The organism is Myxococcales bacterium, assembly GCA_016706225.1.
In the GTDB taxonomy this organism is placed as follows: domain Bacteria; phylum Myxococcota_A; class Polyangia; order Polyangiales; family Polyangiaceae; genus JADJKB01.
In genome coordinates this window covers 913,962-969,925 of record JADJKB010000021.1, presented here as the reverse complement: position 1 = coordinate 969,925, position 55,964 = coordinate 913,962, and the positions used below count along the sequence as shown (strand labels likewise).

The window sequence follows — 55,964 nt, the reverse complement described above, 5'->3', positions numbered from 1 at the left end:
GCCGTGGTGCGCATGGACGTTCCCGGCGAGAGCATGAACACTCTGCAACAGAACTTCGCGGAGGAGTTTGCTCGGGTGTTCGACGAGCTCGAGGCGGCGACCGAGCTGCGCGCGGTCGTCTTCACCAGCGGCAAGCCGGACAGCTTCATCGCCGGAGCGGACATTCGGATGATCAAGCGTGTGCAGTCCAGCGCTGAAGCGGCGGAGCTCTCGCGGACCGGGCAGCGGGCAGTGGCTCGTATCGAAGGCTTTCGGGTTCCGGTCGTGGCAGCCATTCACGGCGCTTGCCTGGGCGGTGGGCTCGAGGTGGCGCTGGCGTGCCACGCTCGGGTGGCGAGCGATGACAAGAAGACCAAGCTCGGGCTGCCGGAGGTGCAGCTAGGGCTGTTGCCGGCGGCGGCGGGCACCCAACGGCTGCCGCGACTCGTGGGAGTGCAAGCCGCGCTGGACCTGATGCTCACGGGCAAACAGGTGGACGCCAGACGCGCCAAGAAGATGGGGCTCGTGGACGACGTCGTGCCGCCGCCGGTGCTGCTCGAGGTCGCCTGCAAACGTGCGCTCGTGCTGGCTGAAGCAGGAAAACCCAAGACCAAGGGGCTCGATCGCCTGAAGTCGTTCTTCAGCAAGGAAGAGCTGACAGAGCTCGCGCTGGCGGAGAACCCGCTGGGGCGCAAGGTTCTGTTCGATCAGGCCAAGAAGCAGCTGCTCGCCAAGACGCGCGGAAACTACCCCTCGCCCGAGCGCATCCTCGAGGTCGTACGCGCCGGGCTCGAAGGGGGCTTCGAAAAAGGCTGTGAGGCAGAAGCCGAGGCGTTTGGTGCCTTGGCGGTGAGCCCCGAGGCGGCTCAGCTCATGAACATCTTCACCGCAACGGTGGAGCTCAAGAAGGATCTCGGGGTCGACGACGAACAGGTGGAGCCGAAGCCAGTGCACAAACTCGGCGTGCTCGGCGCTGGGTTGATGGGGGCGGGCATTGCCTACGTCACCACGCACATCGCCAAGCTACCGGTGCGCCTCAAAGATCGGGACGACAAGGGCCTGGCCGCTGGCATGAGCTACGTCGCCGGCATCCTGGACGCACGCGTCAAACGCAAACGCATGACGCCAATGGAACGCGACGTGCTCCTGGCTCGGGTCACGCCGACGTCGGACTACAGCGGATTCCGCGAGGCGGAGCTGGTGGTCGAGGCCGTGTTCGAAGACCTGGCGCTCAAACACCAGATGCTGAAGGACATCGAACAGCACGGGCATGCAAAGGCCATCTTCGCCTCCAACACCTCGTCGCTGCCCATTGGGAAGATCGCACGCGCAGCGGCGCACCCGGAACGTGTGATCGGCATGCACTACTTCTCGCCGGTGCACAAGATGCCCCTGCTCGAGATCATCGTGACGCCGAAGACCGCGCCGTGGGTCACCGCGACGGCGGTCGCGCTCGGCAAACAGCAGGGCAAGACCGTGATCGTCGTCAACGACGGCGTTGGATTTTACACCTCGCGCATCCTCGCGCCGTACATGAACGAAGCGGCCTGGCTGCTGTCCGAAGGTGTGCCAGTGGAGGAGCTCGACGGCGCGCTGATGGATTTCGGTTATCCCGTCGGTCCGGTCACGCTGCTCGACGAGGTTGGCATCGATGTCGGGGCCAAGGTCGGCAAGATCATGCTCGAGGCATTTGGTGAGCGCATGCTGCCGCCGCCGGGCATGGACAAGCTGGTGGCCGACGAGCGTTTTGGGCGCAAGAACTCCCGCGGGTTCTACCAGTACGGAGGCAAGAAGAAGGGGCCGAAGACCGTCGACGCGAGTGTGTACCGAGTGCTCGGCGTCGAGCCCAAGCCGGGCGCGGTCTCCAAACACGAAATCGCCGAGCGCCTGGCGCTACAGATGGTCAACGAGGCGGCGCTGTGTTTTGGCGAGGGCATCCTGCGTTCGGCACGAGACGGTGACATTGGTGCAATCTTCGGGCTTGGGTTCCCGCCCTTCCGCGGCGGGCCCTTCCGCTACGTCGACAGCGTCGGCGCGCTCGACGTCGTGCGGCGCATGGAGCGCTACGAGAAGGAGCACGGCAAACGCTTCACGCCCGCGCCGGTGTTGGTGGAGATGGCGCAGAGCGGCGCAACCTTCCACGGGGAGCGCGCGCTTTCTCCGGGGGTACTCGAGAGCGCCAAGAAGGCTGGCGCCCGCGTTCGGGTCTGAGCCGGGCGGCTCAGGGCGCCTTGGGCTCGCGCTGCATCTCGCTCTTTGCGCCCGTGGCGCCCCAGGTCAAGAGCTCCGTCTTGTTCGGTTTGCCGATCTCTTCGGACTTGACCACGCCGCTGATGGGGACCGCTGGATGGATCCATACCCATTGGTCGGATGAGGCCTGAGAGGTCTCGACCTTTTGCTGGCGCTTGTAGGCGCCGCGGAAGGTCGCCGCGGGCACGGTCACGTCCTCCTGGCTCACGCCCGCGAGGTTCGGAACGAAGATATCCGACAACGATTTCTTGTAGGCATCAGCGCTCGCTTTCAGCGTTTCGTCTCGTAGCTCGCGCACTTGGTCGTTTGGCATGCGGATGCGCGCGGCCCTGATCTCGAGGCTATTCGGATCACTGCGGCTCTTCAGGCTGACCAAGAGCTGCATCACGGTTCCAGCGTTCGCGGCGCCGCGCACGATCTCGAGCCAGTGTGCGCCCGATTCTTCGCCGACGATCTTGTAGGTGATCTCGGTGACCTGGCCGTCATCCATGCTGATGCGGTACTTCGACCACTGGCCGACAGCGAAGGGGGCGAGCTCCGTCGCGCTCGGGCGCGCGACTTCACCACCTGCGGCCGGCGGCCCCGCTACGCTGGTGCCGGCGGTGCTGCTCGGGCCGGCGCCACCGCCGCTCGGTTTTCCACAGGCAACGAGCAGGCCGACGAGGCTGAGGGTGATCCACGAACGACGCATGCCTGCCTTGTAAATCATGCTTCCCGGCGGCGCCAGCTCGTGAGGGCCAGATTGAGGCGCGTCGCGCGCGTTTCACGCGGTGATAGGCTCCGACGCCGGAGGATACCGCCGTGGATCGGAATGTTTACAGCGAGGAGCACGAGCTGTTTCGTCAGTCGTTCGCAAAATTCGTCGAGCGCGAGGTGGTACCCAATCAGGAGCGCTGGCGGTCACAGGGCATGGTCGATCGGGAGACCTGGAGGAAGGCCGGGGCCGGCGGCTTCCTGTGCCCGTGGCTCGAGGCGGAGCACGGCGGGCCGGGCGGAGATCTGCTGCACTCCTGCATCGTCATCGAGGAGCTCGCGAAGGTCTATGACTCCGGCTTCGCGATGTCTCTGCATTCCGACATCATCGTTCCCTACCTCCACGAGTTCGGCGATGACGCTCAGAAGAAACGCTGGCTCCCGGGCGCTGCGTCCGGCGATCTGGTGACGGCCATTGCCATGACCGAACCGGGAACCGGCAGCGATCTTGCCGCCATCGCCACGACCGCCGTACGCGACGCTGATGACTACGTGATCAACGGGACCAAGACGTTCATCTCCAACGGCATCCTGTGCGACCTGTGCATCGTTGCGGTGAAGACCGACAGCGACCCGAACAACGCCCACCGCGGGATCTCGCTGGTCGTGGTCGAGGCGGACCGACCCGGGTTCGTCAAGGGCAGGAAGCTGGCGAAGATGGGCATGGCCTCGCAGGACACGAGTGAGCTGTCGTTCGAGGACTGCCGCGTCCCGGTTGCAAATCGCCTGAGCGAGGAGGGGGCCGGGTTCATGATGCTGATGCAGAAGCTGGCCCAGGAGCGGCTGGTCGTGGCCCTGGCGGCGCAAGCGAGCGCGGAACAGGTGCTCGAGGACACGCTGGTCTACGTCAAGGAAAGGCGCGCCTTCGGCAAACCCATCGCGAGCTTCCAGAACACCAAGTTCAAGCTGGCGGAGGTAGCGACCAAGGTCGAGGTCGGACGCGTTTTTGCCGATCGCCTCGTGGTCGAACACATGCAGGGAAAATCCTTGGTCAAGGAGTGTTCAATGGCCAAACTCTGGCACACCGACATGGTGGGCGAAGTGGTCGACGAGTGCCTGCAGATGTTTGGCGGCTACGGGTACATGCTCGAGTACCCGATCTCCCGCGCGTACATGGACGCGCGAGTGCAGCGCATCTTCGCGGGCACGAACGAGATCATGAAGGTGATCATCGCGAAGCAGCTGGGGCTCTGAGCAAGGTCCGAAATGTCGGCCGCGTCAGAGCGTGAAGCCGGCGCCGCGCAGCAGAAGCCCGAGGCCGAGAGACAGCGCGTTCGCGACGGCGGAGACGCCCAGGGCTCGGCGCCACGAGAGGCCTACGAACACGAGTGCGTACAGCAGCGCCTCGGAGCCAAACGCCCAGAGCTCGGCCAGCACCAACATCGACCCATAGCGGAGGCCGAGGTCAGGGAACACGAACCACACCGCCGGGTGGCTGAGCACGTTGGCGGCCACGACCGCTCCGAGGCGACGCCGGCGTGACTCGCGAGACGGCAGCAGCCGGGGCGCGATCAGGAGCTCACTGCCGAGGGTGACGGCGAAGGCTCGGACCCAGAGCCCCACGTAAGTCATGTGCCGTGCCTCCTGATCGGCTCGCCTGGCCAGACGTGCAGCATGTCGTTTCACGATAGCCTGCCAAAGCCTTGCCGTAGAGCGGGTTCCGGGTTGGTCGATTCTGCGCCCAAGGGCAGGCGCTCTCCGTTGTCTCACCGGGAAGGTGGCCCCTCCCCCCGTGCGGCGTGGCCCAGAGGTGTGATCCGATGGCAGCGCGCAGGGACGATTCCATGTTGTTTTCCTTGAACGGCCTTCCACGCGCCGAGAAGGAGCGGCTTGCGCGCGAGCTTCGGGAGCATCGCCTGGCCGCGGAGGCCGCGCTCAAGCGCGCCGACGAGCGCTCGAGGGCCAAACGTGCGGTCGAGGCGGAGCGCGCGCTGGAGATCTCCGAGGCCGAACGGGCGGCAGCTCAGCGAAAGCGACAGGAGGAGCTGCGGTCAGCGGCCGTCCGCGCGGCCGAGCTCGAGCGGGCCGAGGTGACCGCGCGCGCGCGCATCGAGGTGCTGGAGAAACAGTACGAACACGAGCGTCGCATGCTGGAGCTGCGGGCCGAGCCCCGCGGGCTCTCCAGCCGGATCGTCCTCGGCGGCCTCTTGATGGCGACCCTGTTCGCGAGCGGTGCGCTGGGTGTCTACTTCGGAAAACTTCGCCCCGATACACTCCGGGTGAAGCGTGCCTATGACGAGCTGGTCTCGGTCGAACGCGCCCGAGCCGAGGAAGCCAAGCGCCTCTTGGCTCGCAGCGAAGCCCGGCGTGCCACGCTCGCCGCCGAGCTCGACGTCGCACGGAGGCGCGTCACCGAGCTCGAGCGCGCGCCCGCCGAACCTCCACCACCCGCGGCAAAGCGACGCCCAGGTTCCGGAGCGGCGCGCTAGAAGCCGCCGCCGCGCCGCGCCGCTCACAGCGAGAGCACCGTCGCTGCGCCCAGCTCTTTCTCACAACCCTCGACGTGAGCGAGCAAACGTTCGACTCGTATGTCCAGGGCGTGCAGCTGTGCCGCTTCCACGAGCGGGGCGAGGGGGTCGTTGGCGAGCGAGTGACCGAGCTGTGCACCAAGCCGATCACCACTCGCCGCGTCGGGGCCCAGCGTGCGAAGGGTTTCGATCGTCGCTCGTCGAAAGCGACAGATGGGGGCGAGGCGTTTCTCCGTGGTTTCGCCGTGGTTGTCTCGCAACGCCGAGAAACCTGCTGCGTTGTCCAAGAAGATGAGTGGCCCGCCGCCCAGCGCGAGCACGTTGCCGCCCGACCAGCGATCGGTGTTGTCGATCAGGAAATCGAACACGACCAGATCACTCCACTCTGGGAGTCGGCCTGCAACGTCGCTCGGCACCTCGTCGGCTGAGCGCAACCCCGTCGTCCAGCCCTTGGGTGGCTCGGCGCTCGTGAGCCGTCCGGAGTGCCAGGCGATCATGGCGCCTGCGACCCTGCCATCGCGCGCCGGCACCTCGTTGCGGAAGCGCTCGATGAATTCCGGAGCTGCAGCGGACGCTTCGAGGTGTTCGATGACGTGCGGGTAACCGAGGGTGCGCCCGACCACGGCCGCCGTCCGCGCAAAACCCACGATGCGATCGAGGTGGTACGCGGCGATCTCCGCGCGATAGTTGGACGCCGAGTGTTTCTGCTCGGGTTTCCACACCGCTCGATTGCCATCGGCAAAACGCACCCGGAATGTGATCGTCGCACCGCCCGGGTTGCGTGTGATTTCGTTGACGGGCGCGGTCGCCATGCGAGTCAGCCAGACAACGTCCTTTGCGGGATCGACGGGACCGGTGAGTCCCGCGTGTTTCTCGGCCGGGCGCGGAGGGCCATCGAGCAGAGCGGCGGGCCTGGGCGGAGAGCGCTCGGGGGCCGGTCGGGCCGGGAGCGGTGCGCTCGCGCTCGGGGCGGCGCTTGGCTGCAGCTGCGCGCTGCGGTCGGCGCGCGCGCTCGGCTCGGGGCTGGCCGAGGCGAGGGCGGTCGGCGCGACGCGGTCGCCTGTCGCGTCCGCCTCGCGCGTCGGCGGAGCCCGCCGCTCGCAGGCGAGCAGCAGGGTCGCGAAGAGAGCCGTCTCCCAGCGCATGGGTCGGTGGATGCTCTGCCGTCACGCGGGGGTTCGCAACCTTCGCCTGCGATTTCCCGCGTCGCGTCCGCGATTGGGGTCCGAGTCGCGGGCGAGTCGGGCCTCGTGACCGGGGGCTTGGTCGGGTAGAGTCCGGCTGACGTGCGACGAATCGCTCGGGTGCTTGCTCTCATGGCAGTTGCCGCGGCGCTGCCGCAGGCGAGCGCACGCGGTGAGCCCGCTGCCGAGCGCATGGCTGCTTCGGTCAGTGTGCCCGCGCCGCCGCCGGTGGTCCTCCCTCCGCGCCGCGTCCCGAGAGTGATCGACGTCGCGCCGACGGGTGAGCGTGTCGCGCTCGACGAACCCGTGGTCGTACGCTTCGATGCGGAGGTCCCCCGCGAGTGGCGGGGTTCGCTCGTGCAGCTTCTGCCCGACCTGCCCGTCGACACTCACTGGCTCGACGACAGCGCGGTGGAGCTCAGACCGAGGCGTTGGCATCAAGGCAAACCGGTTCGAGTCACGGTCTCCGTCCCCGGCACCGAACCCGTCGAGTGGAGCTTCCGCACCCGGGTACCGATGCCCCTCGCGCCGCTCCCAGGGGAGGGGGCGCGACTGATCTTGAGCTTCGATGACGGTCCGAACGATCGACGCCAGGCCGACAGGCTGCTCGACCGTCTGAAGGAGCTCGGCATCCGCGCCCTGTTCTTCCCGTCGGGGCGCTGGACGAAGACCCGTCCCGACTGGGTGAAGCGGGCCTACGAGGAGGGGCACCGCGTCTGCAATCACACTTACAGTCATGTCAATCTGACCGCACCCTGGATGACGGAGGCGCGGATCATCGAGGAAATCAGCCGAGGCGCCGGCGATGGTGAGTGCAAACTCTTCCGGCCACCGCTGATGGGCATCGACAAGAGGGTCGAGCGCGTCGCGAGCGAGCTCGGGTACGAGATCTACCTCTGGGACGTGGACAGCCGGGACTGGGAGGGAACGCCGGCCGAGGACCTGCTCGCCACGGTGCTCGGTCGCGCCCGTCCGAACGCCGTGGTCCTGTTTCACATCCACGCCGACGCGACCTACTCGGTGCTCCCGAGGTTGGCCGAGCTGCTGCGGCAGGCCGGCTACGTGCTGTCCTGGGACCCGGCCGACGCCCCGGCCTCGCGTGTAGGCGATGGTGGGAGGGCTGAATGGGGCGCCCTCGAGGACCGTCCTAATGAAGCGGATGCTCCCATGGCTGACGCGGATCCGTCCGCGCTTGGCCCACCCGGACCTGGGCCTGCTAGACTCCCAGCCCGTACCCCCTGAAGGAAGCTTTTGGGCACCATTTCGTAGCAGTAGAGGGGCGTCCGCAGCCTGCTTTTTCACTGCTTAGGGAACAAGGAGAGACTCGAATCATGCACAAACTCATCGCACCCTTCCTGATCGGCGCGGCCGCCTTTGCGGTGCCCATGCTCGTTCCGTCAACCGCTCACGCCGGGCTCGAGGCGTGTGGCGACATCCACGTCGAGGCCAGCGCCAAGTGCGAGGCCATCGCTACGGGAGGCTGCGACGTCGAGTGCTCGAACCTGAGCTTCGAGGCGTCCTGCCACGCCGAGGGCCAGGCTAGCTGCACCGGCGAGTGCAACGCCTCCGCCAGCGGCGAGTGCACCGGCAAGTGCGACGTCTCCGGTTGCGAAGCCAAGTGCAACGGCGACGAGCTCAAGTTCGATTGTTCCGCCAACTGCACGGCCGGTTGTGATGCCGACTGCAAGGGCACGTGCGAGAGCAAATGTGCGTCCGACGGCAACAAGAGTGAGTGCGAGTCGAAGTGTCAGGGCTCGTGCAAGGCAACCTGCCAGGGCGAGTGCAAGGGCAGCTGTACGGGCGAGTACCCGGACTGCAAGGCCAAGTGCAACGCCAGTTGCTCCGGTCAGTGCAAAGCCAAGGCCAATGTCAACTGCCAGGTCAACTGCCAGAGCAACCTGCAGGCGAGCTGCACTAGCCAGCTCAAGGGCGGTTGCAAGGCCAAGTGTGAGAGCCCCGAGGGCTCGGTGAAGTGCGACGGGGAGTACGTCGACAACAACGGGAACGCTGCAGCGTGCCTCGACGCGCTGACCGCGTGGACTGCTTCGATCAACACCAGCGCGAGCGGCAGTGCGACCTCGAGCTTCAAATGCGATGCCAGCGGCTGCAAGGCTTCGGCCGAGGCCGAGGGTGAAGCCTCGGCGAGCTGCGCCACCTCCCCCGGGCCCCGCGCCGGCGGTGCCGCGTTTGCGTTCGGCGCTTTTGGTCTCCTGGCCGCCTGGGCATTGGGACGGCGCCGCAAGAGCTGACCGCAGCACTTCGCTGAGTCAGTGGGTCGAGGGCGTCGGAAACGGCGCCCTCGCTTTGTTTTGTCGGGCGTCGGAAACGGCGCCCTCGCTTTGTTTTGTCGGGCGTCGGAAACGGCGCCCTCGCTTTGTTTTGTCCGGCGTCGGAGCGAGCTTCAGCCCTTCTTTTCCGGCTTCTCGCAGCGGATGGAGCCTTCTGCGTTGCACGCCGTCCCGCTCTTGCACTCCTCATCGACCACGAACTTGCCGCCCTTGCACATCACGATGCTGCCCTTGTCCAGGTTGCAGGCGTGTTTGCCTTCCATCTCGGTCGTGCACGGATCCTGATCGCGGGCATACGACATGTCACACGACAGCTTGCCGGCCTCGGACTTGCAGCCGTTTGGTCCGAGGCACTGAAACTCCATCGTCATCTTGCCGGCGCGGCAGCTCAGGTACTGTTTGCCGTCGACGCTGCAGGCCTTCGTCAGATCTGCCTCTCGGCAGGCGTCGCCCGGCTCGGCGACGGAGAGATCACAGAGGGGCCGCCCCTCTTGGGTTTCGCAGCCCCTGGGACCGCGGCAGGTCGTGGCAGCGAACTTCCCCCCGCTGCACACGATCTTGGTCTTGGCGTCGATGCACCCCGAAGCGCCTTCTTCATCCGTAGAGCAGATGTCGCCCGGTTGGTTGCCGGTGATGTCACACGAGACGCCGGTCGGTGTCAGCCCGCAGCCCCTCGGCCCCTTGCACGGCGCCTGGATGTAGCTGCCTTTCTGGCACACGAGCTGACTCTGTTTGTCCACACACTTTGCTTCCCCCCGGTCGCACGAGCCTCCGGGGGCGGGTTTGCAGGCCGCGAGCGCGCAGAGGGCGAAGAGCGAGAGAGTGATGGCAAGGCGCATGTCGGGCGGCAGTCTAGCGGCGGGACCTCACGGGGCGAAAGGCTCGCTTGACGAAAACCGACCGTGACGTTACGTCACCCGACCCAGCGTTCGTGGGCTCGAACCTCGAGCCCCAGAGGAGGGTATCCCAATGGGTCTTCATATCGGCAGCATTGCACCGGACTTCGAGGCCAATTCCACGGAAGGCCCAGTCAAATTCCACGACTGGATCGGCAGCCAGTGGGCCATCCTCTTTTCACACCCGAAGGACTTCACGCCGGTCTGCACGACCGAGCTCGGCCGTGCGGCGAACCTGAAGGCAGAGTTCGACAAACGCAACGTGAAGATGATCGCGGTCAGCGTCGACGGGGTCGAAGACCACAAGAAGTGGATCGGCGACATCGAGGAGACGCAAAGCACCAAGATGAACTTCCCCATCTTGGGGGACTCCGAGCGGAAGATCGCCAAGCTCTACGACATGATTCACGCGGAGGCGAGTGACACACTCACGGTGCGTTCGGTGTTCATCATCGACGGCAACAAGAAGATCCGCGCGATGATCACCTACCCTGCGAGCACCGGCCGTAACTTCAGCGAGATCCTGCGGGTCATCGACTCGCTGCAGCTGACGGACAACCACAAGGTGGCGACTCCCGTCGACTGGAAAGACGGCGAAGACTGCGTCATCGTGCCGAGCCTCACCGATCCGGAAGAGATGAAAAAGCGCTTCCCCAAGGGTTGGAAAGAGATCCGCGCCTACCTGCGCACGACGCCGCAACCGAACAAGTGATTCTGCGCTGACGAAGCGGGGTGCGTGCCCCGCTTTGCGCCTCTCCGGTCAGCGCCGCACGCTGCGCACTGTGGAGTCTTCCGCACGTGCACAGCGGCGCGCCGCCCGGGTCAGCTCCTCGGCGCGCTCGTGCGCGACGGCCACCAGATATTGGTGGCGCCGGGTCACGCGTGGGTCACTCGTGACTCCCAGGGCCGAAACGTATCGAGTGGCCAACCGCAGCTGGGCGTGGGTCTCGCTGAGCTTGGCGCTGACACAGCGGGCGCGCACTGGGTCGTTCTTGTCGCGGGCCTCGCGTAGCTCGAGCCGGACCGCGACCACTCCCTGCTGGATCTCGCGGATCAATGCGCCGGGCCTGGCCCGTACGGGCTGGCTGCGGGCTGCCGAGTCGGGCGAGAGGCCGAGCACCGCAGTCAGTGCGAAGAGCGCCGCGAGATGTCTGCGAAAAACCTGGCTGCCAACCGCGTCCGTCATGGGTTCCGCTTGTGAGATGCCAGCCTCCAGCCGGCCATTCACGAGCCATGGACCCGCAACGCGGCGCCTCAGCTGTGAGAGGCGACGTCGACGCAGACTTTTCCAAAATGGGCGCCGCGCGCCATGTGTTCGAGCGCACGTGGCACCTCGTCGAAGGCGAACACTCGGTCGACCACGGGTCGAAGCTCGTTCTGAATCGCCGCGCGCACCAGTGCCTCGAAGGACTCCCGGTGCCCGACGATGATGCCCTGCAGTCGGATGTTCTGCATCAAGATGCCGAGCAGGTTCAGCTCCGTGGCGCCACCGCCGAGGTTGCCGATGATGCTGACGGTTCCACCGGGCCGCACCGCCTTCAGTGACTGCGCGAACGTTGCGGCTCCGCCAACCTCGAGCACGTGATCCACTCCGCGTCCGTTCGTCAGTTCGCGCGCGGTCTTGCCCCACTCGGGGTTGCGGCGGTAGTTGATGACATGGTCGGCACCAAGCTCCTTGGCGCGATCCAACTTTTCATCGCTCGAGCTGGTGATGATCACACGCGCGCCCAGCAGCGTCGCAATCTGCAGCCCGAAGATTGAGAGCCCGCCGGTGCCAAGTGCGAGCAGTGTGTCCCCGGCCGTGAGCCCAGCGTGGGTCACCAACGCACTCCACGCGGTGACACCAGCGCAGGGCAGACACGCAGCCTCGACGTCCGACAGGCCATCGGGGATTTTCACCAGGGCCTCGGCGTCGATCTTCATGAGCTCGGTCAGCGTGCCGTCGAGTGGCCCGCCCAGCGTGGTCTTGAGTTTTTCCCGTGCGGGTTCGCCGGCCAGCCAGCCTGTGGCAAAGATGGGACAGACGCGGTCGCCCAGCGCGACCCGGGTGACCTGAGCGCCCACTGCGACGACCGTGCCCACGCCATCAGAGGCTGGAATCAGCGGCAGCGCCTGACGAGGATTGTAGGTTCCCCGCACCATCAACAGATCGCGGTAGTTGAGTGACACCGCGCTCATCTTGAGCACGACCTCCCCGGGTCCCGGCTCGGGATCGGGCCGCTCCTCGATGCGAAGGTTCTCGACGCCGAAACCACCCGTGACAACGACGGCCTTCATCGCCGACGACCTTACGCCATCGGCGCGGCGCAGGTCATCCTCGACCCGACCCGTCGGGATTCCCGCTGCGACGCCAGCGTAGCGCGACTAAGCTTCCGGCGCGTGTCTCGGTCCGGGATTTCCTCGCTGCTTCCGCGTTGGCTCGCCGCCGCGCCGAGCCCCGCTCTGCTCCTCGCGTTCCTCGGTCTCTGCGCGGTGGGCGTCGGCGCGTGTCCCGCGGCGCGCCCTGGGATCGAGGCGCCGCTCGAGCGGGGTGGTGTGCGCGTCGAACGGATCGGCCGTTCGGGCGTGCCGTTTGGTCCGCGGGTCCAGGGGCTTCGGGGCGACTACCTGATGAGCAACGGGGTCATGTCCCTGATCGTCAGAGCACGGCGCGAAGGTCCGGACAATCTGGCCGGCACGCTGGTCGACGCAACCTCCTCGACCTGGCTCGACGATCAGCTGAACGGGCTCGGGCTCGTCATCGAGGTCGATGGCATCGAGACCCCGACGCTGGCACGCCGCGTCGAGGTAGACCCTTCCGGGCCTCTGCCACGGCTGCGCATCGTGCGCGAGACTCGCGACCGCACGCTCATCGCCACGTCGACCATCGAGCTCCGGAAAGGAGAGCGCTGGGCCGAAGTGAGCACGCGCGTCGAGAACAAGGACAAGCGCGAGCGCGGCGTGCGGGTTGGCGATCGCTTGGCCTGGTACGGGGCGGAGCCTTTTGCGCCGGGGTTCGGCTTCGTTGGAGAGGTCCTCTCCGGTGTCGTCCCGTGGTTTGCTCACCCCGGTCAGCGTCAATCGTACGCGCTCGCGTTTCCGGACGGGCCGGTGACGGTGAGCTTCTCGCGACGCGACATGGGCGGGGACGAACAGCTGGCCATGGGGCGACTCACGAAGCTTGCTCCGGGAGCAGTCCTCGTGCACCGCCGCCGGCTGGTGGTCGCGCAAGGCCCACTCGAAGTGGTCGCCGAGCACGCCTGGCGTGCGCAGGGGGCTCAGGTGGGTTTTGTGGTCGGTGAGCTCGAGCCCGCGCCGTCGTGGGCCATGCTCGAGCTGCGTGACGCGGCCGGGCGCGTTGTCTCGACCGCTCGCGTGAATGGGGCCCACTTCGCGCTGCCAGCGCCGGCCGGCACGTATCAGGTGGCGCTTCGGGTGGCAGGCGGAAGCGACCGGCAGCAAGTCGAGGTCAGGGCCGGAGCATCGTCGCGTGCGCTCATGATCGTGCCGACCGCAGCCAACATCCACTTCCGCGTCGTGGACCAAGACGGAGAAGCTTGTCCCGCGCGGCTTGTCGTGCGCGGGATCCCTCCAACGACGAACCCCGATCTCGGCCCGTATCACTCCGCGAGCGGCGCTGCCAACGTCGCCTGTACCGCGACGGGCATCGGAGCCCTCACCTTGCCGCCGGGCCGTTATGCGGTGCTCGCGACGCGCGGTCCCGAATACGACGTTCACGAGGAGACACTCGACGTGACCGCGGCCGAGGGCGCAACGCTTCGCGCGACGCTACCGCGCGTGGTCGACACCAGCGGCTGGGTTGCCGCGGATCTTCACCTGCACGCCGACCCGAGCGGGGACTCCGACGTCTCGCTGCCGGATCGGGTGACCGCGCTGCTGGCCGAGGGAGTCGAGCTCGCAGTGGCGACCGACCACAATCACGTCACGGACTACGCGCCGGCCGTCCGAGGGCTCGACGCCGGGGCGCGGATTTCCACGCTCCCTGGCGTCGAGGTCACCACCAGCCGCTGGGGTCACTTCAATGCCTACCCGTATCCTTCGGCCACAGCGCTCCCCTCGGCTTTCGAGGCCACGCCGCGGGAGCTCTTGCCCTGGATCCGCGGCGCGGTGCCTGGAGTGCTGATCCAGGTCAACCATCCGCGCATGGGGGACATCGGCTACTTCAATCAGGTGCGACTGGATGCAAACGGTGCCTCTCCCGACAAAGACGCCTCGCTCGACTTCGATCTGATCGAGGTCTGGAACGGCTTCGACCTGGCGAAGCTCGACACACTCGACCAGATGCTCGCCGAGTGGATGCACTTGATCGCCAGGGGCCATCGCCGAACGGCGGTCGGTAACTCGGACTCACACCGCATCGCGTACCAGTGGGCCGGTTATCCTCGCACGTACATCCGCACCGACGACTCGCGGGTCGGTGCCATCGACTGGTCGAGTGTGGCGTCCGCGCTCCGCGCCGGGCGTGTCATCGTGACGAGTGGCCCGTTCATCGACCTCGAGGTAGCGGGTGAGCCACCGGGTGCGCTGGTGAAGGCAAACGCAGGTAGCGTGGAGATCGCGTTCGAGGTGCGGTCGCCGCCCTGGATGCCGATCGATCACGCCGAGATTTGGCTCGACGGTGCGCTGTGGCGGACGCTCGACCGTGGCCAGTTGGCGCGTCCAGCGGGCCCCGATGGCCGGGTGCGACTCGCTTTCACCAGCAGTGTACCGATCCAGAAGGATGCCTTCTTGCTCGTGATCGTACGGGGAGCATCCACGCTGCACCGCGTGCTTCCGGGGACCAACGTGGTTCCGGTCGCGTTCACCAACCCGGTGTTGATTGACGCCGACGGCGACGGAAGTTTCGCGCCCACGCCAGTCACGCCGCCCACGCCCGCACCGGACTGAGCTCAGGCCTCGATGCGAGCGAGGATCGCGTACGCTTGCCGCCAACCCGGCAGTCGCGAAGCGATTCGCTCGTGGAGCCAGTTGCGCAATGGCTCGCGCTCGCTCGCGCTCGGATGCTCGTGGGCGGCGAGCGCTGCGAAGAGCGCACCCATGTGCTGAGGCGGCGCTTCACTCGCGAGTCTGAGGAACGCGATCAGATTGCCTTCGGTCGATTCGCGGAGCGCTCGCCCGAGGGCGGCCTTTGCATGTCGGCGCCAGACCCGCGGTGCGAGCCTGGGGTGATCGAGCCAGAGCTGCGCCGGGGCTTCGGGCAGCACGTTCGCGAGCAGGTCGAGCAATGAGGCGTCTTCGGGCGGGTCCTGGGCGCAGCGCTCCCACGCTTCGCTGCTGAGCAGCGGGACCAATCGGGCGCGGCTCGTTTTGGAGATCTCGATGGCGCGGAGTGCGAGCTCGGCGGGCGCCGAGCGGAACAGCACACAGCCGGCATCCGTGCTCGGGCAGAGCACGCTGCCCTCGAGGTCAGGGCAATCCGCTCGCTCCCAGGCTGAAAAGAGCGAGGTGCCAAGGGCATGCGCGTTGGTCTCACCGCGCGCTCGCCACAGGGTCAGGAGCACGTCGGCGTGGGCTGCCGACAGTTGCACGGCTTCCCATCGGAGCTCGCCGGAGTGGACGCCATCGAGCAGCACGCCAGGCAGCTCGAGCGGGTGGGGTGCTCCCACGGCGACGCTCCCGAGCGTTCGGCGGAGGCGGTCGATCAACGCATAGGCGCCGCCGACCCACGCTGCCCCTTCGCTGAGCGCGCGCTCTACCGCCGTGTGTATTTCCGCGTACACACTGGCCAGCCCGGCTGGAATGCCTTGCCCGCGCCAAGGCGAGAGCAGCTTTTCATGCTCGGACGCGCGGGCTCCCAGCGCCTCGCTGACGGCGAGGGCCGCGAGGTAAAACGCGCCGCGCTCGAACAGCGAACCGAGCCGTGGTGGGTGCTCGATGCGCGGAACGGGCGCGCCATCGCGCAGCCGAAGCCAGAGGTCACTCGCCGAATCCCACAGGTCTTCCAGCTGCTCGTGGTTCAGCTCGGCTCCGGCGAGCAGAGCCAGCCCCGCGGCTCGAAACGTGGTCTCGATGGCCACCGCGTAGGCCGGACTCTCCGCCGCTTCGAGCTCGACGACATCGCCGAGCAGGGTCGTGTCGCGGGCGCCGAGTCGCTCGCTCAGTCGCTTTGCAACACGCGCGGCGGCGTGCGGCATCAGCAGCGCCTCGCCCCACTCGAATGGTGATCCGTCGAGCAGGCTTCGCTCCGCCTCCAGCTCGACAGCTCGGGTGAGCCAGCGCGGGCCCGGCTCCAGGCGCTGATCACGAGTCGGGCGCAAGAGTCCGGCCGTGGACAGCGAGCGCACGATGCGGAACGCGCCGGGTGACAGCTTGCGCGCGGCGCGTTCGACGTCGGTGGGACGGATCGTCGAATCGATGCGAGGTAGCGAGACTCGTAGCCACTCCACGTCGACGCCGCTCTTGTGCTCTTCCGGCACCAGCGCGGTCCACTCTTCGAGCGTGCGTGCGCTGCCAAACGGCAGCACGTCGTCGGTGAGCGCGCGGCGCGCCATCGCAATCAGGACGTCGACGGCGTGCTTGCGTTGCCACGCCACGTCGCGGGCTTGCAAACCGAACCCTTCATCGAAGCGACGACGTACACTCTGACGAGCCAGCTCGAGCACGGTCTTGCCGCGCGACTCCTTCGGACCGAGTTCGTCGAGTGCGCCGCACAACCCGACGACCGCACCCAGTCCGTCGGCCTCTCCGGTCTGTGCGGGACCGGCCGTGAGCCAATCGAACAGCGTCGTTTCGTCGAGCCAAGAGTCCTTTGGCATGCGCTCCAAGATCCAGCGCACGAGCGCGGGCAGGTACGTCTCGAGTGGGGGCGACTGAACGATGTGCCAACCGACGCAGGGGGATGGCGGGACTGCGCAGGCGACACAGACGCGAGGATCCGCTGGTGGCTCGACTTGGATTTCGGTGAGCGAGGTGATCTCGACGAACCGCGGTGCTTCGGCTTCGAGGGCAACACTGAGCTCGTCTACGCTTCCGGCGCACACGAACTGGGCGAGTGCGCGGGCTCGCAGCCAGTGGCCGACCAGGCTCCTCCCGGAGCCACTCGGCGCTACCCACCACGTTCGCTCCCAGAGCAGCGGGTCTGAAACCTCCACCGGTATCCCGGGCGGAAGGCCCTCCGTGCCGAGGTCGAAAGTGCGCGCGAGCCGCAGGTCGTTCCAGCGGAGCTTCTGGCTGGAGCCTTCGGGGTCCGTCGGCGGCGCCGACAGGTGAAGCTCCCGGACTGAACATTGGAGCATCCTCGCCAGCAGGGCCTGAACGTCCGGCCGATCCGACAGCCAGTCGAGCTCCAGGTCACGATCGAGCTTGCTCAAGAGCGCGCCCAGCGAGCGCTCCTGGATCTTTGTGTCCGACGGCCAGGCAGCGTCCGCCAGGAGCGCCCGCGAGAGCTGACCAAAAGTCCGGAATCGGCCTCCGGATGTGATCATTAGATCTCTGATCCAACCCATAGTTAGCCCAACTGTGTCGATGGAGTCGGAAAGTGCAGCATTATCGCATGATGTATGCATCATGCAAAAAACTGCGTCTAGACTCTAGAAGATGAGCGAAATGTGCGAGCTATCATGGCGCCTCAGCCGCTAGGCCCGGGGCCTGCCCGGCCCTAACGAGAGCTAGGCTAAGTGTTGAATCAGCGATTAGCATTCCTGTTAGACACGAAAAGAAACTATGTAACGCGAGGTTCGTGCCGGACGCGACACTAACCGGACAGCATGACAGGGGCTGAGCTATTAGTGTTGTATGTGCGCTAAGTAGCTCAGCGGGGAGCCCGCCAGCTGCCTTCTTCGAGCTCGAGCACGTAGCGTCCACCGGGTACCAGCCGAAGGCCTCCGATGTGCTGCTCACGGCCATCCCGGCCGACCGCGCGCACATCGTACCGGCCGCTCTTGGGGACGGCGACGGGGAGCTTCCCGCCCGGTTCCAGGCCGGAGCGGGGGAGCAGATCGTTGCCCCAGAGGAGCGCTTGCTCAGGATTGCCGGGTTCGAGCGCCTCCCGGGGTGCATTGCGGATCCGGGTGCTCTCGGCCAAAAACAGGTTGTTGACGATAGTGGTCGTGCGGTTCTCGACCTGGAAGTCGATGCCGCCACCGCCTGCCGGCTTGCTCAGCGTGTGCAGCCGCGAAGGGGCGCCGCCGCCGCAGCCGACGAGGAGCAGCGCCGTGGTGAGGAGCGCGAAGCGTCGATGCATGCGCCGAGCTTAGCCGAGGTCACCGGCGTTCGGGGCCCGGGACGACCAGCATGATACACCTGGCAATCGACGCCAGCGGTTTGGCCGGGAAGCCGGGCCGCCGAGAGGCGTAGGAAGGTCCTCCGAATGTTCTTCTTCGCTTCACCGTGGCGCTGGGGTCCGAGAGCCCGCTGCGTGCTGCTCGGACTCGTGCTCGTCGCATGTGGCGGCAATCGCGGCAGCGGTCCTGCCACGTCGCAGGCTGCTGCGGAAGGTAGCGCGAAGCCTGCGAAGAAGGGCGAACCCGGGGCCCCGCAGGTGATTCCCAAGGGAGAGCGCATTGCCAGCCCGAAGCTGGTCGACCGCCGAACTCGCAACGCATTGGCGGCCGACACGATCGGTGTGGTGACCAACAAACGCGCGCGCCCCCCCAAGTCGTCGTCGGAGGTCTACAAGGCGGTTGCACCCGCGACGGTCATCATTCGCGCCGGCGGGGGCATGGGCAGCGGAATCATCATCGACAAGGCCGGCTGGGTGCTCACGAACCACCACGTCATCGAGCGGGGCGACAAGGAAGACTTCCGCACCAAGGTAACCGTCGTGCTCGGCAAGCTGAGCCCGGGCACCGGCGGCATGGTGCGTCAGAAGAAGGAGTATGAAGCCCTCGTCTACAAATCGGACAAACTCCGGGACATCGCGCTGCTCAAGATCGTGGATCCCCCCGCGAACCTGCCTTCGGTGACCATTTCGAAAGAAAATCCCGAGCCCGGCCAGCAGGTGATCGCGCTGGGCCACGCCGGCGCGGGCATGCTGTGGGCGCTCAAAGCCGGGGAAATCTCCGCAATGGGCAAGCTCAGTGAACAGCTCGCGACCTTGGCGCAGTTCAAGGACGACAAAGCGGGGCACGAGGCGGAAGACAAGTTCAAGAAATACCTCGACGAGCGCAACCTCGGACTGGTGATCCAGTCGACGTGCAACATCCTGCCGGGTGACAGCGGTGGGCCGCTGCTCACACGAAGCGGAGAGCTCATCGGGATCAACGCCTTCAGCAATCAGGATCCTCGCACCGGAGGGCTTCTGAGCTTCCACATCCACAAGAACGAGATTGCGGCGTTCCTGAAGAAGCGGCCGGCAAAACCGGCGCGCATGGTGCCCGATCCGTGGAAAGAGGGTGGCGGCGACGCCTCGTACGAGGACGTCGATCTCGACGGGCGCGCGGACGCACTGGTGCTAGAGGGACGACGCGCCTGTTCGTTCTGTCCGCGCCAGAGCGTGGCGGTCTTCTTCGATGTCGACCAGGACACGTTCCGCGGTGTCACGACGCTACCGCCGTTGAACGAGACCTATGAAAAGAAGAAGTTCGACGCCGAGCTGATCTACCTGCAGCTCGAGCGGGATGCGTTCCTCTGGTACGACACCGACAACGACGGCACGATGGATCTCCTGATCTACGATCCGGGTTCCACGGGTCGCGCGTCCGCCGTCTACCGCATCAAGAAGGACGGTGACTTCGAGAAGGACGACTCTCTCGGGTCAGGACGCGACGTGCGTGCCTCGCTGCTCAAAGACAGCGCGCTTCAGGCTCGTCTGCAGCGCATCGCGAGCGCGGCGTTTCCGCAACACTACGTGGAGGCGGGGTCGAGTGGGATCGACGCGCTGCCGGATCCCATTGGGCACACCGGCAAAGCGGCGGTCAGTGATCTCGACTACGACGGCCTGGTCGACTCCGTCCGCATCGACTCGGCGTTCAGCTATCGGCTCTTGCTCGACGTCGATCGATCGAGTGTCGGCTCGCTCCCGCGCACGTTCAACCTGGCGACGACGGGCTCCACCATCGACGCCGAGGTTGCCGTGGTGTCCCAGGCCAACCACATGTGGGTCTGGTACGACACCAACGACGACGGCCGTTTCGACCTGGTATTGCACTCGCCCGGCGCACGCCTGTACGTCGCTGCCGACGCCTGGACAGTCGACGCGAGCGGGCAGAAGACGGCCGCTCCCGAGCACGTGGGGCGCAAGCTGATCCGCGCCGATCTGCTCTCGTCGCCGGCTCAGGCGTCGCAATTTCGCTCGCTGATCAGCAAGGGGTTCCTCACGATCCTGAGCACGAGCTCGGACGCGGGGATCGGCTCCTTCCCGGATCCGGTAGCCGACCATCGCGGCGCAAGCTACGAGATCTTGGACGTGAAGAGCGCGCAGAAGTCCGTGATCATCGTGTCAGCACAGGGCAGCGACGGATACCTGGTGGATCTCGACGGCAACAGCCTGCGCGACAAACCGGTCAAGCCCAAGGATCTGCCGAAGCTCGCCGAGGGCGGCAAGCTCGACCTCGAGTTCGCGTACTTCCAGCGAAATGGTCTGGCGTGGTCCTACTACGACACGGACAAGACGAAGGGCTACGACGTCGTGCTCTATTCTTCGGATCCGAAGAACGGCAAGGCCGACGTCGGATTCAGGATCGACTCGAGCGGCAAGGTCTCTTTGGACGACACGCTCAAGGGCAAGGCCATGGTCAGCTACAGCTTGTTCTCCAAAGCCGCGGACAAGAAGCGCATGGAGAAGGTGGCCAAGGACCTGTTCGGCAAGCGCGCACTCGAGCAATGAGCCGTGAGCGCGCGCCCGCCAAACCGAGCTCAGAGCTTGGTCGTCTGCAAGATCGTCTGAACGGCGATCAGCGCGCCGATTGGGAACAGGATCCACAAGTAGCGCGTCTGGCTCTCCCTGAGATCGTTCAGCGCTGCGCGGATCTGAGCGAGCTCCGCTAACACACGCTCAGCGTCCGTCGCTGGCTCCTTGGCCTTCTGCGCTGGCTTCGCTGGCTTGTCAGCGGCTTTGGGTTTTGATTCCGGTGCATCCGAAGCGCGATCTTCGCGCTCGGAGTCGTCTTTGTCCGCCACGTTGGTCTCCCGGCTCCATCCCGAGCGGATGCTCGAGTTGGCCGATTGTCTCTGGTTTGGAGGCGTTCGGACAACTCGGAGCCGGATCCGGTCGACCGGTTCTGCAAATTGGGCGTTCCCCGCGGCTTTTCCCTCAGACTCTGCCGTGCTCACATTCGGCCTCGTGGAGCCATGAGTGGGCCTTCGCGGCGGCAGCTGCTTCAGGTCGGATTGGGGGGTGCCGTGGCGCTCGCCGTTGGCGGCGGCCTGCTCCGGTGGCTGGGCTCCGGTTACACACTCGTACCAGGAGATGCGGCGGTCGGGCTGAGTGTCAAACAGCTGACCGTTGCCCGGGCGCTGGTGGAGACAATCACCCCCGCCGGTGACGGCTGGCCATCGGGTCTGGAGCTCGGACTGCACCAGCGCATCGACGAACAGATCTGGGCGGCGGATCCGGCGATGGCGGGCGATCTCCGGGCTGCGCTCGAGCTGATCGAACACGTGCCACCGCTCCTGGGACACTTCGGACGTTTCTCTGCCCTCGGCCTCGAGCAGCGCCGCGAAGTGTTCGATGCACTGCTGAGGTCGCGCCGGGATCTGTTCGTGCAGATCGCGCTCGGGTTCAAACAACTCGTGCAGCTCTGCTATTTTGCCGACGAGCGCGTCTGGCCACACATCGCCTACGACGGCCCATGGATCAAGGAGGCGAAGCCGCCGCCGAGCGCCGTCGCGTACCAGAGCTTGTTCCTCGAACGCGGGGGGCGCGCATGATTCGGCAGGGCGCGGAGCTCGTACGCGAGGGACGCGACGTGGTCGAGCGCGCCGACGTGTGTGTGATCGGTTCGGGCTGTGGCGGGGCGTCGCTGGCGGCGCGCCTGGCGGAGGCCGGACGCTCGGTGGTGATCGTCGAACAAGGCGGCTACTACACCAAGGAGGACTTCGACCAGCGCGAGCTCAACATGCTCGCGAAGATCGACGGCGGGCGTGGCATTCATGCGAGCGACGACGTGTCGGTGTCCCTCACCTACGGCAACAACGTCGGGGGTGCGAGCGTGCACTACTGGGCTGACAGCTACCGCACGCCGCCGGACCGCCTGCTCGAGTGGCGCGACGTGTTCGGGATGGAAGGACACAGCGAAGAGGCGCTGGCACCGCATTTCGAGCAGATCGAGCGCGACTTGAACGTGCACGAGGCGACCGACGCCTACGCCAACAAGATGAACCTGCTAGTCGAGCGCGGCGCGCGAGCCTTGGGATGGCATGTGGCGCGGGTGCCGCAGGCGCGCAAGGCCTGTCGGGCCAGCGGGCACTGCATGCAAGGCTGTGCCTACGACGCCAAACAAAGTCAGCTGGTGACCTACGTGCCGCGGGCGGTCGCTGCGGGTGCGCGTCTGTTCTCCGATTGCCGAGCAGAGCAGCTCGTGTTTCGAGGTCGGAGCGTCGAGGCACTCGTTTGCCGAGTGCTCGACCGCGCGACGGGGCGTGCGGCGGGGCCCAGTGTTCGCGTCGAGGCGCGGGCCTTCGTCAGCTCCGCTGGTGGTTACGGCACCCCTGATTTCTTGCTGCGCCAGGGGCTGAAGTCGCGCCTGCCGTCCTTGGGCGAGCATCTCTTCGTCAACCCCTGCCCGATGGCCCACGCGATCTTCGACGAAGACATCATCCAGTGGCGCAACATCCCCGCCGCCTGGGGCGTCGAGGAGTTTCGCCTCGCGCGCTACGCGGGCCCGCGGCGTGTGTTCGGCCGGCCGTCGAACAGCCGTTACCTCGAAGGTGGCTACCTGTTCATGCCCAACCAGCTTCAACCCGGCATGCTGGCTGCGGTGCTTCCCGGCTTTGGCAGCAGACACGGCCAGCTGATGCGGGGGCTGGCCCGCCTGGGCGGCACCATCTGCTGGATCGACGACGTCGAGCCCGGCCGAATCAGCGTCGACGGTGGTCGCCGGCGCATCGAGCTGCCGCTCTCTGGCGGCAATGGAGAGCGGCTGCGAGACGCTTGGAAGAAGCAAGCTCAGCTCCTGTTTCAGGTGGGCGCGAAACAAGTTCTGTTCGGCGACGCCGATGACACTCGAATCGAGAGCGCAGGTCAGATCGACGCAGCCATCGGCCGGCTGTCGATCCGGCCCGGGCGCAACGTGCTGGCGGCGCCGCACCCCGGAGGCGGGGCGCGCATGGGCGCGAGCGCCGAGGGCTCGGTGGTTGGCTTCGATCATCGCGTGCACGGGCTCGACAACCTGTACGTGTCGGATCCGAGTGTGTTTCCCAGTCCGCCGAGCGTCGACCCCAGCCTCACGATCCTCGCATTCAGCTATGTGGCCGCTGCGGCGGTGGATGCGCAGCTTGGATGAGCCGATGAAAAAGCGACCCCGCGAGCGCAGCCTGCGCCGTCAAAACGAGCGCCTCGCCGACAAGCTCGCTGCCGCGAAGGAGAAGCTTGCCCGTCTCGTGCCCGGCGGCTCACCCCAGAACGCGCTGGAAGTCCCCTCGGCTTCGGTGGTGGAGCAAATGACGGAGAGCGTGGCGTGTCTGCGCTGCGGGGCTTCGGTTCGAGCTGACGACCATCGCGCACTCGTCCTCGGCGGCCGCCGCCTGCGCGTGGTCACGAGCGTCTGCATCCAGTGTGGCGCTGCTCGGGTCTGGTACTTCCGGTTGGGAACGCCCTTGGCCAGCTAAACGGGCGATGGTGTCGTGCTCGTCGCGACTTCTCCCCCGGAAGGACGCGTGTCAGGCTACGGCGCGATGAAACTCCTCACCGAGACCGAAGCTTGGCAGGCGCTCCTCCGACATCGAGATGAAATCGGAGCCATCTCGCTCCGGCAGCTGTTCGCGGCAGAACCCGAACGGTTCTCCCGTTTTTCGCTGAGACTGCCAGGCATGCTGCTCGACTTCTCGAAGCACCGCGCCACGGAGGAGACCCTCGCACTGCTCGTTCGGTTGGCGGAGCAAGCGGGTGTGCAGGCACGCATCGAGGCGATGTTCGGCGGGGAGGCCATCAACCTGACCGAGGGGCGCCCCGTGCTGCACGTCGCCTTGCGCAATCGGGCGGCAACTCCGGTGTGCGTGGCGGGTGAGGACGTGATGCCTCAGGTCTCGGCTGTGCTCGCGAAGATGCGTCGTCTGGTGTCGGCGCTCGAGAGCGGCGCGTGGCGTGGTCACACCGGCAAGGTCATCACGGACATCGTGAACATCGGCATCGGCGGTTCGGATCTGGGCCCCTACATGGTGACTGAAGCGCTGCGCCCGTTCTGGCGGCCGGGCATCGACGTGCATTTCGTGTCCAACATCGACGGGACCCACCTCAGCGAGACCCTGCGTCGCCTGGACCCGGAGACGACGCTGTTCTGTGTAGCCTCCAAGACCTTCACCACTCAGGAAACGCTGACGAACGCCCGCTCGGCGCGCACCTGGCTCCTGGACGAGCTCGAGGAGCCGGGCGCGGTGGCCAAACACTTCGTCGCGCTCTCCACCAACACCAAGGCCGTCACGGAGTTCGGGATAGACCCGGCGAACATGTTCGAGTTCTGGGACTGGGTGGGCGGACGCTATTCGTTGTGGTCGGCCATCGGGCTGCCAATTGCCTGTGTGATCGGCATGGATCACTTCGAAGAGCTGCTCGCTGGGGCCCACGAGATGGACCAACACTTCCGCTCCACGCCGCTCTCGGAGAATGCTCCGGCGTTGATGGGCTTGCTCGGCGTCTGGTACTCGGGGTTCTTCGGCGCCGGCTCCCACGCCATCTTGCCCTACGACCAGTACCTGCACCGCTTCGCTGCCTACCTGCAGCAAGCCGACATGGAGAGCAACGGCAAGAGCGTCGAGCGCGAAGGCCGACCCATCAACGCCTACGACACGGGCGCGATCTTGTTCGGTGAGCCCGGAACGAACGGCCAGCATGCCTTCTACCAGCTCATCCATCAGGGCACTCGGCTGGTCCCGTGCGACTTCATCGCACCGGTGAAGACCCAGAATCCATTGGGTCAGCACCACGAGATCTTGCTCGCGAATTTCTTCGCGCAGACCGAGGCGTTGATGCGCGGCAAGACGCTGGAGGAGGCCGAAGCCGAGCTTGCAGAGAGCGGCGCGAGCGCGGAGAAGATCGCAGCGCTCGGACAGCACAAGGTGTTCTCTGGAAGCCGCCCCACCACTTCGATCCTCGTTGACGAGCTCGACCCGCGCACGCTGGGTGCGTTGATCGCGCTCTACGAGCACAAGATCTTCGTTCAGGGAGTGATCTGGAACGTGAACAGCTTCGACCAGTGGGGTGTGGAGCTCGGCAAACAGCTGGCGAACAAGATCCTGCCGGAGCTCGGGGACGACGCGAAGGTGGTGGGGCACGACAGCTCCACGAACGGGCTGATCAACCACATGAAGGCGGTCCGCGCCGAGCAGCGCGCTGCGGCCGCGAAGGGCTGACAGCGGTCTCTTCTCGGCGAAATGGGGCGATCTACCATATCGAGACACTGAACAGAATATCAGCTAGTGTGTGCGGGTGCTTCGGCTCGACAACCCACCCAATCGATTCGAGCGCGAGGTGGTCGAGTACTTCGGCGAAGCGCCCCGCGTCGAGCTCGAGCTCTACGAAGATCAGAGCCAGCGCATCCTGAGTGAGAACGACAGTCCCGATCTGCCATTTCGGTACAGCCTGAACCCATACCGCGGTTGTTTTCACGGCTGCGCCTACTGCTACGCCCGGCCGAGCCACGAGTATCTCGGATTCGGAGCCGGCACGGATTTCGAGCGTCGCATCGTCGTGAAGCCACGGGCACCCGAGCTACTTCGGGCCGCCTTCGACAAGAAGTCTTGGCAGGGCGAGCTCGTGATCGTGAGCGGCAATACCGACGCGTATCAGCTCGTGGAGACGAGCCATCGGCTCACCCGAGCTTGTCTGGAGGTCTTCGCGGAGTATCGAAACCCCGTGCACGTGATCACCAAGAGCCCGCTCATCGAGCGTGATCTGGACGTGTTCGCGCGGCTGCTACAGGTCACGGACGTGAGTGTGTCGGTGAGCATCCCGTTCTGGGACAAGACATCCGCCCGAGCTCTCGAGCCCTACGTCGCGTCACCCGAGCGGCGCATGCAGACGGTGCGCAGGCTGAGCCAGATCGGTGTGCCGGTGTGTGTGAACGTCGCGCCCATCGTGCCGGGGCTCGGGGATCGCGACCTGCCGCGTGTGCTCGCCGAAGCACGGGATGCGGGCGCCCGCGCCGCCAGCATGATCATGCTGCGGCTGCCGGGGCCCGTGCAGCAGGTGTTCGAGGAGCGCCTGCGCGCGACCCTGCCCCTGGCGGCGGAGCGTGTGCTCGCTCGCACCCGGGAGATGCGCGCCGGCAGGCTGAACGACCCACGTTTTGGCGATCGCATGCGCGGCAGTGGCCACTACGCGGAGGCCATTCAGCGCCTGTTCGAGACGACGGCGGAGCGCCTGGGCCTCGCCACGGGGCACAGCTTGCCCGCGCCGGACCCGCGCCCGACGTTTCGCCGCCCCACCGACCGAGGTGGCCAACTCCGGCTATTCGATTGACGAACGCTGCCCGCACCGGTCATACCGGAGGCCATGGATATGGGAGCGGGCTTGGGCATCATCATCACGGTCGTCAGCATCCTGTTCTCGCTGGTCGTCATGGCCGGGGTGGGCTTCGTGATGTGGAAGGTCTTCGGCGGCCTCATGAAGCAGTCACAGGAGCGGCAGGCGCTGCTCGCGACGGGTATGCCGGCAACGGGTCGCGTCATGCAGCTGATGGATACCGGGATGCTGGTCAACAACAACCCACAAGTTCGGCTCATCGTCGAGGTGCAGATGCCCGGGCGGCCGCCGTATCAGGCAGACACCACGATGATCGTATCCATGCTGGCGATCCCCCGCGTTCAGCCGGGCTGTACCGTGAACCTGCGAGTCGACCCGATGAACCCGACGCGCGTCGCCGTGTTGATCTAGCGCCCGCGATCAGCAATTCGGGCACGAGCAGAGCAGTCCGGACGGCTGTTTCTGATCGAAGCAGGCCGAGAATGGGGCTGGGCATACGCTCGAACCCATACAGGCGCAGGTCGGGCTGCCCTCGCAGCCCTTTGGAACCTCGACGCAGTGGCTGGCTGCGCTATCGCCGGACTGCATGTCGACGGTGACACAAACGGTGCCCGGCGCCGTGCAGTCGGCACAGGTCGGAATGCTCGCGCACTCGCTGACAGGAACACACGGCCCCCAGCAGCCGCCGTTCACGCTGGGTGTCATGCCGCCCTCGCACAACGGAGGCAGTGCGTTGCAGAACACCTTGTCGGCGTCGCAATCGAAACCCACGACGCATTTTCCAGCGGCGCACGTGGCTTGTCCGCCTTTCAGCCCCATGGCCGAGCAGGCGTCTTGAAGGCACGTGGCGAGGCAAGCGGGCGGCTCGGGTTCGCCGGGCGCCAGTGCCGTGCACGTGCAGCAGTCAGACCAGAGCTTGCAATCGCCGGAGTCCTTGCACTCGGGGCCCGAACCAATGCTGCCGCCGCTGCCGGCCGCTCCGCTGGTACCTCCGCTGCCGGCCTGCCCGCCGCTACCCGCTCCTCCGCCCGTGGCACCGCTGCCCGAGCTGCCTGCCGCGCCGCCCGTCGAGCTGGAATCGTTCTCGGATTTTCCCCCACAACCGGCGACGACCACGGCCAGGGCCAGCGCCGCGAAAGGATTGAGCTGCGATCTCATGCTCCGCTGCCTTTCACGTTGGATGCCAGGCTCGATCCCGCGGATTGTTCGGCCAGAGACCTCCGGCGTGCGCCCCGCGTGGCACAGCTCCGGACTTCCCGGTCAGGGTCCGAGCGCTACGGCGGACCCTGTCCCCCCATCGGACGCCACCGCTACTTTCACAAGCGGTACGCCCTGGATACCACGCTGGGTGATCGAGGGAAGATGACGAAGGCCGAGCTGGAGGCCGCGATGCAGGGGCATGTGCTCGCGAACGCGGAGCTGATGGGCACCTACCAAAAGCACAAGTGACGCGGAGGCGTCGGCAGCTCAAGCGCCGCGCAGGTGGTAGGCCTTCGGTTTCGTGAACGCCTCGATCCCATACCTCGAGAGTGTACAGCCGATGCCGGAGTGCCCGCGTCCGGACCACGGCAAGCGGGGACTGACACGGTCACAGCAGTTCCAGTAGGCGGTGCCGACCTGGAGATCGTTCAGGATGCCTTCGGCGCGCGCGCGTGTCCCCGAGTAGACTGCGGCAGTGAGCCCGTATTCGGTGTCCGCCATCAACGCGCTCGCTTCTTCGTCGGAGCTGACCTTCGCGAGGCCGATGATAGGGCCGAAGCTCTCTTCTTGCATGACGGACATCTCGTGGGTGACGTCGACGAGCACGGTGGGCTCGAAGAAGAATCCGGCGCGCTCGCTGCGCTTGCCGCCGACGAGCACTTTGGCACCCTTCTCTAGCGCGTCCGCGACCTGAGCTTCGAGCGTCGTGATGGCGAGCTCCCGCCGTGCGAGCGGGCCGATGTACGTCGCTTCGTCCGTTGGGTCGCCGACGCGGAAGCCGCGTACGGCCTCGGTGAAAGCCGCTACGAAGGGTTGCCAGATCTTTTCGTGCACGTAGATGCGCTCCACGGCACAACAGCTCTGCCCGGTGTTGTAGAAGGCCCCGTCTGCCGTCGCCAGCGCCGCGTTCTTCGGGTCGACGTCGTCGCACACGTACGCCGGGTCCTTGCCCCCGAGCTCGAGCTGCACTTTCACCATGCGCCGGGCGAGTGACTCGGCAATGCGGACGCCCGTGGCGTACGAACCGGTGAAGAACACACCGTCAATTTTCTGTTCGAGCAGCGCGGCACCGACGCCGGCCCCGCCCACGACGGCGGCGAATACCTCCGGCGGGACACCGGCGTCGTGCAGCGCGCGCTCGAGCTCGAGTCCGGTCAGGGTCGCGTACTCGCTGGGTTTGTAGAGCACGGCGTTGCCGGTCAAGAGCGCAGGCAGAAACACGTTGGCGCCGACGAAAAACGGATAGTTCCAGGCGCTCACGTTGGCGATCACCCCGAGCGGTTCGTGCCTGATGCGCTCTTCGGTTCCGCCGGCGTCCATGCCGAGCAGCAACTCGTCCGCCACCGTTCGCTCGGCCTCGGCCAGGAAGAACTCGATGCGTCCGGACAGGCCACCGAGCTCGTTCGCGGACTGAGTGATGGGTTTGCCCATCTCCGACGTCAGGGTGCGAGCGAGCAGCTCTCGGCGCTCGGTCACGAGCTCGGCAAACCTGCGGATGGTCGCTGCTCGCTCCGCGAAGGGCCGCGCCGCCCAGCCCTTCTGCGCGCGCGCCGCTTGCGTGAACTTCGCGCTGATGGATTCTCTCGTGTCCTCGGCAACATCCGAGAGCGCGCTGTCGGTCGCCGGATTCGTGATGCGCATGGCGCCCTAAATACCAGCTTCGTGGTAGCTTGTCCTTCGTGCGAACGCCGGCATCTCTCGGCAGCTTGCGCGCAGCCACCCGCGCCGAGCTGGAGGAGCAGTACGTGACCCGCGACCCGGTCGAGGTACCCTCGGGTATCTTCCGCGGTCAGCTGCTGATGTGGCTAGAGACACCGGCTGCGACCCATCCAGTGCTGCGGCCGATCGAGGAGCTGATGTTCGCCCGCCTCGCCTGGTGGGTGGACTTCGATCGGCAATGTTGGTTCTGGTTCGACCCGCGCCTGGCCGTTGGGCATTTCGAGCCGAGTGTGGGGCCGTCGCGCTGGCGCAATGGCGAGACCATCCGCTTCCTGTACGACGACCGTCGGCTGCCGGGGTTCGTGAATCAGTTCTTGTACGACGAGGCCACACCGCTGTCGGACGAGCTGTGCCTCGGGCTCGGCGGGATCTCGGCGGGGCGCGGGCGCGGAGAGCAGTTCTTCTTTGCGCTACAGCGCGTCGGGTGACTCTCGAGCCTCGAGCGAAGCGAAGATGGCGTCCGCCAGGATCTGGCCGAGCACCTCGAGGGTCGTTCGGCCCTCCGCGGCCGTCGCGCTCGCCGGCGAGCCGAAATAAGCGCGCGGGCCACCGGCGGCCTCGAAGCTGGTCTTGCCCTCGCGAATGGCACGCGACAGGCTCGAAGGGTTGTCCGGCAATGACCGCATCAGCTCGTCGCGCACCAGGGCAGGTTGCTCCGCCATCACGATCGAACCTTCGTATTGCCCTGCGTGGCAGGCCCCGCTCTTGAACTCGTCGGTCAGCCGGAGCGCCCAGGGTTTGCGCGTGACGTCCGGGAAGACCACGCTGGCCACGGACGACAGCGCCGCCACCGCGGCGTGCAGTGAGCCGATGTGCTGGGGCTCGAGGTGGGCGTTGGCGATCGCGATCTGATTCACTCCGTGGCGCGCCAGCGATTTCACGATGTCGACGACCAGCGCCGTCGCGGTCTCCGGCTGGACCGAGATCGTCCCGGGAAAACCCGCCGCGTAGCCGGCTGAGGTGTAAGCCAGCGGCGGGGCGATGCGTGCGTCCAGGTCTCGGCTTCCGAGCAACTGAGCGCCCGCGCGGGCCATGCCCTCGGCGATGATCACGTCGGTCGAGAGCGGGAGGTGCGGCCCATGCGCCTCCGTCGCGCCGACGGGCAAGATCACCCAGAGCTTGCGTTTGTCGAGCGCCTTCAGCTCCTCGAAGGTGAGGTCGCCGAGGAGCGCCGAGCTCACGACGTCTTCCCGACCCGGTCGGCGAACTCGGCGATGCGTTCGACCAGTAGGTCGAAGTCGTGGTCGAGGGTTGCCAGGTGGTACGAGCGCTCGAGGACCAGCTCGGTGGCGTTCTTGCCGGCCAGGAGCTTCAACAGCGCCCTCGAGTTTTCCGGAGGCACACTGTGATCGTTCGGGGAGTATGCGACCAGCGCGGGAACCGACAGAGTCTCGAGGCCGGTTCGAATTCGCGAGAGCTGCTTGAGGAACGAGTTGCCCGCCTTGGCCGGGACCATCTCGTACGCGCGTTCGTCACCACCCTTGGCGATGTCGTTCTTGATCAGACCCGCGGCCCCCGCCGGCACCACCGGCAAGATGTACTCGAGTACCGGCGCCGCCTTGGCAATGAATCCTTCTCGCTCGAGGATCGTACAGTTGATGGGCACGACCCCGGCGACGTCCGCGGGTCGTGCGCAGGCCACGTCCAACGCGATGGTGCCGCCCATGCTGAGGCCGACCAGAACCACGCGTTTGCGGCTGTGCACGAGCTCCGAGAGCGCGCGGTCCATCTCCCAGCGCCAGTCGCCATAGCGGGTCTGGGCCATGTCGCGCCAGTGGGTGCCGTGACCGGGCAATCGGATCACTTCCACCGCGAACCCCCGGCCGGCGAGCGCTTCGCCCAGGGGACGTGTTGCGGTCGGGTTGCCGGTGAAGCCGTGAGAGACCACGACGCCGATGCCGGCGCGGGAGCCGGTGCCCGGCGCTGACCAAGCCTCCGCTCCGGACATGACGGGAAATCGGTCGGACATGGCGGCAGCATAGAAGTAACCCCCACCCAGGTCCACGCGTTGATCGCCGCGCGCCCCTCTTGACCTCCCGCCGTGTTGGTCGTTTCGTGACGGGCATGTCCGTCGATCTCCCGGAGCTGCTCAACCTGGCCGACCGATTTCTGGGCGAGCGCGTCAGCGAGGGGAAGGGCGACAAGATTGCGCTGATTGCGGGCGACCGCCGGGTCACCTACGCGGAGGTGAAGGCAGCGGCGAATCGTTTCGCCAACGTGCTCGGCGAGCTTGGGGTCGATCCGGAGCAACGGGTGTTGATCGGTTTGCCGGACCTCCCGGAGTTCGTGTTCAGCCTGTTCGGTACGCTCGCCAACGGCTCGGCAGTGGTGATGGTGAACACGCTGCTGAAAGAGGAGGAGATCGCCTATTTCTACCAGTACACGCGGGCGAAGGTCGCCGTCGTGCACCGAGATCAGGCCGAGACCTTTGCGCGGGCCGCCGCGGGCGCCCGGGATCTGAAGACGATCCTCGTCGTGGGCGGGGCGCCGCCTGGCCTGGCGAAGACGGCCTCTTTCGAGGACTCGATGGCGCGGGCCAGCGCGGACCACGAAAGTTATCCCACTCACCGGGACGACCCGGCCATCTGGCTCTTCTCCGGCGGCACCACAGGGCGGCCGAAAGCGGTGGTCCAGACTCACGGCTCGTTCGCCAACACGACGGAGCTCTACGCGAAGCGTGTGCTCGGTTACTCCGAGTCCGACGTGACCCTGAGTGTGCCGAAGCTGTATTTCGGCTACGCCACCGGCTCGAACCTGTTGTTTCCGTTTTCGGTCGGGGGCACCAGCATCTTGTTCCCGGAGCGATGCACGGCCGACGCGCTGTTCGAGCAGATCCGCCGCCATCGGCCCAGCATCTTGATCAACGTCCCCACGATGGTGAACCACATGGTCAGCCATCCGGCTGCGGGAGAGCAGGACTTGTCGTGTTTGCGCTTCGCGACCTCGGCGGGCGAGGCGCTGCCCGTCGAGCTCTACCAGCGCTGGAAAGAGACCTTCGGCGTCGAGCTGCTCGATGGGCTCGGAACCGCCGAGATGTGGCACGTGTTCATGACCAACCGACCTGGAGACGTCACCCCCGGGACGCTGGGCAAGGTCGTGCCCGGGTTCGAGGTGCGAGTCCGGGATGACGAGGACAGGGACCTGCCCGATGGCGAGGTCGGTTGGCTGTGGGTCAAGGGCGCCTCTCGCGCCATCGCCTACGTGCAAAACATGGAGAAGACCGCCAGCGCGTTTCGCGGCGAGTGGTACGTGTCAGGCGACATGGTGAGCCGCGACGAACAGGGGAACTTCACCTACGCGGGCCGCGGCGACGACATGCTGAAGGTCGGTGGCAAGTGGCTCGCCCCCGCCGAGGTCGAGAATTGTCTGCTCCAGCACCCAGCCGTCAAAGAGGCTGCGGTCGTTGGTGTCCCGGATGAACACGGCCTGGTCAAACCCCACGCCTTCGTAGCGGTGCACCAGCAGGAGGCCGGTCTGGCGGAGCAGCTCAGGACGTTCGTGCGTGACCAGCTCGAGCCGTACAAGGCGCCTCGGGAGATCGTGTTCATGGACATGCTGCCGCGGACGCACCTGGGCAAGGTCGATCGCGGGCGACTGCGCAGAGGCTGAGGCGAACATGAGCGAAGCGGTCGCGCGGGCGATTCATCACATCGCGCTCGGTGCGCGGGATGTCGAGCAGGTGGCTGGGTTCTACCGCGACGTGTTCGGTCTGCCCGAAGTCGCGCGGCACTTCACCGAGACGGGAGAGCTCAGATCGGTGTGGCTGTCGACGCTGGGCAGCGTGCTGATGGTCGAGCGAACCTCGGAGCCCACGCGCTTGGTGACGGGCGTGGGCGGGGGGCCATTCCTGCTCGCGTTCCGTGTGGCGCCGGGAGAGCGTGCGGAGCTGGAGCGACGGCTCGAGCAGGCCGGTGCCCCGCTCGAGTCACGAACCGCCGAGAGCTCCTACGCGCGGGATCCCGAGGGCAACCGCGTGGCGATCAGTCACTATCCGCTTCCGCAGGGGGCGGGTTAGTGGAGAAGGACCAACAAGAGCTGGGACTTCTGTCCATCTTTCACTTCGTGATGGCGGGGTTGGCGGCGCTGGCGGGCAGCATCCCGGTCGTGCACCTGCTGATCGGTCTGAAGATGCTCAGTGACCCGAGTTTCGTGGGCGGTGGCGCGGGCCCCCCGCCACCCTTCAATCCCGGCTGGATCTTCGCGGGGGTCGGAGGTCTGTTGATCGTGATGGGATGGACTTGGGCCTTCGTCTTGCTCTTCGCGGGGCTCTCGCTGCGGTCGAACCGCCGGTACTGGTTCTGCTTCGTGGTTGCATGTCTCACTTGCCTGAACGTTCCCCTGGGCACTGCCCTCGGCATCTTCACCGTGCTGGTGCTCAGTCGCCCGAGCGTGAAACAGCTCTTTGGCGTCCCTGGCACGTGAGCTCGATGTGATTGGCCCATGTTCGCGCGGCCGAACGGCGCTCTGGTCGTTGTCTGGCAGGACGACCGCGCCGGTGTCCGCCGCATCTATTCGTCCCGGCTGAACTGAGTCTACCCTCGCGGGATGGCTACTCTGCACACTTCCATCGAGCATCGTGTCGCGACCATCACACTCGACCGCCCCGAGCGACTCAACGCCTACACCGTCGAGATGGGCATCGAGCTCTATGGTGCACTGCACGCCTGTGATCAGGACGACGAGGTGCGTGCCATCGTCGTGACCGGTGCGGGCCGGGCGTTTTGTGCCGGCGCCGATCTGGGGGCGGGGGGCGCGACCTTCGCGCGGGAGCGCGCGTGGCAGGCTGCGCGGGAGCTCGAACACAAGACCTCCCCGTGGGTGCTCAAGACGCCGGTCATCGCGGCCATCAACGGGCCTGCCGTGGGGATCGGCGCGACCCTGCCCCTCCAGTGGGACATTCGACTGGCGTCCGACCGCGCCAAGATCGGCTTTGTGTTCGTGCGGCGCGGGATCTGCCCCGAGGCCGGCAGCACCTGGATCTTGCCGCGCTTGGTGGGGTCGGCGCGGGCGGCAGAGCTGCTCCTGACGGGGCGGATCCTGACCGCGGATGAAGCCCTCGCCTACGGTCTGGTGAGCCGTGTCGTCCCACACGAGGAGCTCATGACGGTCGCCGTCGCGATGGCTCGAGACATCGCGGACAACACCGCGCCGGTTTCGGTGGCCATCACGAAGCAGCTCCTGTGGCACCAGCTCGGCGAGACCGATCCGGCCGCCGCCAAGGCCTTCGAAGATCTGTTCTTCGACTGGATCGGCAAACAGGCCGACGCGGCGGAGGGGGTCAACTCGTTCCTGGAGAAGCGCGCGCCGGAGTGGAAGCTGAAGAAGAATCAGCTGCTGCCGCCGGAGCTGCAGAAGCTGCGCTGAGCGGCGACTTCACTTCGATTGGAAGTCGCTCTGGGCCTTGGAGGCCTTCTTCTGGGGCAAGGGCATTTGCGGATTGGCCTTGGCCGGCGGCGGCGGTGTCGGCTGCGGCTGCTGCGGCGCGAAGTTCGGCTGCGGTGGCGGTTCCGACGGTGCGGGGACGGGGTACGGGTCGAGGCTCGAACCCTTTTGTGGCGCCATCTTCTTCATGTCCGGAGCAGGCGCCTTGGTCGGCTCGCTGTTCTTCGAGTCCGGCGGCACGGGGGCGTTGCCCGATGTCGAGGGCGCTGGAAGCGGGACGGGCTCCGCGCTCGGGGCGGGTGCCCCGCGTCGCGCGGCGGCGCTGCGCGCCTCCTGAATGGCGGCGGCTTCGTCACCGACGGGATCGATGGCCTTCGCTCGATCGAGGCCTTCGAGACACGGCACCCAGTCCCCCGCGTTGCAACGCTCGAGGGCCACACGACGCAGCTCGCGGGCTCGTTCGTCGGGCGGGGTCTCGCGGGCGATCTCGTCGGGAACTGGCTTGGTGCGGTTCGCGAGCCATGCCCAGAGCACGACCCCGATCACGGTGAGCGTCGCCGCGGCGGCGAGCTGTGCCGCCCAGCGCGAGCGAAAGTGTTTTCGCAAGCGCGACACACGCTGGCGCACGCGCGTCGCGGGGAGCTGCTCTTCCTCCGCGATGTGCTCGAGCTTCTCGCCGTCGCCCTCGCGCAGCATCCAGTCCAAGGTGCTCTTGGCGCCTTCGGCCTCGGGCAGCTCCTCTTCGGCCCAACGCAAGAGGTCGCGCGCGCTCAGCGGCGCGCTCTCTGCAACGGCCTCGTCGGCGACGCCGTCCCGCGGCTTCTCGCGCCCACCCCGACGGTGCAGGTCGACGATCTTGTTCTTGGCGATACCAAACACCCAGCGCCGGAGATCCTCGGGGCTCTCGGGGGCCTCCCGCGCGGCGAAGGCATCCGCCAGCGTCGCTTGCACGATGTCCTCGACGTCCGGTTCCGAGACCCGTCCCCGCACGAAGCGAATCAGGCCGGCGCGAAGCTCCGGCGCCGCGAGGAGGGTTCCGCGACTGTCGAGGGCGGGCATAGCCATTCCGATGATCCTGGGCGGACATCGGCTCAGGAAGTAAAACTGTGACCGAAGGCGGTCTTCGTGCCGTAAGCTCCTGAGCTGAAAGGGGATTTCATGCCGCGCCGGAACCTGCCTCCGCTCGCTCGGGCCATCGTGAAGGGCCTCGCCGAGGCTTCAGACCCGACGCGGGCGCCGGCGATGCAGGCCTACATGAAGTCGAGCATGCCCTTCCGAGGAGTTGCTTCGGCGGAGCGACGCGCGCTGGTGAAACAACGGCTCCGTGCGCACCCGCTCGCCGGCCGGAGGGAGTGGGAAAGCACCATTCGAGCGCTCTTCGACGGTGCCGAGTTCCGTGAGGAGCGCTACGCGGCAGTCGATCTGCTGCTCATGCCGTCGCTGCGGAGGTTTCTCACGCAAAGCGCGCTTCCGCTTCTCGAGCGGCTGATCACTCGCGGCGCATGGTGGGACTACGTAGACGCGTTGGCCGCACATGGCATGGGTCACCTGCTTCAAATCGAGCCGGCTGCGATGAGGCGGGTGGTGCGTGACTGGTCTCGAAGCTCGAACCTGTGGAAGCGCCGAAGCGCGATCCTGGCTCAGCTTCGCTTCGGTCCGAACACGGATCTGCCGCTGCTCTACGCGTGCATCGAACCGAATCTGAAGGATGAAGAGTTCTTCATACGGAAGGCCATCGGTTGGGCGCTCCGGCAGTACGCCTGGATCAATCCCGACGAAATCCGCAAGCACGTGGACAAACTCGGAGCGCGCCTCTCACCCCTCAGCCGCCGCGAGGCACTGAAGAACGTGACGAAACCGCTCAAGCGTGGCGCGCGTGGGAAGCCCCTCGCACTGCGAACGTCGCGCGCAAGGAAATCGGTTCGGCGATGAAGACTCCGGCGCCGCTCCCCGAGTCCGAGTGGGCGATCGAAGTCCTCGTCCCGGGCGGTGATGGAATGACGCGGATCTCCGACGGGCGCGTCGGCTTCGCCTCCCGTGCGCTGCCGGGAGATCGGATCCGTGTGATCGCACACACGCTTCACACGAGCTGGGTACGAGCCGACCGCTGGGAGCTGGTTCTACCGGGGGAGGCCCGTGTTCCTCCGGTCTGTCCGGTGCAGGCGACGTGCGGCGGCTGCGAGTGGATGCCCCTCGCACGCCCCAGTCAGATCGCAGCCAAGTCCAGCATCATCCGCGAGGCACTGCGGCGCATCGGCGGGCTCGGCGACCTGCCGGGAGAGGTCGACACGCGGAGCGTCGGCAGCGATCTGGGCTACCGCAACCGACTGCGCTTGCACGTCGACACACTCGGGCGGATCGGCCTGTATGCGCCGGAGTCCCACGACCTCGTGGAAATCCCCGGATGTGTCGTCAGTGACCCCGCCATCAACCGGACCCTGCTGAGGATCCGCGAGCTGGCCGCGGACGAGCCGCAGGCGCTGGCGCGCTGGGCTGAAATCGAGATCCGCGCTGCGCCGGCGGGGCCCCCGGTCTCGTTGTGGCTCGTGCCCAGGGGCCTCAGAGCACCCTCACCGGCGGAGCGAGCGCTGCTTGCTGCCTTCAAGCAAGAGTGGCTCGCGGTCGAACGTGGCGCTGCCGACGGGCCGGTCGTCGACCAGCAATGGCCGTTGCCGAACGGCGCCGAGCTTCGGTCGCCGCCCGGAGGTTTCGTCCAGGTGAACTGGCCAGTCAATCTGGAGATGGTCACCGCGCTCCTCGATGGCGTGAAGACGCGCGGCATCCGCAGCTTCATCGAGCTCTACGCCGGGGCCGGCAACTTTGCGCTGCCGCTCCTGCTCGCGGGTCTCACCGGCGTTGCCATCGAGCAGTCCGCCGGGAGCATCCGTGCTGCGCGGCGGTCGGCGCGCGCGCTCGGGGTCTCGGACGATGCATTCGTCACCGGCGAGGCGGTGCGAGAGCTGTCGCGGCGCAGCAAATCGCGTGACAAACCCGACCTCGTCTTCTTGGATCCGCCCCGCGGCGGCGCACGGGAGACCGTGCGGCCTCTGCTCGAGCTGGCCCCACGCTTCATCGCTTTCTGTGCGTGTGATCCGGTGACCCTCGCGCGTGACGTCAAGGCCCTGAGTGCAGCCTACGCTGTGGATTCCGTGGCCGGATTCGACATGTTTCCACACACTCACCACGTCGAGACGCTGATCTGGCTTCGCGCCAAGAGCGGGTGAATCACCGCCGGTCGCCTCGCTCGCCCTTGGCGGACGCGAATGAGCCGGGCAAGATGCCCGCCTCATGTCGAACTGGCGAACACATCCGGATCAGGAGACCAAGGGCTGGCCGCCTGGTGTCCCGTACATCATCGGCAACGAAGGCTGTGAGCGCTTCAGCTTCTACGGCATGCGCTCGATCCTGACCTTGTACATGGCGGACGTGCTCTACAAACACCACCCGCTGTTCGAGTCGGCGCCCAAGGACTTCGCCAAGGAGCACTACCACCTGTTCGTGGCCGCCGTGTACGCGTTTCCGATGATCGGCGCCATCTTGGCCGACCGCTTGATCGGCAAGTATCGCACGATTTTCTGGCTTTCCTTGGTGTACACCGCGGGACACGCCGTGCTCGCACTCGGCGAGGGCTCGGTGTGGGGACTCTGGCTCGGCCTCGGCCTCATCGCCGTGGGTTCGGGCGGAATCAAACCGTGTGTCTCGGCCAACGTCGGCGACCAGTTCGGACGTTCGAACTGGTTTCGCGTCAGAACGGTGTACCAGGCGTTCTATTTCATCATCAACTTCGGCAGCTTCTTTGCGACGCTGATGATTCCGTGGCTCTGGAAGCGCTTTGGCATCAGCATCGCCTTCGGCGTCCCGGGTGTCTTGATGGCCATCGCGACGTTCGTGTTCTGGCTGGGGCGTCACAAGTTCGTGCATGTGCCTGCCAGGCCGGGCGGAACCATCGGGCTTCTGGACACCCTCAGTTCGACGGCGCTGTTCATGTCCGTCGGTCACTTCTTTTTCACTGCAACCAAGCCACTCTGGGTCCAGGTCTCGGCGACCCTCGTGCACCTCGGCATCGGTTTTGTGCTGTTCGAGATCCGACAGCGCAAACAGCCGGATGATGGCTTTTTGGCGGTGCTCTGGTTCGCGATCAAACGCTACTTTGGCGGCGACAAATCCCAGGCGCCGGCCTTGGCCGATGGCGACGCTGCGGACGAGAACGCCGCCAGTCCGGAGCTGACGGCGGAGGTGCGCGCCCGGCGCAAGAAGCTCTCCGAGAGCCGCTTTTTCGGCCCCGCGGTGCGGCACTTTGGCATCGGCACGGTGGAGGGGCCGGTCGCGGTGCTGGCCATCATGACCGTCTTCTTCCTGGTGAGCCTCTTCTGGGCGCTGTTCGATCAGCACGGCTCGTCGTGGGTGATTCAGGCCAAGGCCATGGAACGCGTCGTCCCGCTCTTTGGTTCGGACCCCATCGACCCGCAGCAGGTCGCCGCCCTGAATCCATTGATGGTGATGATGCTGATCCCGATCCTGAACTACGGGCTCTATCCGCTCGTGGAGAAGCTCGGTGTGAAGGCCACGCCGCTCCGCCGCATGACCGCCGGCATGCTGGTGGCGTCAGCGTCGTTCGTCGCGGTGGCGTTGATTCAGCAGCGCATCGATGTCGAGGGACCGGGCAAGGTGGCCATCGAGTGGCAACTGATCCCTTACCTGATCATCACGCTGGCCGAGGTGCTGGTGAGTGTCACGGGGTTGGAGTTCGCCTACACTCAGGCGCCCAAGCGCATGAAGAGCACCATCATGGGGTTCTGGTTGCTCACCGTTGCGGCGGGCAACGTCCTGGTCTCGGTGATCTCGACCATCAAGCTACCGGAGGCCCAGTTCTTCTGGCTGTTCGCCGGACTCATGGCGGGCGCGGGCGCACTGTTTGGTGTGCGTGCGTACTTCTACAAGCAGCAAGATTTCATTCAGGACTGAGGCGAGCAGACTCGGACGCCGAGCGTCGGGGACGCCGGAGCGGCATCGCCCCGGACAGCACGGTGCGCGCCTCGCCGACGTCGAGCCGTGCGGTGTGCAGGAAGCCCCGGACCGCGCGGTCGATCAACCCTGCGAGGGTCTTCATGCGCTGCAGGCGGACGAGCACGTCGGGTGACACGTCGCCGGACGCGCGGGCCAGGCGCTCGGCGCGCTCGAGATCGAGCTTCACCCCATGCACCAGCCGCGCCTCACGCTCTTCGATGACGCGGCCGAGCATCTTCATCAGGGCCGTCTCGGCCCGGAAGTGCCACGACGCGTCCTCGGGCGCGCGCACGCGGCTCACCACTCCCCACTGCTCGAGCTCGCGGGTCACCATGGACACCGCACCCTTGGAGAGCTCGAGCGCGTCTTGCAGCTCCAGGGCCGTCATGGGGCGGCCTCGCAAGTACAAGAGTGCCCAGACGCGGCCCTGGTTGCGCTTGAAGCGCCAGAACTCGATCACCGTCCCGACGGCGTCGACCACCAGCGCCTCCCACTCCGTCAGCGTCGCACCGGCCGGGCGGGCGGCGGAACGAGGGTGTTTCACGCTTTCCTCGCGCGCCGTGGATCCGACAGCAGCGATTCGGCGAAGGCCCAGATCAAATCGACCGCGGGGTGACCGGAGTCCGGCGCCAGGGCGGTCCTTGCTTCAGCGACGTCACGCAAGACCGCGTCGAGGGTGCGGTCCACGGCGCGTGTGTCGAGCACGGCCTCTCCGAGCTCGCGCGCGACGTCCATCGAGACCGGAAGCGAGCGCCAGGCCTTTGCGAAACGCGTCCCCAGCTCCGGGTGCTCCTCGCACGCAAAGAGCACCGGCAGTGAGGGGTTTCGCTCCTTGATGTCGCCGTAGCGATCTTGGTTCTGGTCCACCAGATCTCCCAGGTCGTCCTGCATCTGAAAGGCCATGCCCAGGCTGCGCGCCGCCGCCTCGAAGCGGCGCGCCCGTGCCAGGTCTCCCGAGAGAATGCCCGCTGCGAACCCACACAAGCCGAACAGAGCCGCGGTCTTCCCCATCGCGACCTCGCGCCAACCGCTGGTCGACAACGAGGCGTCACCGCGCACCTCGACTTCGCGCACCGCTGCGCGGGCCATTTCCGCCACGACTTCAGCCGCTCGGGTGCTGAGTGCCTGCGGGTATCGGGCCAAGCGAACCAGGGCACGCGACAAGAGGTGGTCCCCGGCAAGCACAGCGACGACGTTGCCGTGGCGCGCGTTGACTGTCGGCAGCCCACGCCGAAGCTCTCCCTCGTCGACGACGTCGTCGTGGAGCAAGCTGGCGGAGTGGATCAGCTCGACGGCGACGGCCGCGTCGACCAGGCCCTCCTGCGGTGCGCCGGCGACCTGCCCCAAGAGCAACACCAGCTGGGGGCGCGCCCGCTTGGCACCGTGTGTGATGCACAGGTGCCGCTCGGCGGCCTTCATGAGACCCGTTGCCGGTCCGTCGAGCTCCTGCTCGAGCGCCCGCTCGATCTCCCCCAAGTCCACCCGCTCGCGAGCGGCAGCCCGTGCCGTTTCGACGGCGCTCATGCTCATTGACGGGCATGTAGTTCAAGACCGCTTGAACTGCAAGGCGCGGGGGCGCGCGGGGAAATTGCTTGGGGACGCGGGCTCGTCAGTCGTCTTGGCGCGCCCGCGCAAACTTGCGGCGCAGCCGTTCCACGGCGGCGTAGAGCTTGGCCTGCTGCTTCGGCGTGATCAGCTTTGCGACCTCGTCCATTTCCTTGTCACGGACCGCATTGAGCTTCTTCTGGGTGCTGCGAAACCCTTCGATGTTCTTCTTGTACTCCGCGTCGTCGTTGCTGTCGGCTTTCAGTAGATCGCGGAGGGCGCGTCGGTAGTCCCGGTGCTGGCGCTGCAGCTTGACTCTTTCGGGCTCGTACTTGGTCAAGATCTTCTGGACCTGGTCGGCCTTCTTCTCGTCGAGGCCGACTTCCTGACGGAGCACGCGCGTCTTGAGCTGTTTCAGGCGCTGCTGAACCTTTGCGCGTTTCTCCTCGGCCGCCTTGCCCTCGGCGTGAACAGGTGAGACCGCGAAGAGCAACACGAGCGCCAACACACATTGGACCAGCATGCGGTGCATCAACCACCTCCAAGATACGAGTCTGCGGCCGCCAACCAGCGGTCGAGCTCGCGTTCGTCTGCGTCGTCACCCGGAGCCGACAGCCCATCCATGCCGAGCCCATCATCGGGGGCAGCGAGGCCGGCGACCGGAGCGCTCTCTTCGAGGTCCGCGTCGGGTTCCTCCGTCGCCGCCAGTTGCTGGGGCTGCAGAGCTTCGGGAGGGTGTCCCACCGATGAGGGCGAGGGTGCGACGGGGGACTCGGTGGTGGTGGCCGTGGTGCGAGCGGTCTCGACCTCGCTCGGCCCGCCGCGATAGACGACCACCGCGAGTGCTCCGGCAAATACCGCAAAAATCGGGGCGAATGCCAGCCAGCGACTGCGACGCCGGCGACCGGGGACGTCGGCGGCGCGTGCGCGCAGCTTGGTCAGCTGCATACCGTCCGGCGCCTCGGCAGTCTCGTCGAAGAGCGCAGCGAGCTCGGCTTCGTCTCGTTCGCGGTCGGGGGGGGTCATGACTGCACCGAACTTTCCTCTCCGGCCACGAGATCGGCAAGCTCGCTCCGGAGCTCCTTCATGGCCATGTGCACGAGCACTCGCGCGGAGCCTTCCGTAGTGCCGACTGCTTCCGCGATCTCGGCGTAGGACAAGCCCGCGTCGAGGCGTAGCATGGCGACACTGCGCCGCTTCTCCGGCAAGGTGGCGAGCGCGTCGCGGACTCGCCGAGCGGCATGGGCCGCGCGCACCAGCTCCGCGGGTCCGGGCAGGTTCTCCGGTGCGTCGGCCGACTCCTCGCGCACGCGGCGGCGGCGCTCGCCTCTGAGCAGCGTCTGTGCCCTTCGCACGGCGTGGGCTGCGAGAAACGCGCGGAACGAAGTGCCGGGCTGGTATCGGGCCAGACGTTCATGGGTGAGGGCCAGGGCGTCCTGCACCGCATCTTCTGCCAAGCTGCGGTCGCCGCAGGCGCGGGCTGCGATGCGGTAGAGCAAGCTGAGATGGGGTTCGACCAGCGTGGCGAACGCCTTTCCGTCGCCGTCGAGCGCGCGGGCGATCAGCTCGTGTTCGACTGACACGCCGTCGAGCTTTTCACCTCGGTTGGGAAGGGCCGCCACGAAAACGCCGGTTGTAAGTTCCAAGGGCACTCTGGCGACGAATGCCGCGGCCGGGGTGTTGTGTTAATTCAACGCGCCAGTAGCTCGTAATGTCTCAGCATTTTTGGGGTGTGGGTCAGCGTCCCTGGAAGCTGGGGGGGCGTTTTTCGAGGAACGCGCTCAGAGCCTCTCCGAGGTCTTCGGAGGCCAGGAACGCCGAGTTCCACGCAGCGACGTAGTCGAGCCCGTCGGCCACCCGTCGGCCAACGCCGAAATCGAGCACCCGTTTCACTCCGCGCACGGTGAGCGGCGCGTTTGCGGCGATCGCGGCGGCGAGGCTCTCGGCCCCGGCGAGCAGCGCCTCCGGATCCGCAAAGATCTCGTTCACGAGCCCGATGCGCTCCGCTCGCTCGGCCGAGATGTCCTTGCCGGTGAAAGCGAGCTCGCGAGCGGCGCCCTGACCGATCAAGAGGGGCAGACGCTGGAGAATGCCGAGATCGGCGACGATGGCGATCTTGGTCTCGCGCACCGAAAAGCGCGCATCACTGGTGGCCAGCCGGATGTCGCAGGCGCTGACGAGATCAATGCCGCCTCCGATGCACCAGCCGTGCACCGCCGCGATGACCGGGACCGGACAGCTCGCCACCTTGGTGATGTGCGCCTGCAGCCGCAGGATCGTGCGATGGAGCTCGCCACGAACGGCGGCAGTCCCGCCTTGGAGGCTCGGCCCCAGCTCGGCGAAGGCCGCGGGCAGGTCGAGACCGTAGGTGAAATGTTTGCAGCTCGAGCGGAGGACGACCGCTCGCACGCTGTCATCCTGCGCGATCTCTTCGAAGGCCGTGCCGAGCTCATCGAAGAACACCGGGGGCATGGTCGGGCGGTCGAGCACGATGCTGACCACGTGTTCGTTTCGTTGCACGTGAAGGGTTTCGGGCATGGCAGGATGCCGCATACCTCATGCGCGCAGATCTCGCCATCGTCGGACTTGGCACGGCTGGAGCGGCCCTCGCGGGATTTGCCAGCGAGCGCGGGCTCAGTGTGATCGGCATCGAGCGCCAGGCGGCGAAAGAGGCTGGCGCTCGCTGGATCAACGGCGTTCCCGGCTGGGCGTTCGACGACGCCCGCCTGGCTCGACCGACGGGCGCGGAGCTGTTCGGCAGCGGCCACGAGCTGCACCTGCTGGCCGGCTTTGGCCCGCGCCGAGTCACCGTTCGCGGGCACGACGTGCTCGAGGTCGACATGCGGCACCTGGTCGAGCGGCTGCAGAGTCGCGCGCTCGCTCAGGGAGTCCGATTCCTGGAACACACGCGTGTCACCGGTTTCGATGGGCGCCAGCTGGAGACCTCGGCCGGAGCGGTTTCGGCGAGCTGGTTCGTCGATGCGTCGGGGCTGGCGGGAGCGCGCTTGCTCCAACAGCCGCGCGTGGTGAAGGGGGACATCTGCGCGGCCGCCCAGGAGGTGCGGGCCGTGACCAATCTGTCCGCGGCGCAGCACTTCTTCGAGCAGCACGGCGTGTCGCCGGGCAACACTCTGTGTTTCACCGGCGTTGCCGGCGGCTTCTCGGTGGTCAACGTCCGGCTCGTCGGAGATTGTTTCAGCATCTTGACCGGGAGCATTCCCGGCGACGGGCACGCTTCCGGGCGCGCGCTGATCGACCAGTTCGTCGCGGAGCACGATTTCGTGGGTCCCGTGCTGTTCGGTGGTGCCCGCGCCATTCCGCTCAGTCGGCCTCTGGACGTTCTCGGTCGGGACAACGTCGCGCTCCTCGGTGACGCTGGCCGTCAGGTCTTCTCGGCCCACGGCTCCGGCATCGGAGCGGGTTTGCTCGCGGCGCGCATGCTTGCTGACACCCTGGGAGACGGGCTCGGCCCGCACACGTATGCGCTCCGGTGGCACCGTAAGTACGGTGGGCTGTTTGCCACCTTCGAAGCGTTTCGGCGCTTCTCGCAGCAGCTTTCGGCGGAGGATCTGGGACGCATGATGTCCGCGGGTCTCCTGGACGTAAGGAGCGCGCGCGCGGGGCTCGAGCAGCGTGTGCCGCGTCCGAGTCCAGCCGTGGTCGCGAACGCGCTCCGTGGGGCCGTGAGTGAGCGGCGAATTGCCCGACGGCTCGTGCCCGCGCTCACCCGTGGCGCCGCCGCCTCGTTGCTCTACGGCCGCTATCCAGAAGAGCCGTCGGGTGTTCCAGACTGGTCGGCAAAGCTAGATAGGATCTTGGGTTAGCGGCGTCACGAAACGAGCGATGGCTTCGAGCACCTTCGTGTCCTCGTCGGTCTGAGTCGTTCCGCTCCGCTTCAACTGGGTCTTTGTGACCATCAGTGAGTGGTCTCCGCCGTCTACGACGTAGAGCGCGCTCGTCGTCGTCATTTTTGCGCGAGCTTGCTCGAGGCGATCGAGCGGACAGAGTTTGTCGCGCGTGCCTTGAACGAAGAGCACCGGGACACGCAGCGCGTGGAGGACTTGGTCCCGCAGTTGCCCGTTCTGCCCGACCAGCGGATAGCCGAGACACACCAGCCCGAGTACCGGGGCCGGCAGCAGGTGGGGCTCCGTCGCGACGTGGCAGCCGACTCGAGAGCCCATGCTCTTGCCGACCAGAATCAGCGGGGCGGTGCGGCTCGACAGTGCGTTCTGGACGACTTCGCGGTGGGCGCTGACGAGCGCCGGTAGACGATCCGGGCGCCTCGACCCCGCGGCCATGTACGGATAGTCGAAGCAGTGAACGTCACCCAGGGTCTCCAGACGCGTTTTCCAGCCTGCCATCCACGCCGAGGAGGAGGAGGCCCCGGCGCCGTGGGCGAAGACGAAGATCGGTCGGGTCATCGGCGGTCGCGCAAAAGTTAGTGCATTTTTCCGAGCTGGGGCCGGGTCGCGCCCGGCGACTCGTGTCTCGAGGCCGGAAGCGGGCGGCCCGGAGGAGCGTTTCGGCTTTGGAGTCTCAACTTGGCGAGGCAAACGGCGGAGGTCCGCCCGGCGACATCGAGTCGAATTTCGGGTGAAGCAGCGGAGCTTGCGCCTCTCGTACGGCTGGGTGCGCCGCTCGCGCTCGCGAGTCTCGGGCAGACCTTGATTGGAACGATCGCCGTGGCAGTTGCCGGGCGTTTGGGTGAGGACGAGCTGTCCGCGGTGGGGCTCGGCGCTGCGCTCTACTTCACCGTCGCCGTGTTCGGGCTCGGTGTGGTGCTTGGCATCGATCCGCTGATCACACAGGCGCTCGGCCGAGGTGATCACGAGGGCGCGCGCCGGGGTCTGTCACAAGGCATCTGGCTCGCTCTCGCGGCGGCGCTGGGACTCGCTCTCGTGATCGCGGCGCTCGCGGTCGGGCTGGACGTGCTTGGGCTGCCAGCGGACACTGCCCGCTTCGCACGCGGGTATTTGTTCGGTCGCTTGCCTGGGCTCGCGCCGTACCTCGTGTTCGCCGCACTTCGGAGCTTTGCGGCCGCGGAGGGTGAGACCCGACCCGTGCTGATGGCGGCGGTCGTCGCCAACCTGTCGATGTTCATCGTCGCTCCGCTGCTCGCCCAAGGTTCCGTCGTGCTCGGGCTGGGGCCAGCGCGGACCTTCGGTATCGGCCTGGCGGAGAGCGCCGGGGCCTGTTTGCAGCTCGCCGTGTTGTTCGCGAGCCCGCTCGGTCGAAAGCTACGGCGTCTCCGCCTCGCGACCCCCTCCCGGGAGCTGGGTCTCGAGGTGCTGCGAGTGGGGATCCCGGTTGGACTCGCGCTCGTCGCCGAACACGCGGTGTTTGCCACGGTCAACCTGCTGGTGGCGTTAATCGAGCCGGCGGCGCTGGGAGCTCATCAAGTCGCGATCACGTGGGTCGGAACGTTGTTCATGCTCCCGGTCGGACTCGGGGGAGCGACGGTCGTGCGGGTTGGGCGCGCGCTGGGCCGCGGGGACGTGCTGGCAGCGCGCCGCGCCGGACGCGCCTCCCTCGTGCTCTCGCTGCTCTTTGGTATCGGCGCAGCCGCGCTCTTCTGGCTCTTCCCGTGGCAGCTGTCCGGTTTGATCAGCCGTGACCCACGCGTGCTCGCGGTGTCGGCTCCGCTGATGGGGATCGCCGCCCTCGCGCTCGCCGCGGACTCCGTGCAGGCGGCGCTCGCAGGCGCGGTCCGCGGGGCCGGTGACACTCGGTTCGCACTCTGGGCAACGTTGCTCTCCCACTACGGTCTGGGTCTCCCTCTCGGGGTCGCGCTCTCGACGCGCGGCGCGCTCGGGGCCTCGGGTTTGTGGCTGGGGCTGACCTTGGGCCTCGGCGCAGTTGCGATCGCGCTCGCGGTGCGCTTCAGTCGCACCGTCTCGCTAGGTCTGGTGCACGGGAAGTCATGGGCGTCTCACTCTCGAAAGAGCTCATCACTCGCGCCTTGGCCGGCGCCTCGGTGTTCCCCGCCGTGCCGCCTCGACGTGGTGCCTTCGCGCCTGCCGCCGTAGTCGTTCCGCTCCGCCTCGCAGGGCACGACACCGTCATCGTGGTCGTGCGCTCCACTGAGCTCGCAGACCACGCCGGGGAGTTGGGGTTTCCAGGTGGAAAACCCCTGCCTGGTGAGGCCCTCTCCAGCGCCGCTTATCGCGAGCTGGGAGAGGAGCTGGCGGTGACGAGTGATGAGCTGGAACCTCTGGGCGAGCTGACACCGATCCCGGTCGTGACCGGCAAGTACTTGATCACACCCTTCGTCGCCGCGCTCGCCACGTCCGCCGCTCCACGCATCGCCTCGTCCGAGCTCTCGGCGCTGCTCGAAGTGCCGCTCCGGCCTTACCTGGCTGGTGAGCGCAAGATCTTCGGTTTCATGACCGATTGGCGCGGAACGCCGTTTGCGTTGCCGCACTTCCGGCTGGATGACCGCGTCTTGTTCGGTGCGAGCGCCGTCATCCTGTACGAGCTGATCGCGCGTCTGGCGCGTGAGCTCGGTGTCCGTTTGCCAGAGCTGGAAATCGAAGCGGACCGCCCTTGGGGGAACCGCTACCCTGCGTGACCCATGGACGCCATCGTCAGCTTCTCCGCCCTCGAACTCGCCGCGAAGATCCGGGCGCGGGAGCTCAGCTCCCGCGAGGTCATCGAGGCGCATATTCGTCGCATCGAGCTGGTGAACCCCGCGCTGAACGCCGTCGTTGCGACCCGCTTCGACGAGGCGCTCTCGGAGGCGCGCGCGGCGGACGAGCAGCTCGCACACAGCGACGTCGACGCGCTCCCGCCGCTGTTCGGCGTGCCCTGCACCATCAAAGAGTTCTATGCGGTGCGCGGAATGCCGCAGACCGGAGGGCTCTGGATCCGGCGACACGAGATCGCGACGGAGGACGCTCTCGTCGTGCGACGCTTGCGGGCTGCCGGGGCGATCGTGCTGGGCGTGACCAACGTGCCCGAGGGCGGCCTCTGGCTCGAGACGCACAATCGAGTCTACGGACTCACCAACAACCCCTGGGATCTGCGGCGCACACCCGGCGGGAGCAGCGGCGGCGAAGGGGCGATCGTCGCCGCGGGTGGCTCACCCTTTGGCATGGGCTCGGACATTGGCGGGTCCATCCGTCTGCCGGCGGCGTTTTGCGGCGTGGCCGGGCACAAACCCACGGGGCGCATGGTGCCGAACACGGGTCACTGGCCGCCCCTCGGCGGCGAGCTTCGCGCCTATCTCTGTTGCGGGCCGATCGCGCGCAGGGTTGATGATCTGAGCGCGCTGTGGCGCATCGTGGCAGGACCGGACGAGCCTGGGTTCGTGGAGCCTTTCACCTTGGGCGACCCGGATTCGGTGGCGCTCTCGGACCTCACGGTGTTTCCGGTCGAACACAGCGGGGTCAGCGCCGAGGCCGCGCTCCGCGTTGCGGTGGAGGACGCCGTGCGGGTCTTGGTGCAACGCGGCGCTCGTGTCGGGCGTCTGCGATCGGATGTGTTTCGCCGCGCGCTCTGGGTGTGGGGCGCGATGATGTCGGAAGACGAGGGCGTGAGCTACGCGGAGCTCGTCAGCGGGGATCCCGAGCTGTCGGTGCTCCGCGAGCTCGGCAAGCTGGCCTTGGGTCGGTCACGCCACACCGGACCGGTGCTGGCCCTGATCTTCGGAGAGCGCTTGATGCGGCGCGCCCCGAGCCGACACAGCCGGCGCCTGATCGAAATCGGCAAGGCTCTCGGTCGCGAGCTCGAGGACACCCTCGGCGATCGAGGGGTCATCGTGCATCCCCCCTACGCCCGAACGGCGCCCTACCACCGGGCGCCGTTGCTGCGGCCCCTCGACGCGGGGTTCACGTCGATCTTCAACGTGCTCGAGTTACCGGCCACTCAGGTGCCGACCGGGATCGACGCTCGCGGTCTGCCCCTCGGAGTGCAAGTCATCGCCGCTCGGGGGCGCGACCACCTGTGCCTCGCAGCGGCCAGTGCCATCGAAGCGGAGCTCGGCACGTTCACGCCCATCGATCCGCGGCCGCGCGCTCGAAAGCCGACTCAGCCCTTCGACAGCTCCTCGCGCAAGAGCTCGAAATAGCGAGCGCGAAGCTCCGCTGGGATGCGGTGCCCGACCCCGGGAAAAGTCTCGATGCGCGCCTCGAACCCACGGCGACCGAGCGCATCGACGGCAGCGCGGGTTGGGCCGAGTGGGACACGGTCATCGCTCTCGCCGTGTAGCGCGACGAGGCGTGCCGCGGAGTGCGCGGCGTCGGCGGAGGGCCAGAGCGGTTCGGGCAAGGCCCCGCCGATGGGGAACGCGGCTTGAACGAGCTCCGGGTGGCGCGCGAAGATCGTGAAGCTCAACATGCCACCTTGGGAAAACCCGGTGACGATGGGCTTCCCACGCGTCGGACGCCGCGCAGTGAGTACCCCCAGCATCGCGACCACGCGTTCGGCTGCGTCGCTCATGCCACGCGAGCGAAGCGCGTCGCCGTCGTTCGGGCGGAACGGAAACCACGAGAAGCCATCGCCCCAAGCATCGGGCGCGCGAAGGAGCACCACTCGCGCCTTGCCATCGAATGACGCGAACAGTTCACCGAACGACTCGGGACGATCCCCGAGCCCATGCATTGCCACGATCAAAGGCAGCGCGTCGTCGCTTCGCGCTCCGCCGGTCAGGCGCTCGATGTATTCGAGGGGAGCCGCAGCGCGCGCTGCCGTAGGCGGTCGTGGCGAGAGGCCGACCGAGCTTCCGCTGTTCGATGCTGGCGCAGGGCTTGGCGCGGACGAGCGAGAGTCGCAGGCCGCGACCAACACCGCGAGTGCGAGGAGCGCGACGAGCCTGGCGCGGGTCGTGGTCGGCATCACGAAAAACGCTACCACGACGTGATCGATGGTCGGGCGTGGGGCTTTGAGGTATCGTTCGCACTCGGCCTCGGAGAGACCTGGCGACGATGCGCACAGTTTGGGCACTTGGTTGTGGCATGACTCTGGGGTTCGTCCTCGTCGGTTGCGGGGCGTCCGACACGCAGGATCCCGGTTACACGAACGCGGGGGGCGGGGTTGGTGCGACCGGTGGTGCTCCCGGCGGCGGAGGCGCGAGTGCGGGAGGCACCAGCGGGGTCGGTGGCGGCGGCGGTGCGCCGCTCGGCGGCGGCGGAGCAGGAGCTAGCGGTGGAGTTTCCGGCGGTGGTGGCGGAGGTGCATCGGGCAGCGGCGGAGCTGGCGGCACCGGCGCCGGCTGCGTGCCCATGCCCGCGTGCGACGCGCCACTGCCGACGTTCAGCAAGCGTAGCTGGAAACACACCACCATCAGCCCGATCATCGTGGCGACGGGTTTTGCGAACCATCGCGGCCGCGACCTCGTTCTAACCCCGAGCTTGGATCAGTGGGTGCTCGGCAAGTTCGCGTACGGAGTCGCAGACAAGGACTTGCACGACGAAGAGGTGGATATCTGGCTCAACCGTGACTGTGGCACCGGCTGGGAGCAGCTCGGTACCGGAGTTACCACCTACGACGGGGACCACGCGACGATCGAGGGCGCCGAAGACACCGGCGGTCGTATCTATTTCCAGATCCCGGCGTCGAAGAAGCTCGGTATCGGTCGCCACCGCATCTACATGGTCGTTGCGGGCGATCTGAGTGGCACGGAGGCCTACATCGAGGTCGTGCCACCTGGCACGCAGTACTTCTTCAGCGACGTCGACGGCACGTTGACCACCACCGAGACGGCGGAGTACGGCTCGATTCTGACCGGCAGCGTTTCGGACGCGAATCCCGACGCCGGCAAGGCGCTGACGCTGCTCGCCCAGAAAGGTTACCGGCCGTTCTACCTGACCGCTCGGCCCGAGTTCTTGGTCGGGCGGACCCGCGAGTTCGTGAAGGTGCGCGGTTTCCCGCTCGGCGTGGTCCACACCACCTTCGCCCTCGGTGGCACCGGCGGCGCGGCCTACGCGTTCAAGAAGGCAGAGTTCGACGAGTTCCTGGGGCGCGGGTTCGTGGCCGCCTACGCCTTTGGCAACACCGCGTCCGATGCCGACGCCTTCTTCATGTCGAACATCCAGCCGAGCAACCATCGGATCTTCTTTCAATTCACCGACGCGGCTCACGCGGGACGTCGGATCGAGGCCTACACCGAGCTGCTCGGGGAGTTCGGCGGCCTCGCAAAGCCGTGTAACTGACCCAGGGCGCCTCGCCAACCCGGTAGGGCGGCTCTATGTTGAGCCGAGCTCATGAATTTCTCCTGGCGCATCGCCTCCGTGCGCGGCATCGCGATTCGCGTCCACGTCACGTTCCTCCTGGTGGTGGCGCTCGGGGGCTTCGAGTGGGGCGTTTCGCACGGCGCGCTCGGGGCGCTCTTCGGTGCGGTGCTGGTGTGCCTGTTGTTTGCCTGTGTCGCGCTGCACGAGCTCGGTCACAGCCTGGTCGCTCAGCGGCTCGGGGTCTCAGTGCGGGAGATCTTGCTCCTGCCCATCGGCGGCGTCGCTCGCTTGGGGCGCGAGCCAAAGTCTGCCCTCGACGAGCTGTTGATCGCCGTCGCCGGGCCACTGGTGAACGTCGTCATCGCGTGCCTGCTGGTCGGCGCGAGCCTGTTGCACGCCGGGTCGGCGTGGTTCGCTGGGGGTGGGTTCGTGCGCAGCCTGGTGGCGCCGCCCTCGGCCGCGACGTTGGTTGCCGTCTTGATCTCGGCGAACGTGGCCCTCGCCGTCTTCAACATGATCCCCGCTCTGCCCATGGACGGCGGTCGGGTGTTTCGTGCGCTCCTGACCTTCGTTTTCGGCAAGCTCAAAGCCACGAACATCGCCGCCACCGTCGGTCAGGTGATCGCCGCCGGCTTGGCAATCTTTGGCCTCTTGAGTGCGAACTTGATCTTGGTCTTCATTGGTGTCTTCGTGTTCATGGGCGCCGCCCAAGAGCGCTCGACGGCCCGCGCCCTTTCGGCTCTCGCGGGCCTCTCTGCCGGCGACGCCGTGGACACCCGGGCGCTGTGTCTCGAGCCCGGTGACATGCTCGGTGTCGCCATGCAGCACGCACTGCGCTCCGGGCAGCCCTTTTATCCGGTCGTGCTCGGCGAGCGCCTGGTCGGCAACATCTCGCGCGAGGAGATCCTCCGGGCCGTGCGTCGCTCGGGACCGCTGACCTTCGTGGCGGGAGTCATGAGCCGGGATCTCGAAGAGGTGGACCTGACAGAGCCGCTCACGGAGGTGCGAAGCCGGCTGATCGAGCGCGGCGGGCGTCCTTTGGTCGTGCGCGGCCCGCACGGGCCATTGGGACTCATCAGCCTGGACGATCTGGCGCGCGCCGCGAGCATGGCAGACCTCCTACACCACCTTCGGGGCCCCGGCGGCGCCGAGGCGCGTTGAACTTCGGCCCGCCCTCGGTCTAAGGTGCCGCGCCCCGAGAGCGAGGGAGGGCGCTCCTCGCGTCGCTCCCTTGGAGGCCGAGGACCGTCATGAGTGAAAAGACCGACGAAGTGAGCGGCACTGCCAAGCCCGAGATGGACACTGCCGCGCTCGACGACGTGAAGCAGCTCGGCCTGGGCGCCGCCATCGTCTCCCTCGGCTACGTGTTCTGGGTCGTCGGCGCCATGGAGATGGTGGAACGCTTCGCTTACTACGGCGTCAAGGCCGTCGCGACGTTGTACGCCAAAGCTCCGGCGCGCGATGGCGGCCTGGGCGTGGCCATGTCGCAGTTCGGGATCATCCTGGGCACCTGGGCCTGGGTGCAGTCGGTGGTCCCGGTGTTCACTGGCGGTTTGTCGGATCGGTATGGCTACAAAAGAACCATCTTCGCCTCGACGGTGGTCAAGATCCTCGGCTACCTGGTGATGGCGCAGTTCGCGACGTTCTACGGCTTCTTCGCCGGGGCCATGCTGCTCGCCACAGGTACCGCGATCTTCAAGCCGGGCATTCAGGGCACTCTGGTCAAGTCCACCAAGCGCGAGAACAGCTCGATGGCCTGGGGTATCTTCTATCAGACCGTGAACATCGGTGGGTTTCTCGGGCCGCTGCTCGCCGGCTACATGCGCAAGATGCAGTGGCGCTACGTGTTCCTCTCTTGCGCGGCGCTCATCGCTTGCAACTTCCTTCTGCTCCTCACTTACCAGGAGCCGGGCAAGGCAGAGCGCCTCGAGCGCGCCCGCCTGGCAAAGAGCGGCGAGCTCAAACAGGAAGCGCTCTGGAAGGAGTCGCTGCGCGAGCTCAAGAAGAAACACGTCTGGCTGTACCTGCTGATCTTCTCGGGGTTCTGGTACATGTTCAACGCCCTCTTCGACGTGCTTCCGGCCCACATCGAAGATTGGGTCGACACGCGCGATATCGTAAAGACGCTGTTCGGCTCGGGTGGGACGGAGAGCGCCTTCGTGAAGTTCTTCGTCGTGATGAACAAAGAAGGCACGGAGATCATGCCGGAGGGCATGTTGAACCTGAACGCCGGCCTGATCATGACGACCTGCTTTTTGTTCGCCTGGGCCAGCGGTCGTTTGCGGGCTACGACCAGCATGGTGGTCGGAACGCTGCTCGCAACACTGGCAATGTTCCTGTCCGGGTACTCGAAGCTCGGCTGGATCTCGGTCGGGGCGATCCTGATCTTCAGCGTGGGTGAGATGCTCTCGAGCCCGAAATTCAGCGAATTCATCGGCAACTTCGCGCCGGCCGACAAGAAGGCAATGTACCTGGGGTTCTCTCAGATCCCCTTGGCCATTGGCTGGGGCATCGAAGGGTTCACGGCCCCGGTTCTGTACGATCACTTTGCATCGAAGGATCGATTCGCCCGCGTGCTCCTGGCCGAGCGCGGCATGCCGGCGGCCGATCTGCAGGCGATCAAACAAGGTGAGGCCTTTGGTGCCCTGATGAAGTTCACGGGCGAATCCCGGGAGCACCTCACCGAGCTCATGTACTCGACCCACAACATTGGTGCGGTGTGGATCTTCATGGGTGTCATCGGCATCGTGACGGCGATGGGCATCTACGCTTACGGCAAGTGGATCCGCACCATCGTCAAGAGCTGAAACCGCGGCGCCTGGGCCGCCGCCGACTCCTGCTCGGCGCGGCAGGCGTGGCGGGTGCCGGTGCGCTCGACGCGTTCGTGGTCGAGCCGGCATGGCTCGCGGTCACACACCACGTCGTTCCGGTCCCTGGGTTGCCGAGCGCCCTCGAGGGTTTTGTCCTGGCGCAGGTCACCGACGCCCATCTTCGGCATTTCGGTCGAGTCGAGCACGCGATCGTCGACGCCGTGCGGAGCGCTCGAGCTCAGCTGGTGGTCCTGACCGGCGACATCGTCGACCATCCGGGCAGCTTGCCCGTGCTCGCCGAGCTCGTGAGTGCCCTCCGCGCGACTGGCGCGGACGTCGTGTCCACACTTGGTAACTGGGAACACTGGAGTGGCTTCACTGCCGCGGGGTTGAGCGAAGAGTACGCCCGCCTCGGGGCACGGCTCCTGGTGGACGACGCCGTGCGCCTCGGCGGCGTGGCCATCGTGGCTACCGACGACGGCTACGCGGGGGCACCGCGCTGGGACCGGACGCTGGACGCGCTCGGCCGCCTCTCCATTGGTGACGAGCCCAAGCTCTTGCTCACCCACAGCCCTCAGATGTTCGATCGGGTGCCGGCTGAAGCCCCGCGCTTCGCCCTCTCGCTGGCCGGGCACACCCACGGGGGTCAGGTTCGGGTCGGCTCGCTCATGCCATTTCTGCCACCGGGCAGCGGGCGCTTCAGCGCGGGTTTCTACGACACACTGGGTGGCAAGGCCTACGTCAGCCGGGGCACCGGCACCAGCGTCGTGCACGCGCGCTTTCTGTGCCGACCCGAGCTGCCGGTGTTTCGCCTGGTGCGCGGTTGAGCCACTCGTTGTAGATCCCGACGCCATGCTCGACGCGCAGCGCCCCGCCGAACGCTTGCTCAAGAGCGAGACGTCGGAAGCTTGGTGCAAGGTCGCGGCGGACGACTTGCCGGCGACGCTGGCAGACCACGCACACTGCGAGAAGAAGGCCACCGCGAGCGCCATCGCGTTGATCAACGACTACCCAGAGGACACCGAGCTGGTGCGGGTGCTCGCGGCGTTGGCAGAGGAGGAGCTGGGGCACTTTCGGCAAGTGCACCAGCTGCTCACCGAACGCGGCGCCGAGCTGACGAGGGACCGCGGTGATCCCTACGCGCGAGCCCTCATGGGTCTCCTCCGTCATCCGGTCGAGCTGAGGAAGCTGGACCGGCTGCTGGTCGCCGCCTTGATCGAAGCGCGCTCGTGTGAGCGCTTCCGCCTACTTCGGCGTGAGCTCGAGCGCCGAGGAGAGTCGGAGCTCGCGCAGTTTTTCCGGCGGCTGGAGTCCAGCGAAGCCGGCCATGCTGCGCTGTTCGTGCACCTGGCCGAGACCCGATTTGGCAGGGAGATCACCCGTGCTCGACTGGAGCAGATGGCGGACGCCGAGTCCGAAATCGTGGCGAGGCTGCCCATCGCCCCGCGCATCCACTGACACGGCGGCGCAGGGCGTCTACTTCGCCTTCGGCTTCGGCCACGGGATCGTGCCGTCGGCCAGCTCGATCCCATGGGAGGTCAGCGCCTGCCTGCTCTCGAAACAGAGATCGTATTCGCGGTCCGTCGTCAACACGCTGCCGCCGCCGTCCTCCATGAGACAGCCGCGGTTGGGACAGTGATCGAGCCCGAAGGTGTGCCCAATCTCGTGCACCGCCACCTTGCCGAGCCGGATCCGGGCGTGCAAGGCGTTCTTCGCCAGGCGCTTGCAACGAAAGGACGACAACACACACGCTGCG

The 55,964-nt window shown here is 66.7% G+C and carries 55 protein-coding genes (2 of these 55 cut by a window edge); 32 read left to right on the top strand and 23 right to left on the bottom strand.

All coding sequences use genetic code 11. From position 1 onward, the window contains the following. On the top strand, nt 1–2,190 hold the 3' portion of the coding sequence (gene fadJ, locus IPI67_29035; GenBank protein ID MBK7584234.1) for a fatty acid oxidation complex subunit alpha FadJ. The gene continues 75 nt to the left of window position 1, outside the view; only the last 2,190 of its 2,265 coding nucleotides appear in the window; its start codon lies beyond the left edge, outside the window; it ends in the stop codon at nt 2,188–2,190. Nucleotides 2,191–2,200: 10 nt separating this feature from the next. Here the strand turns inward: fadJ and IPI67_29030 are convergent, their stop codons facing one another. After that, nucleotides 2,201–2,920 (bottom strand): hypothetical protein, encoded by a 720-nt coding sequence (locus tag IPI67_29030; GenBank protein MBK7584233.1) that lies wholly within the window; start codon nt 2,918–2,920, stop codon nt 2,201–2,203. A gap of 110 nt (nt 2,921–3,030) precedes the next feature. On the opposite strand from IPI67_29030, the gene IPI67_29025 reads away from it, so the two are divergent. Continuing rightward, nucleotides 3,031–4,176: an acyl-CoA dehydrogenase family protein gene (locus IPI67_29025; protein MBK7584232.1), complete on the top strand. Its 1,146-nt coding sequence runs from the start codon at nt 3,031–3,033 to the stop codon at nt 4,174–4,176. Nucleotides 4,177–4,200: 24 nt separating this feature from the next. On the opposite strand, the gene IPI67_29020 is transcribed toward IPI67_29025, so the two are convergent. Beyond that, complete coding sequence (locus IPI67_29020; protein MBK7584231.1) at nt 4,201–4,554, bottom strand: hypothetical protein; 354 nt, start codon at nt 4,552–4,554, stop codon at nt 4,201–4,203. Between the two features lie 188 nt (nt 4,555–4,742). Between IPI67_29020 and IPI67_29015 the strand changes: the two genes are divergently transcribed. Beyond that, complete coding sequence (locus IPI67_29015) at nt 4,743–5,411, top strand: hypothetical protein (GenBank protein ID MBK7584230.1); 669 nt, start codon at nt 4,743–4,745, stop codon at nt 5,409–5,411. 23 nt (nt 5,412–5,434) lie between these two features. Here the strand turns inward: IPI67_29015 and IPI67_29010 are convergent, their stop codons facing one another. After that, nucleotides 5,435–6,595 carry a hypothetical protein gene (locus IPI67_29010; GenBank protein MBK7584229.1) on the bottom strand — a complete coding sequence of 387 codons (1,161 nt, stop codon included), beginning with the start codon at nt 6,593–6,595 and terminating at the stop codon, nt 5,435–5,437. Between the two features lie 141 nt (nt 6,596–6,736). Between IPI67_29010 and IPI67_29005 the strand changes: the two genes are divergently transcribed. Continuing rightward, the gene (locus tag IPI67_29005) at nt 6,737–7,876 is read left to right on the top strand and encodes a polysaccharide deacetylase family protein (protein MBK7584228.1); all 1,140 of its coding nucleotides are present in this window, start codon (nt 6,737–6,739) and stop codon (nt 7,874–7,876) included. Nucleotides 7,877–7,965: 89 nt separating this feature from the next. Then, the gene (locus IPI67_29000; protein ID MBK7584227.1) at nt 7,966–8,883 is read left to right on the top strand and encodes a hypothetical protein; all 918 of its coding nucleotides are present in this window, start codon (nt 7,966–7,968) and stop codon (nt 8,881–8,883) included. 152 nt (nt 8,884–9,035) lie between these two features. Here IPI67_29000 and IPI67_28995 read toward each other — a convergent pair whose 3' ends face one another. Beyond that, a complete protein-coding gene (locus IPI67_28995; protein MBK7584226.1) occupies nt 9,036–9,761 on the bottom strand; it encodes a DUF1962 domain-containing protein in 726 nt (241 codons plus the stop codon). Nucleotides 9,762–9,891: 130 nt separating this feature from the next. On the opposite strand from IPI67_28995, the gene IPI67_28990 reads away from it, so the two are divergent. Continuing rightward, entirely contained in the window at nt 9,892–10,530 is a 639-nt protein-coding gene (locus IPI67_28990; GenBank protein MBK7584225.1) for a peroxiredoxin, read from the top strand. 48 nt (nt 10,531–10,578) lie between these two features. Here the strand turns inward: IPI67_28990 and IPI67_28985 are convergent, their stop codons facing one another. Both IPI67_28985 and IPI67_28980 read right to left on the bottom strand, forming a co-directional pair. Next, entirely contained in the window at nt 10,579–11,004 is a 426-nt protein-coding gene (locus IPI67_28985; GenBank protein MBK7584224.1) for a hypothetical protein, read from the bottom strand. A 68-nt stretch (nt 11,005–11,072) separates the two neighbouring features. Then, nucleotides 11,073–12,095, bottom strand: coding sequence for an NAD(P)-dependent alcohol dehydrogenase (locus IPI67_28980; protein ID MBK7584223.1), 1,023 nt, complete (start codon nt 12,093–12,095; stop codon nt 11,073–11,075). A gap of 102 nt (nt 12,096–12,197) precedes the next feature. On the opposite strand from IPI67_28980, the gene IPI67_28975 reads away from it, so the two are divergent. Continuing rightward, on the top strand, nt 12,198–14,705 hold the full coding sequence (locus IPI67_28975; GenBank protein ID MBK7584222.1) for a PHP domain-containing protein: 2,508 nt from the start codon (nt 12,198–12,200) through the stop codon (nt 14,703–14,705). A gap of 2 nt (nt 14,706–14,707) precedes the next feature. On the opposite strand, the gene IPI67_28970 is transcribed toward IPI67_28975, so the two are convergent. Further along, nucleotides 14,708–17,242: a hypothetical protein gene (locus IPI67_28970; GenBank protein ID MBK7584221.1), complete on the bottom strand. Its 2,535-nt coding sequence runs from the start codon at nt 17,240–17,242 to the stop codon at nt 14,708–14,710. A gap of 326 nt (nt 17,243–17,568) precedes the next feature. Continuing rightward, complete coding sequence (locus IPI67_28965) at nt 17,569–18,000, bottom strand: hypothetical protein (GenBank protein ID MBK7584220.1); 432 nt, start codon at nt 17,998–18,000, stop codon at nt 17,569–17,571. Between the two features lie 126 nt (nt 18,001–18,126). Between IPI67_28965 and IPI67_28960 the strand changes: the two genes are divergently transcribed. Continuing rightward, nucleotides 18,127–20,583, top strand: a complete 2,457-nt coding sequence (locus IPI67_28960) for a trypsin-like peptidase domain-containing protein (GenBank protein MBK7584219.1) — start codon at nt 18,127–18,129, stop codon at nt 20,581–20,583. Between the two features lie 29 nt (nt 20,584–20,612). On the opposite strand, the gene IPI67_28955 is transcribed toward IPI67_28960, so the two are convergent. Continuing rightward, nucleotides 20,613–20,876: a hypothetical protein gene (locus IPI67_28955; GenBank protein ID MBK7584218.1), complete on the bottom strand. Its 264-nt coding sequence runs from the start codon at nt 20,874–20,876 to the stop codon at nt 20,613–20,615. 171 nt (nt 20,877–21,047) lie between these two features. On the opposite strand from IPI67_28955, the gene IPI67_28950 reads away from it, so the two are divergent. The 6 genes from IPI67_28950 (at nt 21,048) to IPI67_28925 (ending at nt 26,787) form a co-directional block, all read left to right on the top strand. Further along, complete coding sequence (locus IPI67_28950; GenBank protein ID MBK7584217.1) at nt 21,048–21,626, top strand: hypothetical protein; 579 nt, start codon at nt 21,048–21,050, stop codon at nt 21,624–21,626. Further along, entirely contained in the window at nt 21,623–23,200 is a 1,578-nt protein-coding gene (locus IPI67_28945; GenBank protein MBK7584216.1) for a GMC family oxidoreductase, read from the top strand. Before IPI67_28950 ends, IPI67_28945 begins: the two co-directional genes overlap by 4 nt. 4 nt (nt 23,201–23,204) lie before the next feature. Continuing rightward, nucleotides 23,205–23,525: a hypothetical protein gene (locus IPI67_28940; GenBank protein MBK7584215.1), complete on the top strand. Its 321-nt coding sequence runs from the start codon at nt 23,205–23,207 to the stop codon at nt 23,523–23,525. Nucleotides 23,526–23,591: 66 nt separating this feature from the next. After that, entirely contained in the window at nt 23,592–25,265 is a 1,674-nt protein-coding gene (pgi, locus tag IPI67_28935) for a glucose-6-phosphate isomerase (protein MBK7584214.1), read from the top strand. Between the two features lie 70 nt (nt 25,266–25,335). Beyond that, on the top strand, nt 25,336–26,373 hold the full coding sequence (locus tag IPI67_28930) for a PA0069 family radical SAM protein (GenBank protein ID MBK7584213.1): 1,038 nt from the start codon (nt 25,336–25,338) through the stop codon (nt 26,371–26,373). Between the two features lie 33 nt (nt 26,374–26,406). Next, nucleotides 26,407–26,787, top strand: coding sequence for a hypothetical protein (locus IPI67_28925; protein ID MBK7584212.1), 381 nt, complete (start codon nt 26,407–26,409; stop codon nt 26,785–26,787). A gap of 9 nt (nt 26,788–26,796) precedes the next feature. Here the strand turns inward: IPI67_28925 and IPI67_28920 are convergent, their stop codons facing one another. Further along, on the bottom strand, nt 26,797–27,195 hold the full coding sequence (locus IPI67_28920) for a hypothetical protein (protein MBK7584211.1): 399 nt from the start codon (nt 27,193–27,195) through the stop codon (nt 26,797–26,799). A 183-nt stretch (nt 27,196–27,378) separates the two neighbouring features. Between IPI67_28920 and IPI67_28915 the strand changes: the two genes are divergently transcribed. After that, the gene (locus tag IPI67_28915; GenBank protein ID MBK7584210.1) at nt 27,379–27,825 is read left to right on the top strand and encodes a YbhB/YbcL family Raf kinase inhibitor-like protein; all 447 of its coding nucleotides are present in this window, start codon (nt 27,379–27,381) and stop codon (nt 27,823–27,825) included. 18 nt (nt 27,826–27,843) lie between these two features. On the opposite strand, the gene IPI67_28910 is transcribed toward IPI67_28915, so the two are convergent. Continuing rightward, the gene (locus IPI67_28910) at nt 27,844–29,217 is read right to left on the bottom strand and encodes an aldehyde dehydrogenase family protein (GenBank protein ID MBK7584209.1); all 1,374 of its coding nucleotides are present in this window, start codon (nt 29,215–29,217) and stop codon (nt 27,844–27,846) included. Between the two features lie 38 nt (nt 29,218–29,255). Here IPI67_28910 and IPI67_28905 point away from each other — a divergent pair, with 38 nt between their 5' ends. After that, a complete protein-coding gene (locus IPI67_28905) occupies nt 29,256–29,723 on the top strand; it encodes a hypothetical protein (GenBank protein MBK7584208.1) in 468 nt (155 codons plus the stop codon). Here the strand turns inward: IPI67_28905 and IPI67_28900 are convergent. Then, nucleotides 29,706–30,476: a creatininase family protein gene (locus IPI67_28900; protein ID MBK7584207.1), complete on the bottom strand. Its 771-nt coding sequence runs from the start codon at nt 30,474–30,476 to the stop codon at nt 29,706–29,708. The two genes, IPI67_28905 and IPI67_28900, sit on opposite strands and share 18 nt — an antisense overlap. Further along, the gene (locus tag IPI67_28895; protein MBK7584206.1) at nt 30,473–31,264 is read right to left on the bottom strand and encodes an alpha/beta fold hydrolase; all 792 of its coding nucleotides are present in this window, start codon (nt 31,262–31,264) and stop codon (nt 30,473–30,475) included. Before IPI67_28895 ends, IPI67_28900 begins: the two co-directional genes overlap by 4 nt. 95 nt (nt 31,265–31,359) lie before the next feature. Here IPI67_28895 and IPI67_28890 point away from each other — a divergent pair, with 95 nt between their 5' ends. The 4 genes from IPI67_28890 to IPI67_28875 all read left to right on the top strand — a co-directional run bounded on the left by IPI67_28890 (nt 31,360) and on the right by IPI67_28875 (nt 34,659). Beyond that, nucleotides 31,360–32,904, top strand: a complete 1,545-nt coding sequence (locus tag IPI67_28890) for a benzoate-CoA ligase family protein (protein MBK7584205.1) — start codon at nt 31,360–31,362, stop codon at nt 32,902–32,904. A gap of 7 nt (nt 32,905–32,911) precedes the next feature. Next, nucleotides 32,912–33,310, top strand: coding sequence for a VOC family protein (locus IPI67_28885; GenBank protein ID MBK7584204.1), 399 nt, complete (start codon nt 32,912–32,914; stop codon nt 33,308–33,310). Beyond that, entirely contained in the window at nt 33,310–33,717 is a 408-nt protein-coding gene (locus IPI67_28880; GenBank protein ID MBK7584203.1) for a hypothetical protein, read from the top strand. Before IPI67_28885 ends, IPI67_28880 begins: the two co-directional genes overlap by 1 nt. A gap of 123 nt (nt 33,718–33,840) precedes the next feature. After that, nucleotides 33,841–34,659, top strand: a complete 819-nt coding sequence (locus tag IPI67_28875) for an enoyl-CoA hydratase/isomerase family protein (protein MBK7584202.1) — start codon at nt 33,841–33,843, stop codon at nt 34,657–34,659. 9 nt (nt 34,660–34,668) lie between these two features. On the opposite strand, the gene IPI67_28870 is transcribed toward IPI67_28875, so the two are convergent. Then, nucleotides 34,669–35,742 (bottom strand): RNA polymerase sigma factor, encoded by a 1,074-nt coding sequence (locus IPI67_28870; GenBank protein ID MBK7584201.1) that lies wholly within the window; start codon nt 35,740–35,742, stop codon nt 34,669–34,671. 93 nt (nt 35,743–35,835) lie between these two features. Between IPI67_28870 and IPI67_28865 the strand changes: the two genes are divergently transcribed. From IPI67_28865 to IPI67_28855, 3 genes are all read left to right on the top strand, one after another. Further along, nucleotides 35,836–36,609 (top strand): DNA alkylation repair protein, encoded by a 774-nt coding sequence (locus IPI67_28865; protein ID MBK7584200.1) that lies wholly within the window; start codon nt 35,836–35,838, stop codon nt 36,607–36,609. Then, nucleotides 36,606–37,901, top strand: a complete 1,296-nt coding sequence (locus IPI67_28860) for a class I SAM-dependent RNA methyltransferase (GenBank protein MBK7584199.1) — start codon at nt 36,606–36,608, stop codon at nt 37,899–37,901. Before IPI67_28865 ends, IPI67_28860 begins: the two co-directional genes overlap by 4 nt. A 64-nt stretch (nt 37,902–37,965) precedes the next feature. Then, on the top strand, nt 37,966–39,642 hold the full coding sequence (locus tag IPI67_28855; protein ID MBK7584198.1) for an MFS transporter: 1,677 nt from the start codon (nt 37,966–37,968) through the stop codon (nt 39,640–39,642). Here IPI67_28855 and IPI67_28850 read toward each other — a convergent pair. The 6 genes from IPI67_28850 to IPI67_28825 all read right to left on the bottom strand — a co-directional run bounded on the left by IPI67_28850 (nt 39,629) and on the right by IPI67_28825 (nt 43,782). Then, on the bottom strand, nt 39,629–40,228 hold the full coding sequence (locus tag IPI67_28850; protein MBK7584197.1) for a MarR family transcriptional regulator: 600 nt from the start codon (nt 40,226–40,228) through the stop codon (nt 39,629–39,631). The genes IPI67_28855 and IPI67_28850 overlap by 14 nt on opposite strands. Continuing rightward, nucleotides 40,225–41,208: a polyprenyl synthetase family protein gene (locus IPI67_28845; GenBank protein ID MBK7584196.1), complete on the bottom strand. Its 984-nt coding sequence runs from the start codon at nt 41,206–41,208 to the stop codon at nt 40,225–40,227. Before IPI67_28845 ends, IPI67_28850 begins: the two co-directional genes overlap by 4 nt. Nucleotides 41,209–41,293: 85 nt before the next feature. Next, nucleotides 41,294–41,761, bottom strand: a complete 468-nt coding sequence (locus IPI67_28840) for a periplasmic heavy metal sensor (GenBank protein MBK7584195.1) — start codon at nt 41,759–41,761, stop codon at nt 41,294–41,296. Continuing rightward, nucleotides 41,761–42,255, bottom strand: a complete 495-nt coding sequence (locus IPI67_28835) for a hypothetical protein (protein MBK7584194.1) — start codon at nt 42,253–42,255, stop codon at nt 41,761–41,763. The genes IPI67_28840 and IPI67_28835 overlap by 1 nt, the downstream gene beginning before the upstream one ends. Continuing rightward, on the bottom strand, nt 42,252–42,812 hold the full coding sequence (locus IPI67_28830) for a sigma-70 family RNA polymerase sigma factor (protein MBK7584193.1): 561 nt from the start codon (nt 42,810–42,812) through the stop codon (nt 42,252–42,254). Before IPI67_28830 ends, IPI67_28835 begins: the two co-directional genes overlap by 4 nt. Before the next feature lie 154 nt (nt 42,813–42,966). After that, entirely contained in the window at nt 42,967–43,782 is an 816-nt protein-coding gene (locus tag IPI67_28825) for a crotonase/enoyl-CoA hydratase family protein (GenBank protein MBK7584192.1), read from the bottom strand. A 5-nt stretch (nt 43,783–43,787) separates the two neighbouring features. Between IPI67_28825 and IPI67_28820 the strand changes: the two genes are divergently transcribed. Further along, nucleotides 43,788–45,053, top strand: coding sequence for a hypothetical protein (locus IPI67_28820; protein MBK7584191.1), 1,266 nt, complete (start codon nt 43,788–43,790; stop codon nt 45,051–45,053). Here the strand turns inward: IPI67_28820 and IPI67_28815 are convergent. Next, entirely contained in the window at nt 45,033–45,650 is a 618-nt protein-coding gene (locus IPI67_28815; GenBank protein MBK7584190.1) for an alpha/beta fold hydrolase, read from the bottom strand. The genes IPI67_28820 and IPI67_28815 overlap by 21 nt on opposite strands. 120 nt (nt 45,651–45,770) lie before the next feature. Between IPI67_28815 and IPI67_28810 the strand changes: the two genes are divergently transcribed. Genes IPI67_28810 through IPI67_28800 form a run of 3 tightly spaced genes read left to right on the top strand, consistent with a single transcriptional unit; the run spans nt 45,771 to nt 49,294 of the window. Beyond that, complete coding sequence (locus IPI67_28810) at nt 45,771–47,255, top strand: MATE family efflux transporter (GenBank protein MBK7584189.1); 1,485 nt, start codon at nt 45,771–45,773, stop codon at nt 47,253–47,255. Next, nucleotides 47,216–47,797 carry a CoA pyrophosphatase gene (locus IPI67_28805; protein ID MBK7584188.1) on the top strand — a complete coding sequence of 194 codons (582 nt, stop codon included), beginning with the start codon at nt 47,216–47,218 and terminating at the stop codon, nt 47,795–47,797. The genes IPI67_28810 and IPI67_28805 overlap by 40 nt, the downstream gene beginning before the upstream one ends. A 12-nt stretch (nt 47,798–47,809) precedes the next feature. Beyond that, entirely contained in the window at nt 47,810–49,294 is a 1,485-nt protein-coding gene (locus tag IPI67_28800; protein MBK7584187.1) for an amidase, read from the top strand. On the opposite strand, the gene IPI67_28795 is transcribed toward IPI67_28800, so the two are convergent. Then, the gene (locus tag IPI67_28795) at nt 49,255–50,061 is read right to left on the bottom strand and encodes a prolyl oligopeptidase family serine peptidase (GenBank protein MBK7584186.1); all 807 of its coding nucleotides are present in this window, start codon (nt 50,059–50,061) and stop codon (nt 49,255–49,257) included. The two genes, IPI67_28800 and IPI67_28795, sit on opposite strands and share 40 nt — an antisense overlap. 89 nt (nt 50,062–50,150) lie before the next feature. On the opposite strand from IPI67_28795, the gene IPI67_28790 reads away from it, so the two are divergent. The 5 genes from IPI67_28790 (at nt 50,151) to IPI67_28770 (ending at nt 55,666) form a co-directional block, all read left to right on the top strand. Then, the gene (locus tag IPI67_28790) at nt 50,151–51,377 is read left to right on the top strand and encodes a phosphatidylinositol transfer protein (GenBank protein ID MBK7584185.1); all 1,227 of its coding nucleotides are present in this window, start codon (nt 50,151–50,153) and stop codon (nt 51,375–51,377) included. A gap of 51 nt (nt 51,378–51,428) precedes the next feature. Beyond that, nucleotides 51,429–52,559 carry a site-2 protease family protein gene (locus tag IPI67_28785; protein MBK7584184.1) on the top strand — a complete coding sequence of 377 codons (1,131 nt, stop codon included), beginning with the start codon at nt 51,429–51,431 and terminating at the stop codon, nt 52,557–52,559. A gap of 134 nt (nt 52,560–52,693) precedes the next feature. Further along, entirely contained in the window at nt 52,694–54,205 is a 1,512-nt protein-coding gene (locus IPI67_28780) for an MFS transporter (protein MBK7584183.1), read from the top strand. 11 nt (nt 54,206–54,216) lie between these two features. Beyond that, nucleotides 54,217–55,035 (top strand): metallophosphoesterase, encoded by an 819-nt coding sequence (locus tag IPI67_28775; protein ID MBK7584182.1) that lies wholly within the window; start codon nt 54,217–54,219, stop codon nt 55,033–55,035. A 25-nt stretch (nt 55,036–55,060) separates the two neighbouring features. Then, nucleotides 55,061–55,666 carry a tRNA-(ms[2]io[6]A)-hydroxylase gene (locus IPI67_28770; protein ID MBK7584181.1) on the top strand — a complete coding sequence of 202 codons (606 nt, stop codon included), beginning with the start codon at nt 55,061–55,063 and terminating at the stop codon, nt 55,664–55,666. Between the two features lie 18 nt (nt 55,667–55,684). On the opposite strand, the gene IPI67_28765 is transcribed toward IPI67_28770, so the two are convergent. Beyond that, on the bottom strand, nt 55,685–55,964 hold the 3' end of the coding sequence (locus IPI67_28765; GenBank protein MBK7584180.1) for a matrixin family metalloprotease. It continues 392 nt past the right edge of the window; 280 of the gene's 672 nt are visible here — the last part of the coding sequence; the start codon falls outside the window, past its right edge — the gene reads right to left on this strand; its stop codon occupies nt 55,685–55,687.

Bases quoted from the DNA above. Each gene is read 5' to 3' on its own strand.
- IPI67_29030 (MBK7584233.1), bottom strand. From the start codon at position 2,920: ATGCGTCGTTCGTGGATCACCCTCAGCCTCGTCGGCCTGCTCGTTGCC.
- IPI67_29020 (MBK7584231.1), bottom strand. From the start codon at position 4,554: ATGACTTACGTGGGGCTCTGGGTCCGAGCCTTCGCCGTCACCCTCGGC.
- IPI67_29015 (MBK7584230.1), top strand. From the start codon at position 4,743: ATGGCAGCGCGCAGGGACGATTCCATGTTGTTTTCCTTGAACGGCCTT.
- IPI67_29010 (MBK7584229.1), bottom strand. From the start codon at position 6,595: ATGCGCTGGGAGACGGCTCTCTTCGCGACCCTGCTGCTCGCCTGCGAG.
- IPI67_29000 (MBK7584227.1), top strand. From the start codon at position 7,966: ATGCACAAACTCATCGCACCCTTCCTGATCGGCGCGGCCGCCTTTGCG.
- IPI67_28995 (MBK7584226.1), bottom strand. From the start codon at position 9,761: ATGCGCCTTGCCATCACTCTCTCGCTCTTCGCCCTCTGCGCGCTCGCG.
- IPI67_28990 (MBK7584225.1), top strand. From the start codon at position 9,892: ATGGGTCTTCATATCGGCAGCATTGCACCGGACTTCGAGGCCAATTCC.
- IPI67_28985 (MBK7584224.1), bottom strand. From the start codon at position 11,004: ATGACGGACGCGGTTGGCAGCCAGGTTTTTCGCAGACATCTCGCGGCG.
- IPI67_28980 (MBK7584223.1), bottom strand. From the start codon at position 12,095: ATGAAGGCCGTCGTTGTCACGGGTGGTTTCGGCGTCGAGAACCTTCGC.
- IPI67_28970 (MBK7584221.1), bottom strand. From the start codon at position 17,242: ATGATCACATCCGGAGGCCGATTCCGGACTTTTGGTCAGCTCTCGCGG.
- IPI67_28965 (MBK7584220.1), bottom strand. From the start codon at position 18,000: ATGCATCGACGCTTCGCGCTCCTCACCACGGCGCTGCTCCTCGTCGGC.
- IPI67_28960 (MBK7584219.1), top strand. From the start codon at position 18,127: ATGTTCTTCTTCGCTTCACCGTGGCGCTGGGGTCCGAGAGCCCGCTGC.
- IPI67_28950 (MBK7584217.1), top strand. From the start codon at position 21,048: ATGAGTGGGCCTTCGCGGCGGCAGCTGCTTCAGGTCGGATTGGGGGGT.
- IPI67_28945 (MBK7584216.1), top strand. From the start codon at position 21,623: ATGATTCGGCAGGGCGCGGAGCTCGTACGCGAGGGACGCGACGTGGTC.
- IPI67_28940 (MBK7584215.1), top strand. From the start codon at position 23,205: ATGAAAAAGCGACCCCGCGAGCGCAGCCTGCGCCGTCAAAACGAGCGC.
- pgi (MBK7584214.1), top strand. From the start codon at position 23,592: ATGAAACTCCTCACCGAGACCGAAGCTTGGCAGGCGCTCCTCCGACAT.
- IPI67_28925 (MBK7584212.1), top strand. From the start codon at position 26,407: ATGGATATGGGAGCGGGCTTGGGCATCATCATCACGGTCGTCAGCATC.
- IPI67_28920 (MBK7584211.1), bottom strand. From the start codon at position 27,195: ATGGGGCTGAAAGGCGGACAAGCCACGTGCGCCGCTGGAAAATGCGTC.
- IPI67_28910 (MBK7584209.1), bottom strand. From the start codon at position 29,217: ATGCGCATCACGAATCCGGCGACCGACAGCGCGCTCTCGGATGTTGCC.
- IPI67_28895 (MBK7584206.1), bottom strand. From the start codon at position 31,264: ATGTCCGACCGATTTCCCGTCATGTCCGGAGCGGAGGCTTGGTCAGCG.
- IPI67_28890 (MBK7584205.1), top strand. From the start codon at position 31,360: ATGTCCGTCGATCTCCCGGAGCTGCTCAACCTGGCCGACCGATTTCTG.
- IPI67_28885 (MBK7584204.1), top strand. From the start codon at position 32,912: ATGAGCGAAGCGGTCGCGCGGGCGATTCATCACATCGCGCTCGGTGCG.
- IPI67_28875 (MBK7584202.1), top strand. From the start codon at position 33,841: ATGGCTACTCTGCACACTTCCATCGAGCATCGTGTCGCGACCATCACA.
- IPI67_28870 (MBK7584201.1), bottom strand. From the start codon at position 35,742: ATGGCTATGCCCGCCCTCGACAGTCGCGGAACCCTCCTCGCGGCGCCG.
- IPI67_28865 (MBK7584200.1), top strand. From the start codon at position 35,836: ATGCCGCGCCGGAACCTGCCTCCGCTCGCTCGGGCCATCGTGAAGGGC.
- IPI67_28860 (MBK7584199.1), top strand. From the start codon at position 36,606: ATGAAGACTCCGGCGCCGCTCCCCGAGTCCGAGTGGGCGATCGAAGTC.
- IPI67_28855 (MBK7584198.1), top strand. From the start codon at position 37,966: ATGTCGAACTGGCGAACACATCCGGATCAGGAGACCAAGGGCTGGCCG.
- IPI67_28845 (MBK7584196.1), bottom strand. From the start codon at position 41,208: ATGAGCGCCGTCGAAACGGCACGGGCTGCCGCTCGCGAGCGGGTGGAC.
- IPI67_28840 (MBK7584195.1), bottom strand. From the start codon at position 41,761: ATGCACCGCATGCTGGTCCAATGTGTGTTGGCGCTCGTGTTGCTCTTC.
- IPI67_28835 (MBK7584194.1), bottom strand. From the start codon at position 42,255: ATGACCCCCCCCGACCGCGAACGAGACGAAGCCGAGCTCGCTGCGCTC.
- IPI67_28825 (MBK7584192.1), bottom strand. From the start codon at position 43,782: ATGCGGCATCCTGCCATGCCCGAAACCCTTCACGTGCAACGAAACGAA.
- IPI67_28820 (MBK7584191.1), top strand. From the start codon at position 43,788: ATGCGCGCAGATCTCGCCATCGTCGGACTTGGCACGGCTGGAGCGGCC.
- IPI67_28815 (MBK7584190.1), bottom strand. From the start codon at position 45,650: ATGACCCGACCGATCTTCGTCTTCGCCCACGGCGCCGGGGCCTCCTCC.
- IPI67_28795 (MBK7584186.1), bottom strand. From the start codon at position 50,061: ATGCCGACCACGACCCGCGCCAGGCTCGTCGCGCTCCTCGCACTCGCG.
- IPI67_28790 (MBK7584185.1), top strand. From the start codon at position 50,151: ATGCGCACAGTTTGGGCACTTGGTTGTGGCATGACTCTGGGGTTCGTC.
- IPI67_28785 (MBK7584184.1), top strand. From the start codon at position 51,429: ATGAATTTCTCCTGGCGCATCGCCTCCGTGCGCGGCATCGCGATTCGC.
- IPI67_28780 (MBK7584183.1), top strand. From the start codon at position 52,694: ATGGACACTGCCGCGCTCGACGACGTGAAGCAGCTCGGCCTGGGCGCC.
- IPI67_28770 (MBK7584181.1), top strand. From the start codon at position 55,061: ATGCTCGACGCGCAGCGCCCCGCCGAACGCTTGCTCAAGAGCGAGACG.